Annotated in this window: 59 protein-coding genes and 2 pseudogenes (1 of these 61 cut by a window edge); 49 read left to right on the top strand and 12 right to left on the bottom strand. The window is 63.5% G+C overall.

Annotation, left to right across the window (positions count from 1 at the left end; translation table 11 throughout):
* From BMI01S_RS20340 to BMI01S_RS20315, 6 genes are all read left to right on the top strand, one after another.
* Positions 1-249 carry the end of a site-specific integrase gene (locus BMI01S_RS20340; protein ID WP_051381455.1) on the top strand. Its footprint begins 1,257 nt before the window's first position, so only the last 249 of its 1,506 coding nucleotides appear in the window; the start codon falls outside the window, past its left edge; its stop codon occupies positions 247-249.
* Between the two features lie 4 nt (positions 250-253).
* Positions 254-1,639: a hypothetical protein gene (locus BMI01S_RS43090; protein ID WP_028231589.1), complete on the top strand. Its 1,386-nt coding sequence runs from the start codon at positions 254-256 to the stop codon at positions 1,637-1,639.
* Positions 1,640-1,707: 68 nt separating this feature from the next.
* On the top strand, positions 1,708-2,289 hold the full coding sequence (locus tag BMI01S_RS43085; RefSeq protein ID WP_028231590.1) for a hypothetical protein: 582 nt from the start codon (positions 1,708-1,710) through the stop codon (positions 2,287-2,289).
* Positions 2,219-2,644 (top strand): hypothetical protein, encoded by a 426-nt coding sequence (locus tag BMI01S_RS20325; RefSeq protein WP_036045524.1) that lies wholly within the window; start codon positions 2,219-2,221, stop codon positions 2,642-2,644. Before BMI01S_RS43085 ends, BMI01S_RS20325 begins: the two co-directional genes overlap by 71 nt.
* An 840-nt stretch (positions 2,645-3,484) precedes the next feature.
* A complete protein-coding gene (locus BMI01S_RS20320) occupies positions 3,485-4,621 on the top strand; it encodes a primase-helicase zinc-binding domain-containing protein (RefSeq protein ID WP_051381456.1) in 1,137 nt (378 codons plus the stop codon).
* Positions 4,622-4,718: 97 nt separating this feature from the next.
* Entirely contained in the window at positions 4,719-4,937 is a 219-nt protein-coding gene (locus BMI01S_RS20315; RefSeq protein ID WP_028231592.1) for a hypothetical protein, read from the top strand.
* Between the two features lie 80 nt (positions 4,938-5,017).
* On the opposite strand, the gene BMI01S_RS20310 is transcribed toward BMI01S_RS20315, so the two are convergent.
* The 4 genes from BMI01S_RS20310 to BMI01S_RS20300 all read right to left on the bottom strand — a co-directional run bounded on the left by BMI01S_RS20310 (position 5,018) and on the right by BMI01S_RS20300 (position 6,922).
* A complete protein-coding gene (locus tag BMI01S_RS20310; RefSeq protein ID WP_028231593.1) occupies positions 5,018-5,269 on the bottom strand; it encodes a hypothetical protein in 252 nt (83 codons plus the stop codon).
* Positions 5,269-5,421, bottom strand: a complete 153-nt coding sequence (locus BMI01S_RS40930) for a hypothetical protein (protein WP_154671315.1) — start codon at positions 5,419-5,421, stop codon at positions 5,269-5,271. Before BMI01S_RS40930 ends, BMI01S_RS20310 begins: the two co-directional genes overlap by 1 nt.
* A 107-nt stretch (positions 5,422-5,528) precedes the next feature.
* On the bottom strand, positions 5,529-5,915 hold the full coding sequence (locus BMI01S_RS20305) for a hypothetical protein (protein WP_036045527.1): 387 nt from the start codon (positions 5,913-5,915) through the stop codon (positions 5,529-5,531).
* On the bottom strand, positions 5,912-6,922 hold the full coding sequence (locus BMI01S_RS20300) for a PRTRC system protein D (RefSeq protein ID WP_028231594.1): 1,011 nt from the start codon (positions 6,920-6,922) through the stop codon (positions 5,912-5,914). Before BMI01S_RS20300 ends, BMI01S_RS20305 begins: the two co-directional genes overlap by 4 nt.
* A 1,152-nt stretch (positions 6,923-8,074) precedes the next feature.
* Between BMI01S_RS20300 and BMI01S_RS20295 the strand changes: the two genes are divergently transcribed.
* Complete coding sequence (locus BMI01S_RS20295; protein WP_028231595.1) at positions 8,075-9,205, top strand: integrase domain-containing protein; 1,131 nt, start codon at positions 8,075-8,077, stop codon at positions 9,203-9,205.
* Positions 9,206-9,377: 172 nt separating this feature from the next.
* Here the strand turns inward: BMI01S_RS20295 and BMI01S_RS20290 are convergent, their stop codons facing one another.
* The 3 genes from BMI01S_RS20290 to BMI01S_RS20280 all read right to left on the bottom strand — a co-directional run bounded on the left by BMI01S_RS20290 (position 9,378) and on the right by BMI01S_RS20280 (position 11,893).
* The gene (locus BMI01S_RS20290; protein WP_028231596.1) at positions 9,378-10,049 is read right to left on the bottom strand and encodes a Lar family restriction alleviation protein; all 672 of its coding nucleotides are present in this window, start codon (positions 10,047-10,049) and stop codon (positions 9,378-9,380) included.
* 127 nt (positions 10,050-10,176) lie between these two features.
* Positions 10,177-10,854, bottom strand: coding sequence for a hypothetical protein (locus BMI01S_RS20285; RefSeq protein WP_028231597.1), 678 nt, complete (start codon positions 10,852-10,854; stop codon positions 10,177-10,179).
* 37 nt (positions 10,855-10,891) lie between these two features.
* On the bottom strand, positions 10,892-11,893 hold the full coding sequence (locus tag BMI01S_RS20280; protein WP_042290310.1) for a phage Gp37/Gp68 family protein: 1,002 nt from the start codon (positions 11,891-11,893) through the stop codon (positions 10,892-10,894).
* Between the two features lie 466 nt (positions 11,894-12,359).
* Here BMI01S_RS20280 and BMI01S_RS20275 point away from each other — a divergent pair, with 466 nt between their 5' ends.
* From BMI01S_RS20275 to BMI01S_RS20265, 3 genes are all read left to right on the top strand, one after another.
* Complete coding sequence (locus BMI01S_RS20275) at positions 12,360-12,851, top strand: hypothetical protein (protein ID WP_028231598.1); 492 nt, start codon at positions 12,360-12,362, stop codon at positions 12,849-12,851.
* A 67-nt stretch (positions 12,852-12,918) separates the two neighbouring features.
* Positions 12,919-14,619, top strand: a complete 1,701-nt coding sequence (locus BMI01S_RS20270; protein ID WP_244145379.1) for an adenine nucleotide alpha hydrolase family protein — start codon at positions 12,919-12,921, stop codon at positions 14,617-14,619.
* Positions 14,620-14,782: 163 nt separating this feature from the next.
* Entirely contained in the window at positions 14,783-15,760 is a 978-nt protein-coding gene (locus tag BMI01S_RS20265) for a deazapurine DNA modification protein DpdA family protein (RefSeq protein ID WP_244145380.1), read from the top strand.
* A 58-nt stretch (positions 15,761-15,818) separates the two neighbouring features.
* Here BMI01S_RS20265 and BMI01S_RS43080 read toward each other — a convergent pair whose 3' ends face one another.
* The 4 genes from BMI01S_RS43080 to BMI01S_RS20250 form a co-directional block, all read right to left on the bottom strand.
* On the bottom strand, positions 15,819-16,070 hold the full coding sequence (locus BMI01S_RS43080; protein ID WP_407669046.1) for a hypothetical protein: 252 nt from the start codon (positions 16,068-16,070) through the stop codon (positions 15,819-15,821).
* Positions 16,067-17,065 (bottom strand): DUF1173 family protein, encoded by a 999-nt coding sequence (locus tag BMI01S_RS20260; RefSeq protein ID WP_255217815.1) that lies wholly within the window; start codon positions 17,063-17,065, stop codon positions 16,067-16,069. Before BMI01S_RS20260 ends, BMI01S_RS43080 begins: the two co-directional genes overlap by 4 nt.
* Positions 17,066-17,116: 51 nt before the next feature.
* Positions 17,117-17,314, bottom strand: a complete 198-nt coding sequence (locus BMI01S_RS20255) for a hypothetical protein (protein WP_028231600.1) — start codon at positions 17,312-17,314, stop codon at positions 17,117-17,119.
* A gap of 168 nt (positions 17,315-17,482) precedes the next feature.
* Positions 17,483-18,202: a hypothetical protein gene (locus BMI01S_RS20250; protein ID WP_028231601.1), complete on the bottom strand. Its 720-nt coding sequence runs from the start codon at positions 18,200-18,202 to the stop codon at positions 17,483-17,485.
* A 363-nt stretch (positions 18,203-18,565) separates the two neighbouring features.
* On the opposite strand from BMI01S_RS20250, the gene BMI01S_RS20245 reads away from it, so the two are divergent.
* From BMI01S_RS20245 to BMI01S_RS41990, 16 genes and pseudogenes are all read left to right on the top strand, one after another.
* Complete coding sequence (locus BMI01S_RS20245) at positions 18,566-19,588, top strand: N-6 DNA methylase (RefSeq protein ID WP_028231602.1); 1,023 nt, start codon at positions 18,566-18,568, stop codon at positions 19,586-19,588.
* A gap of 353 nt (positions 19,589-19,941) precedes the next feature.
* Positions 19,942-20,322, top strand: a complete 381-nt coding sequence (locus BMI01S_RS20240; RefSeq protein ID WP_244145381.1) for a hypothetical protein — start codon at positions 19,942-19,944, stop codon at positions 20,320-20,322.
* A 324-nt stretch (positions 20,323-20,646) separates the two neighbouring features.
* Positions 20,647-21,618, top strand: a pseudogene (locus BMI01S_RS20235) (PRTRC system ParB family protein); the annotation flags it as partial.
* A gap of 267 nt (positions 21,619-21,885) precedes the next feature.
* Complete coding sequence (gene gmtY / locus BMI01S_RS20230) at positions 21,886-23,286, top strand: gamma-mobile-trio recombinase GmtY (protein WP_028231603.1); 1,401 nt, start codon at positions 21,886-21,888, stop codon at positions 23,284-23,286.
* 9 nt (positions 23,287-23,295) lie between these two features.
* The gene (gene gmtZ, locus BMI01S_RS20225; RefSeq protein ID WP_028231604.1) at positions 23,296-25,902 is read left to right on the top strand and encodes a gamma-mobile-trio integrase GmtZ; all 2,607 of its coding nucleotides are present in this window, start codon (positions 23,296-23,298) and stop codon (positions 25,900-25,902) included.
* 29 nt (positions 25,903-25,931) lie between these two features.
* Entirely contained in the window at positions 25,932-26,558 is a 627-nt protein-coding gene (gmtX, locus tag BMI01S_RS20220; protein WP_244145382.1) for a gamma-mobile-trio protein GmtX, read from the top strand.
* A gap of 27 nt (positions 26,559-26,585) precedes the next feature.
* Positions 26,586-26,798 carry a hypothetical protein gene (locus BMI01S_RS20215; protein ID WP_036045532.1) on the top strand — a complete coding sequence of 71 codons (213 nt, stop codon included), beginning with the start codon at positions 26,586-26,588 and terminating at the stop codon, positions 26,796-26,798.
* Positions 26,799-26,997: 199 nt separating this feature from the next.
* Positions 26,998-27,726 (top strand): hypothetical protein, encoded by a 729-nt coding sequence (locus BMI01S_RS20210; protein WP_051381457.1) that lies wholly within the window; start codon positions 26,998-27,000, stop codon positions 27,724-27,726.
* A gap of 77 nt (positions 27,727-27,803) precedes the next feature.
* A complete protein-coding gene (locus tag BMI01S_RS20205) occupies positions 27,804-28,277 on the top strand; it encodes a PRTRC system protein E (RefSeq protein WP_028231607.1) in 474 nt (157 codons plus the stop codon).
* A 10-nt stretch (positions 28,278-28,287) separates the two neighbouring features.
* On the top strand, positions 28,288-28,506 hold the full coding sequence (locus tag BMI01S_RS20200; RefSeq protein WP_028231608.1) for a PRTRC system protein C: 219 nt from the start codon (positions 28,288-28,290) through the stop codon (positions 28,504-28,506).
* Positions 28,499-28,717 (top strand): hypothetical protein, encoded by a 219-nt coding sequence (locus BMI01S_RS41995; RefSeq protein WP_028231609.1) that lies wholly within the window; start codon positions 28,499-28,501, stop codon positions 28,715-28,717. The genes BMI01S_RS20200 and BMI01S_RS41995 overlap by 8 nt, the downstream gene beginning before the upstream one ends.
* A gap of 23 nt (positions 28,718-28,740) precedes the next feature.
* Positions 28,741-29,748, top strand: a complete 1,008-nt coding sequence (locus BMI01S_RS20190) for a PRTRC system protein F (RefSeq protein ID WP_161635537.1) — start codon at positions 28,741-28,743, stop codon at positions 29,746-29,748.
* A gap of 14 nt (positions 29,749-29,762) precedes the next feature.
* Positions 29,763-30,491 carry a PRTRC system protein B gene (locus BMI01S_RS20185; protein WP_028231611.1) on the top strand — a complete coding sequence of 243 codons (729 nt, stop codon included), beginning with the start codon at positions 29,763-29,765 and terminating at the stop codon, positions 30,489-30,491.
* A complete protein-coding gene (locus BMI01S_RS20180) occupies positions 30,488-31,123 on the top strand; it encodes a PRTRC system protein A (protein ID WP_028231612.1) in 636 nt (211 codons plus the stop codon). Before BMI01S_RS20185 ends, BMI01S_RS20180 begins: the two co-directional genes overlap by 4 nt.
* Positions 31,120-31,701, top strand: a pseudogene (locus tag BMI01S_RS39150) (PRTRC system ThiF family protein); the annotation flags it as partial. The gene BMI01S_RS20180 and the pseudogene BMI01S_RS39150, both read left to right, overlap by 4 nt.
* Positions 31,702-31,907: 206 nt before the next feature.
* Positions 31,908-32,294, top strand: a complete 387-nt coding sequence (locus tag BMI01S_RS41990; protein ID WP_028231613.1) for a hypothetical protein — start codon at positions 31,908-31,910, stop codon at positions 32,292-32,294.
* Positions 32,295-32,387: 93 nt separating this feature from the next.
* Here BMI01S_RS41990 and BMI01S_RS20165 read toward each other — a convergent pair whose 3' ends face one another.
* On the bottom strand, positions 32,388-33,089 hold the full coding sequence (locus BMI01S_RS20165) for a prepilin peptidase (protein WP_051381458.1): 702 nt from the start codon (positions 33,087-33,089) through the stop codon (positions 32,388-32,390).
* 326 nt (positions 33,090-33,415) lie between these two features.
* Here BMI01S_RS20165 and BMI01S_RS20160 point away from each other — a divergent pair, with 326 nt between their 5' ends.
* The 23 genes from BMI01S_RS20160 to BMI01S_RS20050 all read left to right on the top strand — a co-directional run.
* Entirely contained in the window at positions 33,416-33,661 is a 246-nt protein-coding gene (locus tag BMI01S_RS20160; protein ID WP_028231614.1) for a hypothetical protein, read from the top strand.
* Between the two features lie 114 nt (positions 33,662-33,775).
* The gene (locus tag BMI01S_RS20155) at positions 33,776-34,240 is read left to right on the top strand and encodes an outer membrane lipoprotein (RefSeq protein ID WP_028231615.1); all 465 of its coding nucleotides are present in this window, start codon (positions 33,776-33,778) and stop codon (positions 34,238-34,240) included.
* A gap of 104 nt (positions 34,241-34,344) precedes the next feature.
* Positions 34,345-34,737, top strand: a complete 393-nt coding sequence (locus BMI01S_RS20150; RefSeq protein ID WP_028231616.1) for a hypothetical protein — start codon at positions 34,345-34,347, stop codon at positions 34,735-34,737.
* 11 nt (positions 34,738-34,748) lie between these two features.
* Entirely contained in the window at positions 34,749-35,225 is a 477-nt protein-coding gene (locus BMI01S_RS38180; protein ID WP_051381459.1) for a hypothetical protein, read from the top strand.
* 207 nt (positions 35,226-35,432) lie between these two features.
* Positions 35,433-35,852, top strand: a complete 420-nt coding sequence (locus BMI01S_RS20140) for a hypothetical protein (RefSeq protein ID WP_028231617.1) — start codon at positions 35,433-35,435, stop codon at positions 35,850-35,852.
* 83 nt (positions 35,853-35,935) lie between these two features.
* Entirely contained in the window at positions 35,936-37,456 is a 1,521-nt protein-coding gene (locus tag BMI01S_RS20135) for a hypothetical protein (RefSeq protein ID WP_028231618.1), read from the top strand.
* Positions 37,457-37,722: 266 nt separating this feature from the next.
* The gene (locus BMI01S_RS20130) at positions 37,723-37,947 is read left to right on the top strand and encodes a DUF3717 domain-containing protein (RefSeq protein ID WP_028231619.1); all 225 of its coding nucleotides are present in this window, start codon (positions 37,723-37,725) and stop codon (positions 37,945-37,947) included.
* A gap of 126 nt (positions 37,948-38,073) precedes the next feature.
* Entirely contained in the window at positions 38,074-39,099 is a 1,026-nt protein-coding gene (locus BMI01S_RS20125; RefSeq protein WP_028231620.1) for an ATP-binding protein, read from the top strand.
* A gap of 107 nt (positions 39,100-39,206) precedes the next feature.
* The gene (locus BMI01S_RS20120) at positions 39,207-40,121 is read left to right on the top strand and encodes a hypothetical protein (RefSeq protein WP_028231621.1); all 915 of its coding nucleotides are present in this window, start codon (positions 39,207-39,209) and stop codon (positions 40,119-40,121) included.
* Between the two features lie 7 nt (positions 40,122-40,128).
* Positions 40,129-41,322: a vWA domain-containing protein gene (locus BMI01S_RS20115; RefSeq protein ID WP_028231622.1), complete on the top strand. Its 1,194-nt coding sequence runs from the start codon at positions 40,129-40,131 to the stop codon at positions 41,320-41,322.
* Positions 41,323-41,567: 245 nt separating this feature from the next.
* The gene (locus BMI01S_RS20110; RefSeq protein ID WP_028231623.1) at positions 41,568-42,614 is read left to right on the top strand and encodes a CpaF family protein; all 1,047 of its coding nucleotides are present in this window, start codon (positions 41,568-41,570) and stop codon (positions 42,612-42,614) included.
* Between the two features lie 21 nt (positions 42,615-42,635).
* The gene (locus BMI01S_RS20105) at positions 42,636-43,022 is read left to right on the top strand and encodes a TrbC/VirB2 family protein (protein ID WP_028231624.1); all 387 of its coding nucleotides are present in this window, start codon (positions 42,636-42,638) and stop codon (positions 43,020-43,022) included.
* A gap of 52 nt (positions 43,023-43,074) precedes the next feature.
* Complete coding sequence (locus BMI01S_RS20100; protein WP_028214827.1) at positions 43,075-43,353, top strand: conjugal transfer protein; 279 nt, start codon at positions 43,075-43,077, stop codon at positions 43,351-43,353.
* Positions 43,347-45,830 (top strand): VirB4 family type IV secretion system protein, encoded by a 2,484-nt coding sequence (locus tag BMI01S_RS20095; RefSeq protein ID WP_028231625.1) that lies wholly within the window; start codon positions 43,347-43,349, stop codon positions 45,828-45,830. Before BMI01S_RS20100 ends, BMI01S_RS20095 begins: the two co-directional genes overlap by 7 nt.
* Positions 45,831-45,835: 5 nt before the next feature.
* Positions 45,836-46,588: a type VI secretion protein gene (locus tag BMI01S_RS20090; protein ID WP_036045540.1), complete on the top strand. Its 753-nt coding sequence runs from the start codon at positions 45,836-45,838 to the stop codon at positions 46,586-46,588.
* Between the two features lie 8 nt (positions 46,589-46,596).
* Positions 46,597-47,643 (top strand): type IV secretion system protein, encoded by a 1,047-nt coding sequence (locus tag BMI01S_RS20085; RefSeq protein ID WP_051381460.1) that lies wholly within the window; start codon positions 46,597-46,599, stop codon positions 47,641-47,643.
* Positions 47,640-49,118, top strand: coding sequence for a TraI domain-containing protein (locus BMI01S_RS20080; protein ID WP_028231627.1), 1,479 nt, complete (start codon positions 47,640-47,642; stop codon positions 49,116-49,118). The genes BMI01S_RS20085 and BMI01S_RS20080 overlap by 4 nt, the downstream gene beginning before the upstream one ends.
* Positions 49,115-50,995 carry a conjugative transfer system coupling protein TraD gene (gene traD, locus BMI01S_RS20075; RefSeq protein ID WP_028231628.1) on the top strand — a complete coding sequence of 627 codons (1,881 nt, stop codon included), beginning with the start codon at positions 49,115-49,117 and terminating at the stop codon, positions 50,993-50,995. The genes BMI01S_RS20080 and traD overlap by 4 nt, the downstream gene beginning before the upstream one ends.
* A gap of 10 nt (positions 50,996-51,005) precedes the next feature.
* Entirely contained in the window at positions 51,006-51,527 is a 522-nt protein-coding gene (locus BMI01S_RS20070; protein ID WP_028214832.1) for a hypothetical protein, read from the top strand.
* Positions 51,484-51,744, top strand: coding sequence for a hypothetical protein (locus BMI01S_RS20065; RefSeq protein ID WP_028231629.1), 261 nt, complete (start codon positions 51,484-51,486; stop codon positions 51,742-51,744). Before BMI01S_RS20070 ends, BMI01S_RS20065 begins: the two co-directional genes overlap by 44 nt.
* A 37-nt stretch (positions 51,745-51,781) precedes the next feature.
* Positions 51,782-52,339, top strand: coding sequence for a DUF4400 domain-containing protein (locus BMI01S_RS20060; protein ID WP_255217814.1), 558 nt, complete (start codon positions 51,782-51,784; stop codon positions 52,337-52,339).
* A gap of 233 nt (positions 52,340-52,572) precedes the next feature.
* Complete coding sequence (locus BMI01S_RS20055) at positions 52,573-53,463, top strand: hypothetical protein (protein WP_028231630.1); 891 nt, start codon at positions 52,573-52,575, stop codon at positions 53,461-53,463.
* A 10-nt stretch (positions 53,464-53,473) separates the two neighbouring features.
* A partial coding sequence (locus BMI01S_RS20050; protein WP_036045573.1) for an ATP-dependent helicase occupies positions 53,474-55,048 on the top strand: 1,575 nt, incomplete at its 3' end.

The following is a 55,048-nucleotide window of genomic DNA, read 5'->3' as shown; positions in this document are numbered from 1 at the left end:
GGCGCCTGCGGACAGGACCGGCTCTGTGCGCTCGATCCACCGTTCTCGTGCTATCTCTGCCCGAAGTTCCAGCCCTATGTGGAAGCTGACCATCATGCCGTGCTGAACGAGCTGCTTGCGGGCCGCGAGGAGCGTCAAACCCGGTACGGTTCGCGCCTGTCGATCCAGCTCGATGATGTCATCTATGCCGTTGGAGCGGTCATCCGTGAGGTAGAGGAATATGTGCGCAGGCCTCGCAAGAAAGCGTAAATCCATGGCGGCGCGTGCCTGCGCGGTCGGCGTGCCGTCTGAAAACTGGCTTGCCAATCGCGCCGTGCTTGTGGCCAGAGCCAGGGCCGCGGTTCCGTTTGCGGGCGTCGATTGGGACAGTGCAACCTGGGACGTATCTGAGGCCTACCAGCACCGCACTCGCGCGTACAAGGCGGACCGGCCCGCACTGCGGTTGCTGTTCACGCAGCATGGCGACACGCCTCGCGTGCCCGGTGCGCCGCTTCGCGGGCCGTTTGGGGATGTGGTGAAGTCGCTCGTCTGCGTGCGGCATCGTCAACGGGGCCAGTCGGCAGGCAGCCATATGGTGTTCGTTCGTGCTACGCGCTACGTATTCGATGCGCTTGCGGATCGTGATCACGACATCGGTGAACTGACGGCGGACCACCTGGATGCCGCCGCTGCGAGGCTGTTCGAACGCGAGCGGGAATCATCCGCATACAAGGTCGTCGGCCACATCGAAGAGTTCGCCGACGCTCTCGACCGAAACGGTCTGTGTCGCCTGCGGCTCGACTGGCGCTGCCGGCGCAAATGCCGACCGAAATCGATGACACCGGATCGCATCGAAGCTGCGGTGCAGGCGGTCGGGGCAGAAAGCCGTCTGCCAGATGAGGACGCCATTCGAGCGATCGGTTCCCTGTACCAGCAGATTCCGCGCAGTGCGTCACCGCATGATCCGGTCAGTGCCGATCGGATCATGATCCTGATTGCGACGGTGATGGTGTGCACGGGCCTGCGTATCGGCGAAATGCTGACCTTGCCAGAGAAACCGCTGTCGCTGGCCGAGGACGGTTGCAGGGTGCTCCGCTATGCGCGCCTGAAAGGCCGGGCCGACGATGTCACTGTCGAGTGGGCAAGCAAACCGCTGCTGACGGAGACGGAACCGGTGGTGGAGGCGGCCCTAGCTGAACTGCACGAGGCGACGGAGGGCGCGCGACAGGTTGCACGCTCGTTCCATGAGTCGGGATGCCCGCTCGCAGGGACTCCGCTGCAGCCTGAAATTGATGGAACGTCATTGCCGGCGATACTGGGGTTGCGCGGAAAGATCGCCCAGTTCCTGAAGGTGCGAAACATCGCGTACGACGTCGTCGGGAAGAGGATACGGGTGAGCCGCGACGCACTGCTTCGCGGTCTTCGTGACGACCACTGGGCGTTACCCACGATACCAGGTTCGCCAGGTCAGGGAATTCGTCTCCACGAAGCGTTGTGCGTCGCGTACGCGAATCAGATGCACCGCGGCACAAGGTCGACCTTGACCCATGCAGCGCGCCCCATCACCGACCAGAATGTGCGGGACTTCCTGAGCGGACGTGGCGTGATCCGTTCGGTCTGGAGCGTCATGCGATCGTTGACAGTCATGGTGGCGAGATAAACGTCCGCTCGCATGGGTTCCGTCACTTCCTCAACCACCTCCTGGACGAGGGTGGTGCGCCAGATCTTGTGCAGACGAAATGGTTCGGGCGCAAGCACGCTGCCGACACGAAGGCCTATCAGCACCTGACGCCCGCCCAGAAAGCCGCGAAGGTAGTGGCGGACATCATGGACGGCCACGTGGGCGGCGCCGTCACGGAGGTCGCGAAGGTGCTGCCAGTCGAGGTTGCGCACACGTTTCTGGCAGCACGCATCCATGCCGTTCATGACGTCGGACCGGGAATGTGCATCCACGACTTCCAGATGGCGCCGTGTCCGCGTCATCTGCAGTGTACGGTCAACTGCGACGAATACATCTGGCTGAAGCGCGATGCGTCGCGCTCAGACGAGCTCAAGCGACAGGCGGCAGTCGTCTATCTGAGTCTGCAGAATGTCCAGATGCAGTTCGCCGGACAGGCGCTGGTCGAGCCGGACTGGCTGGAGCATCTGCGCATCCGTTACGGGCAGCTCATGACTCAACTGGCGGCGCTGAACGTCAATGAGGCCGACCTTGTGCGCTATATCGACGATGGAGGCGGCCATGCCGAAAGCGATCCGGGCGAACTCGAAAATCAGCGAGCGCAAGGCGGCGGGCATCGTCGCCGAGCTTGATCGCTGGCGTGACGGCGAACTTGGCACGAAGCTGACATGGCAGCGGATCGAGGCATTCTCAGGATTCACACGGCAGGCGCTGAGTCGCCACGAGGCGATCAGGCGCGCATACCAGGAAGCGAAGCGTGTACTCGCGGCTCCGGGGAGACGTTCGCGGTCGCGCTCCCGCAGCGACGAACTCACGTATCTCGATCAGACGATCGAGAACCTGCGACTGGAGGTCAGGCGCTATGAAGCGTTGGAACAGCAGTGGCTGCAGCGCTGGCAGCGCATCACTTACCACTGTTCGCGAAGAGGACTGAGCATTGAGGACCTTGATCGTCCACTTGATGAACTGAACCGCAGGGGCATCTAGTGCAGCGGAGTGGTAGCGCGCCGCCCTGCGACATAGTCAGCAGAGTTCATTCGTTCATTCGACCAGCGTGTCGTTTATGACTCGCTGACTGGCGCTGAATCCAGCCATGAGCGCCTCGGCTTCAGATGAGAACGGGAGCTGCCCGCCACATACGGGCTCGAGCTCCACGGTCACATTGAAACCCCTGTACTTGTAGATTCGCTTCATTGACGCACCCGACGTGGGTCAAAGCCAACGAGGGCTGACGTCCAGTATTTTATCAATCGGCAAATTGGGTCGCACGCGACGAGTGAATCCAGAGGACGGTGCTCAACAGGTGGCCATGCTGCGAAAGCTGGTCAATCACGCGAGCATTCGCACGACCGGTTGGCGCGGTACGGTTCTACACTGAACCGAACTCGCGCACCATGCGCATCGACCGGTAACCCAGCAAGCGCCGTCACGCTCGCCTTCAAACTTTACAGAACTGGATTGGTTGCGTTGGCGACCGCCGGCCAGTCGCGCTGCGCGGCAATGTTTACGCAATTACGAAACAGAACCGTTCTTTGTGCCTATCCGCGCGCCGCATGGACTGCGATCTGATCCCGAACCCTCTCACCAGTCGGGGTTGTTGATCCTGTAAGTCCTCACCGATCGTTGTCGTGGCGCACCCTCGGGTGCGTCGCGCGACGACGTTCCTGTCCACGCGCCGATCGTTGCGCGCTCAGTTTCTGTTCACACCGTAACCCTGTTCAAAAGAGCCGCCCGCGCCACGCCACGCGCGCAGGCGGCTCCTTTGAGCACGCGTTTTCACGCCTGTCTCAGGCACCGACCCGACCCACTTCCGAATGGAGAGTGACTATGAGTACATCTGGACGCGGGCTGTCACCCGAGAAGTATGAGTGGCTGCAACGCAAGCTGAAGGAATTCGCGCTCTCCCCGGAAGCGTGGATTTCGACCTTGATGAGTTATGGCATTTCCGCCGACTGCCTGACCGGCAACGCAAGTTCCTGTCCGGTGTGCGGAGGCGATGACCGGTTTACCTATGACAACAAGAGCGGCCGCGGCGACTGGATTTGCCGAAAGTGCAACGACGGCTATCCGATGGCAGGCGATGGCCTCCAGCTGATCGCCCGCGCGAACCGCATCGGGCTGTATCGATTGATGCGCCAGCTCGATGGCGGCACGCCGCCGCCGTCACGCGCGCCGCTCACCTCGACGGCGCCCGCGCCCCAGCGCAGGGCCGATCCCGCGTTTGTCGCGAGGCGGCTGGATGGCATGTGGAGTAATGCGAGGCCGCAGGCTGTGGGCGATCTGTCGATGCGCTATCTGCAGGAACGCGTGCCCGGCCTCACGGCCGGGCCGTCGCCGGCGCTGCGTCTCGGCATGCTCGAGTATCGCCACGACAAGAAGGTGATTGGCAAGTGGCCGGGCATCGTGGCGCAATTCGAATTGCCCGATGGGCGTCTTGGAACATTGCATCGGACGTTCCTCGATCCGGTCAAGCCCGCGAAGGCGACGATCGTGTCGCCGGATGGCGAGATCCTCGATGCGAAGCTCAACGACATGACGCTCAACCCGCTCGCGGGCGGTGCCGTGCGTTTGATGGCTCCCGTCGACGGAGAAATCGGTGTGGGAGAGGGACTGGAAACGGTCTACGGCGCGCACATGGACTCTGGCGTACCGGTCTGGAATTGCCTGAACCGCGTTCTGCTCTCGAAGTTCGTTGTCCCGGAAGGCCTCGGCATCAAGGTCGTACACATCTTCATGGACTTCGATGACATCGATCCCAGGACGCGCCAGTCGCCGGGCGTGAGTGCCGGTCTGGTCCTCGCCAAGCGGTTGCGTGCTGAAGGCTACACGGTCGTGCCGCATCGACCGAAGCTACGTGGGACAGACTTCGCGGATCAATGGAAGTCGCGCTGGATGGCAGCAAATGCAACTGCCCCCTTGGGGCGGCCAGCATCTCACGCATCACACGTGGCGCTGGCCATCTGATTGACGCCGGCTAGTCCGGCATTTCTTGAACCTGCCCGGTGGGGATTCGTCCCCTCCGGGGATGGTCCGTCGGGCTCTTTTTCCTGTGAGGCAGAAAATGAGCTTTTTCCAGATGATGGTGGGCAACCGCTTTACGATCGTTGCGACCAACGGTGCGGCGAACGGCAACCGGCCCGTGCGCAAGTCCGATGCGGTGGCGTTCGATGTGTTCGACCGCAACGCATGCAGGACCGTGGTGCAGGGTCAGCCATTCGATGCGGCATTCGACTTCTGCACGATGCGGCTCGCCATCACGGCGGCCAAGCCGCTTCAATGATTTTCACCCCTGAAACGACGGCGGGTCCCACAGCAACTGTGGGACCCGCCGTTTTTTTTGTCTTTCGTCCTTCCTGCGGACTACCACCGCGAAGCCCGCGTCCACCAGCCAAACACGCGTAGCGCGCCAAGAATCACGTACCAGCCGCCGATCGCCCAGGCGAATCCGATCATGAAGATGAACGAAAGGTCGATCGCGAAGCTCTTGAGTCCCTGGGAGTACAGGAAAATCGTGAATAGCCAGCCCGCATAGCACGCTGCTGCAATGGCGGCACGGCGCGCGAACCAGTGCCACCCCAGGAACGCAGTCCACGCCTTTTGAAGGCGCTCCATCACTTTTCCTCGCGGTGCTCATACGCATCGAGAAGGCACCCGACTTTCCAGCCAGCGATACCGACGGCGACGCACGCGGCGATGTACACCCACGTCAGCGGCTCGTCCAGACGCTGGCCGTGAAGGATCGCGTTCACAAGCTGGTATTCCATTTCGTTTCTCCATTTCCGGTTTGGCACCGGCGCGGGGTCATCGACCACCACACCGGCGCTGTTGATTTATCTTCGCACAGCGCGCGCAAAGTCAAGCGCGCGGCGCGTCAGTCGAACATGCCTGCGAGCATGTCCCCGAGCGCATCGATGTCAGCTCGCCCGTTAGCTTCGGAGTCCTCGACGCGAACGGACTGGAATCCCTCGGTCGGATTGTCCGCGCCCGTTGTCGGGGTGGGGGTCGCGACCGCAGCGGAGACCGTGGCAGTTGCGGGTCGATGGGATGGATCGCCCGCCGGCGCGATGAGTGCGCCAGCGGGCAGGATACCGGCCGCAGCCGTACCGCCCGCAGCCAGTTGCGCGAGCAACATGCCTTCGGCAAGCGCGCGCAGCACGGCGGCGCGCTCGCGGGGCGTCGCGCACTGATCCAGCCGCTGATACAGCAGCGGCGAAGCCAGCGGATTGATGGTTACCGCCATCTCGTATGTGCCGCTCATGCCGCGCGCCTCTCGCGTGCAAGGCCGGCCTCGCCGACCAGCAGGAAGCCGCGCGCGTTCGCGATGCACGGCGAGTCGATCAGTTCGATCACCAGGCGCGGGAACGCCCGCCGGATCGCCGTGGCGTAGAGCGCCGCGCCGCCGCCCGACAGGATGATGGAGCGCACGTTGGGCATGCGGCCGACGTTGTTCTGCATTTTCTTCACCACGCCTGAGATGATCGGCTCGGCCTTCTGAACATAGGGCGCGAGATCGATGTTCTTGCCGAAGAAGAAATACGGTTTCTTTTCACGCAGCGCCTTGTCGATGAGTTCAATGCCCTCGACCTGTTCGCCCTCGTCGTCCCCGATCAGGGTCGCGATGCGCTGGTAGACCTGCGAGGCACCGCCTGGCTCGCCGTCGCTTCGCTTGTCGTCCATCGAGATGCCCACGGCATAGAGCCAGTCGGTCGTGAAGTAGCCCACGTCGACGACCAGGTGTTCGTCGTCGCGCCCGAAGCCGCCATTGCGCGAGCTGGTCGCGATCACGAGCGAGCCCATGGGCTGCGGAATCACCACAACCTTGTCAATGAGAATGCGGCCATGGCCGTAGTCGAACTCGCCAGTAAAACGTTCCCTGAGCGCTGCGGCGTACTTCTTCATGTTGTGCACCGGAAGACCGAGCACCAGACGCTCGATGTGAGTCAGGCCCGCGAAATGGATCGCACCGAAGAGCAGGGCCGCGTAGTTGTCAGAGAGCACGTAGTCGTCAGCGAGCGCGCGCCCGGTCTTGCCGTAGGCTGCGGTGAGCGGGACGTCGGGCCCGACCTCGTATTCGATACTGTCGATGGTGACGGTCACAACCTTGCGCACACCGAGCACGCCCTCACTGAAACTGGAAAGTGAGCGGCTCGCGGCCAGCGGCGCGAGCGACGGAAACATACCGGTGGCGACCGTGCCGCTGGCCGCGCGATGCGCGTATTTCGTGTTGCCGTAGCCGACGTCGACGGCGAAGACGGGGGTTTTCATGTCGTGTGTTCCTTCGGACAGGGTCAAACGGGTTGGATCGGGTGCACGGCCAAACGCGGTGGCTTTGGCTGTGCGAGAGAGCGATGACGAGGCAAAGCTGAAGGATGAGACCGGCGCTCGATGAATCTCCATGAAATTGCTGGAGATTCATCGCAGTGCCAGGCAACTCCATGTTTTGCTCCAACATTGCTGTGACCAGTCTATCGAGCGCTGCGAGAAGTCAAGTCAGCGAAAGCGGCCCTGTTCTGGTGAGCTTTTGGTCTGCCGCGCTTGCGTCGGGCGGCTATTCTTGGCAATACCTGCCGCGTCCCTGACGCATCGACCTGAAGTGCAAGGCACTTCGTGCGTCCTCTCTCTGGCCAACCGGCCACCATCCCCCCGCCCGCAAGGGCACGTTTTACCCCACTGTCCGCGCTCCATCGTGAGGCGGCTTTTTTTTCAATCGCGTCAAGTCCACGGTGGTCCACCATGAGGACCACCGGACAGTGCGATATCCATACGATCGGCGGGTGTCCGCCGCGATGATGCGCGATGAGCGAATGTGGACGCGGACAGTTGGACAGTCCGCGACCTGCCTCACGCGCATTACACACGTCCTTTCAGCACACATGCTGGGTGCGTTCAGGAGGCCCGATACACCGCGGCTGACGTGAACGTGCTTGGGGACGGGGGAGATCTTGCGCGCCGGCAACGCCGGTGTTTCGCGACTCCCTGAACGGAAGACAGAACGGTGCGCGCTACCGTAACCAGAACAGCGCAACAGGAATTGCCCGGCAGCTGGCCCGGGCACCCGCAGGCCGCAATGGTCCTGCGCGGTGCCCAGACGCACGAACGCGTCCGGGGTCGGTCGGGTAGCCACAGCAGGCGGCAGCAGCAGTGAACGCGGGACGGTGATGCGCGAAGCGCGACGCCCCGCGCCGCAGCAGGTGGACAGTCGGAACGCATCTCTTCCGTGCGGCTGGCTGATCGGATGGAATCGCTAAAGGACAGGAAGGCAGTACATCCCGCGCCGGGGACAACGGCGAAGCCGCAAGGTGGAGCGGCACGAAATTCGATCTGTGCGAGCAGGTACCGGACGTCGGGCAGGGGCGTCATTCGGCTCGCGCAGGGGAACATGGCCGGGGTTGGGGCCCGGCGGACAACGGAGGTAGCATGGCAGCGATCCTGAATGTACGCGCGGTGGTGCGGGGCCATCGTCTGACGCCGACAGTCGCAGAAGAATTGATCCGCCTTTTCGACAAGCACGTCTCGGCGGTGCACAGCCGCACGCGCATCAGCGGAAAGGCCCTCTCGATCAAGACGCAGGAGCGTCGCACGAGCGCGATCTGCAAGGCGTTCGTGGAGCTGCGCGAGGGTGGGTTCGCGCTGGCGAGCCCGTGGAGCCTGCGCAAGAAGCATGTGGCGTGGCTGGTCGAGAAGTGGGTCTCTGCACAACAGAGCGGCGGCACGATCGAGAACAAGCTGACGTACCTGCGCGCGCTAGCTGGCTGGATCAACAAGCCGGAAATGGTCGGCACGCTCGCACACTATGTGGACCGACGTGAACACGGTCTGGTCCGCTCATATGTGGCGGAAGTGGACAAGTCGTGGGAAGCCAACGGCGTGAACGCGACGCAGAAGATCGCGGAGATCGGTGGGACCTGCCCGCGCGTCGCGGTGCAGCTCAAACTGCAGGCCGCGTTTGGCCTTCGCCTCGAAGAGAGCTTCATGCTCCAGCCGCAGCGGGCGGTGAAGGACGTTGAATTCCTCGCTGTGACGCGCGGAACCAAAGGCGGACGGCCGCGCGAATTGCCACTGGAGACCAAGGTCGCGGTGCTCGAGGAGGCGGCTCGTCTTTCCAATCCGGTCACCGGTTCGACGGTGCCGGAAAACAGGAGGCTCAGGCAGTGGCGCGACTGGTACTACTACGTGATGGAGCGCCACGGGATTACGAAGTCGGGACTCGGCGTGACGAGCCACGGCCTGCGTCACCAGTATCTGCAGGAACTCTATGAGAAGGTAGCCGGGGTGGCGGCGCCGGTGAAGCGGGTGGGCGAGCGTCCCGATCCTGCGCGTCATGCAGAAGCGATGCGGCGGGTGGTCGAGGCGGCGGGGCATAGTCGCGTGACGAAGGCGAATGCGTACCTGTCGACGTTCGCGCGGCAGGAGCGGCTCGCGAAACCTGTGGTGACACCGGAGCAGGCCGTGGTCGCGCTCGCGGCAGCAGGCGGCAATAAGTCTCACGCGGCGACAGCACTCGGGATTTCGCGGCAGGCGCTCTACCGGTTGCTCGCGTCGGCATAGGGTGGCACAGCGCGCCGCCGCGAATGAGTATCAAACAACGAACGATACGAGGCGGCTAATGACGCGGGAGGACGGACAATAGGAACTGTCTCTCGGTTCTGGTGGCCTCTCGAACAAAGCCAGAACAATTCTCGACCGGTCTCGATGGCCGGTCTCTTTTTTGTGCAGCCCACTACCAGCGGTCGCGGTCGGGCAGGGAATCGATCGCCACGGCCAGGCAGTCCTCGAAGAGCAGTTCGCCGTTCTCCGAGGGCGAGTAGATGCGCGGGAACTCCGCGTAGCGTTGACCCTCGATCTGAATCCACTTCACCAGCTGCACGAGCTTGCGATAGCGGGCGGCGTCTTGGAGGACCGGCTCAATGGGCCAGCCGTCGAAGGTCACGATGGTGGCGTCGATGAGGCGGCGGGCGAGCATGGCGAAGACCGGGCCCATTTCATCCCAGTTCCCCTTCGTGCGCGAGAGCAGGTCGAGGACAGCCGGAATATCGGGAACGCCGACCTCACGTTCAACGAGGCGCTGCAGATCGGTTATCTCGGCCTCGGGACGGTTCAGGCGCCGGTTCCACAGCTCGCCGACGCGGTCCATGGCTGCACGTTCGTTGGGCGCGACGGCTTCCCACGGGGTCTGCATGCCGCAGTCGGCGCAATAGATGCAGACCAGATGCTCCGTCTTCGGGGCTTCAGGCGGCCGGGGCAGGGTGTCGCCAATAAGGGGCGGGCCGGCGAGGCGTCCCCATTGCGTATAGTCGTATGTCGGGTCGGGCAGGAACGAGACGAGGCGTTGGGAGCGGCCGACTGTGGGGCGGCCGCCGCAGTGGTCGCAGGGAATGAGCTGCTCGTACATGGCGGTTGGAGTGGATGGGTTACCCGCCATTATCCACTGACCGCAAGGTTTCAAAACTGCAAGGTGAGCGGTGCAGGTGCTCTTACTCGCTGGCTAAACCATGCACGGTCGGAAAGCGAACGCGAGATCAGAGATTTCCCTCGGGGTGGTCGGCCAGGGTAAGCACCTGACGCATCAAGGGCGCTGGCATCCCAAACGCTCTCGCCATCGAACCCACATTCGCCCAGATTCTCTCTTTCAGGCAGGTGGTATAGAACAAAGCGAATTCCGCGATCTCGTGGTTCCCGTGCTTCATGGTTTTGTGATGGGCAATGGACGAGCGTCTGAGATGCGCGAGCCCGAATTCCTTCACCAGTTCGAAACGGGGCGCGTTGGGCGGGGGGGCATCTTCGACCACACTCAATACGGCCCGAACCTTTTCATCGAAGGTCGCGTTCGGCGGCATCAGCGCTGCGCGCTCGAGTAACCGTGACGGACCACTGTGGCCGCAGTAACGCAGGGCGAAATCCACGGTCTCGGCGAGCGAACCGGTAATCCGTGCGCGACCGAAGAAGTCCGCGAGCGCCTGAGGGACCACAGTCAGCCTGCATTTTACGTAGACGCGACTCGCCTGAATCTTCACATCCCGGGCCATTTCGGCACCGCTCGCCCATACGCCGGCCACGAGCATGCTTTCGTAAAACAGCCCGAAATCATATGAAGTGCTGCCCGTCTCGGTCATTCTGGTATGAAGGGCAATCGCCGCTTCTTTGTTAAGACAGGGCGCCGCGGCGGCTTCATGGAACGCTGCCGTATTGGATTCCATCCCTTGCAAAACTGCTCTCCTCACGGATAGTGCTTGATTAAAAAACGTGCTTGCCGTCTCGGGCGCGAGCGTCGGTACCACGCTCGCCGTCTTCCGGAAAGCTGTTGTGCGTGACGCCGCCGAGCAAGCGGCCCGCGTGCTTCTTGCCGACCTTCAGCATGTATGCGTCGTCGCCCGACAGGATCACCGCGTCGGCTCCGTCGCGCAACCGACCAAAGCATGACATCGACCCGGAGGCTTTTGCGCGAGCGTGTTGCTCGGCGCTCGCATGTTGTGCGGGTATCCATTCGCCCCATTGTTTGAACAAGAAGGGCACACCCGCCGCAGCACACTGCGCTTGAAGCGACGATGCCCAGTCAGGATGCATAGGCCTGGCGTTCGGACCGCTCTCTCCGCCGACGATTACCCAGTCGATCGACGCCGATGCGTTGGTCTGGTTGTGTCCGGCGGCCAGCATGTTCCATTGCGCGATGCGATCGAAAGGGAGGGTTACCGGTCCGAGCAGTGGCTCCATCGAGACGAAGCGCACACGCGCTGGCGTAGCAAGCAGCTTTGGCACGTCGCGGTCAGCCTCGATCTGGTCGACTACCGTTGCACCAAGCCATACGTTGCCGCCGGCGATGAGGTCGAAAGCGAGTCCGTCACGCTGCATGTACGCTCGCACGTTCCCGATACGTTTCGTGAGCAGCAGCCAGTCGAGGTTGGGCGTTTTGGCAATCAGCTGGAAGAGGTCGATGCGCCACGCATCCGGCACGGCGTTGTCGAACACGTCCGCAAGGGAAGCGCAGAAGACACGCTGCCGACGTTTGTGTATCGCGAAGAACGCCTCATGCTTCGCGTTCCATCGCCGCGCGTGATCCCACGTCGCCGGTGCGGTACGTCGTCGCGGGGCGCCCGGCCCCCAGTTCGGCGCGACGCCGCGGGAGAACCGGGCGTTGCGCGCCTGAGCGTAGCAGTTGTCGCATCCGCGGCTCACGCTCTGGCAACCTTCCCACGGGTTCAGCGTGTGGTCAGCCCACTCGATCGTTGTGTTTTCCATCTCTAGTTCCTCGCGGTCTGCATGGCCTGGCGGCGCGCGGGCGACGCGCGAGGCGGGATTTCGTTCGGGGCTGGCTGCGAACAGGTTCGGGCAGGCATATACGGTGTGTGTGAAAAGGGAAGATATTTCACGACGTTCAGTCATCTCTTCGAGACTACAGCGCGAGAGCGGAAGTCAAGTGCTCTGGCGTGGGGCGAGTAAGTTCGGCGTGTACGCCGACACAACCGGTCGACTGTTCCGTCGGTGCCGTCCACGTCACCGATGATGGACCTTGATCGGGTATCCTGCCTTGCGCAAAGAGACCGCGATTTGAGCATCATTTCCGGCTGACCGGCCTGGGTATCGGGGTTACGCTGTTGATTCACCCGCGCTTATCGCGCATCGACCGTCCGGCACTGCCGGCATCTTTTTTCCTCACGGGAGCTTCTCCCGTCGGGGGAAGGCTCCTGTTCTTTCCGGAGCCGTCATGAAAAACACCACTCACAGCCCGCGACGTTACGTGTCCGCTTCCTGGGCACGTGTCAGCAAAGCGTCCCGCCGCGGCCTTCCGGAGGACTTCGCGCGTCACTTGCGCGAAGTCGCACGTCCACTGCAGATCGCCTACCAACAACTTATGGCTGCCTTTGACGGTAAGCCGATTGGAGTTGAATGCCGGATGAAGGATCGCCAGTCATGGGCCTTCGTGCTCCCGGACGCGTCGGGCGAAAGGACGTGGCGGATACAGCAGTTCGATATTGATGGATTCGTTGGCCATCTCTGCTTCGACTCCGTAGAGGAGGCGGTCGAAGAGATGCTGCGAATGGGCTACAGCGTGACCGATTGTGGAGCGCTCGATCGCATCGCATCGACTGCCCGGTGGACGCGAGGTGTTCGCCGCTCGGCTGTCATGCAAAGGCATCAGGAAGGCCTCATTACCCATCGCCAGATGATCGAGGAAATGGCGGCGCTGCCTGACTAACCTTCTTTTTATCAACCCGTGCGGGGACGCTCCCCCCGCTGGGAGCGCTCCGCGAACCGGAGCAATCATGTTTGACGAAATCATCCTCAAGATGGAGGCTGCAATCGCGGCGCTCATGGCCCTTATCCGAGCGGGCCATCCGTTATGTGGCACCGTAAGCGGGAAGGACTCGACCTGCGCCACCATTCTCATGCTCGAGGCAGTGCGCCGTATCGGCCTCGCCGGCGAAGCTCAACCGGCTCATTTCATCTCGACCGCCGACACAACGATCGAGAACAGCAGTCTCGCCCGCCATATCCAGACAATGCTCGAAGAGATTGACGACTTTGCCGACAGGCAGGCGCTGACTGTCACGACCCACATCGCCACGCCATCGCTTGCGGCGCAATTCGTGGTATCGACCATCGGTCGCGGCACGCTGGTACGGACGCCGCAAAACGGTGTACGAAACGGCAATCGCACCCGCGCATGCGCGACAGACTGGAAGCTGATCCCGCAGGGGCGTCTGCGAGCGGCGCTCGAACGCGATGCGGCCGCGCGTGGCGATCGCGAGATCGTGACGGTGCTGGGCAACCGCCTCGTCGAGAGTGCTTCGCGCGGTGCGGCGATGCGTGAGCGCGGTGAAAGCGCGACGGCAGCCGTGCGTGACACGCGCGGCGCGCTCGCCGTCTCACCGCTTCGTGAGTGGAGCGCCGACGACGTGTGGACGATGCTGACGCTGTTTTCTGAGGAAGAGAAGCGGCCTTTCCCGTGTCCGTTCTCGCAACAGACCATCGAGCGCCTGTCCGATCTTTACCGTGCGGCCAACGATGGAATGTGCGGGGTGGTACTCGGCGAGGACGGCCAGCGTGCGGCCTGCGGGTCCAGGTTCGGCTGCGTCTTCTGTTGCGTCGCTGGTGAGCGCGACCGGTCGCTCGAATCGATGGTGCGTGAGCCTGAGCATGAATATATGTCGGGTCTTAACGACTTCCGGAACTACCTGCTTGCAACGCAATGGGATCTCGGCAGGCGTGAGCTGGTCGGCCGGTCATTGAGCGAGAGCGGCTACATCCGGGTTCAGCCCGACGTTCTCTCGTTTCAGGAGAGGATGAGCCTTCTGAGGTATCTGCTCACCCTGGATGCGCTCGAAGTGGAACGTGCCGGGCAACACGATGCGGACCTGGCGAGTGGCCGCATCCCCGACACACCGGCAAATCGCGATCTGTGTGAAGTGCAGTTTGAAATGATTACGCCGGCGCAACTGGTGGCGATCGACTTCATGCTGTCGATGCATCACTACGCGCCGCACGCGTTTCCGGCCGTATCAGCGTGGTACGAAGTGCATCGCCTCGGGCGCCGCTACCGTGTTCCACAGGTCGAAGCGTTTCCGAAAGTACCCATCCCGCTGCACGGCTGGTACCGGGTTGGCCGCTTCGATGCTGAGGCACCGACCGATGGGCTTCGCGACTACGTGGCTGAGCAATGGAACCCGTATCGGTACCCGGAGCGGGTTTCGGCGTATGCCCAGACGACCGGTGGAGAGCGCACTGTCTACTTCGAGGAGACGGACCACCTCGATGTCGACGCTTCAAGGGCATGCGAGTTCGTAACCTGCTCTTTCGACCACGCGTGGTTTGCCCGCGTTCAGGGCCATGCAGCGATCGAATCGGCGCGTTTCTGGCTCAACGAAACGATTCTCACACTGCCTGCCGGCGCGTCGCAGCGCTATCAGGAGATGGCAAGGCGCGGCCAGTACTTCGCGCGAGCGTCTGAACCTGACGCCCCCTGAACTCGACCGCCACCTGGTCGAGAACGCGATCAGCGATGCACAGATGCGCGGCATCGAAGGCAACCAGATGCATCTCTTCCCGTTGGCCGCGTAAGCGGTCGTTCCTTTCACCCATGCGGGGCGGCCCGCATGGGCTGCTCCGCGCTTGCGATGGAGCACTTGTATGCCGACTGAAACAAAGCGCAACCGCATGCCGATGTGGCAACTGAATGCGCACGTCGATGACGGTCTTCTAATACGTGGGGGGATCCCCCACAGTGGCGGAAAACTGGCATTTCATGCCTTTGAAAGAGGCTTCGCGGGGATGGTGTCCGCGTCGGCTTTCTGGAACCCGAAGACGGGATGCTTTCGCATTCCTCAAGCTACCGACCTGACGGAGATCGACTTCGCGCTGGACAGTGCGGGGTTTACCGCGATGAAGCTGTTCCAGTCGAAGGGCAGACAGCCGGGGATTGCAGGCGTTTATCCCTGGACGATGGAGCAGTTCGTCGAACTGGCCTCGTTCTCCGGGGCGGCATGGGTCTCACAGCCCGATCTGTGCTGCGAGCCCGAGCTAGCGGTGGACCAGCAGGCGATCGACTACAGGGTGAATGCGACGGCAACGCTGCTCGAGGGCATGCTGCGAGTCGTGTATGCATGGCAGGACGAGCTCGCCCGAACCTCGAGTGCGAATGCGGTGCAGAACATGGTCCGCATTCCCGTACCCGTGGCGCAGGGCTGGGCGGTGGACGATTACCGTCGAAGTATCGACCTGATGATGCAGGTGTGGGAGCGTTGGATGCCGTGGATCGCTCCGCCGGCGTTGATCGGTCTGGGCTCCGTCTGTCGGCGACACCTGACAGATCAACGTCACGGCCTGTTCGCAATTCTCGAAGGCCTCGAGGGGCATCTCCCGCCTGGCGCGAAAATTCACTGCTTCGGCGTGAAGGGGCAGGCGCTGAAACGCCTCAAAATGTACGAGTGGGTGGCCAGCGTCGACTCGATGGCCGCCGATTTCGCTGCGCGAGTGAAAGCGCGTCAGGCCGGAGTGTCGAATACGGTCGCGCACCGTGCGGCCGAAGTGGATCGGTGGATGGCCGCTGCGTCGAGCCGGGTGCAACCGGCGCGCGGAGACCAGTTTCGCCTCACCTTCAAACCTTGAAACCAGCCCACGCGTTCTTCGGAACCGTGGGCTTTTTTTTGGCCGGCTCTGGGAACCTTCAGTCGGCGCGTTTGACACCGACTTGTCCGCGCCGACTCGGGGCGGGCAGGCGCACGTCGGCAAGCTGTTCGCTATCGGTATTCCATTCAACGGCCGGGATACGGTTTGCTTCGCGCAGCGCCTGCTTTTCCAGCTTGCGTCGTTCGTAGCTCGCGAGTCCGTTCATGCCGTAGACCTCAATGTGCGTCGTGGGCCTGGTGTCCAGCAGGTAGAAGTCCGGCAGCATCACGTCGCCTTCCGCCATACTCATGGGCTTTCCAAAGATGCGGCGCTCAGCGACAAGCCGGTTGGCCATCGCGACTTCGTGCATCGAATCGCATGGCAGAAAAGCAGAGGAGCACAGCATCGCGGCAAGGTGTCGACCGCGCGCAGATGTCCTTTCGGTGTGCGCTCAACGAGAAGGAGCGCCACGACACGGGCGTTCGCCTCGCCGATCGCGCGCCAGGCGTGTCCATACTTTTTCGCGGCCTCCTCGATGAGCGCCGTGGTCGTGAAGTAGCGTTGACTGCGCTGGCGAAGCGAGATCGATTTGCCGTACGGCGTGTCCGCCACTTCTCCGATCTCGCCGACGATCAGCGCGCGCCGCGACACAGCGCCGTCGTCGGTGATCCGGCCGACGAACGCCTCGAACTCGGAATTGATCGCATCGCGCTCCGTTTCTTCGTAACGGCGCATCACGTGCAACACATCCTGAGCGGCCACGCCGTTGATACGCGTGTCTTCGCCGAGCCCTCGGAGCAGCATGGCTTGCACCGCGCTCCATCCGCGGCTCTGGGGCGAGCCGTCCCAGGCGTTCAGCCGCCCGTTGGCCCATAGCGCCTGCAGAAACGCAAGCAGCGGGGCCGCGCGCCGGGAAGTGCCCGGCGAGCCTGCGGTGGCACGCGGGCGAGAGCGGCGGGATGCCGCCTCGCGTTGAATGAGTGACGCGTCCAGGCGCACGTTGAGCCCGTTGGGGCCTTCGAGAATCGCCGCGCGGCTGTCGGAGCTCCGGCCGCTGCCGTCGCCCGGCGTCTTTCGGAATTCGCACCCTTCGGCATGCATAGGACCGTCATCGGGCCAACCGGCGAGGAAATATAGAGAGCCGTACCTGCGAATCACCAGCTTACGCGGCTCGTCGGTTCGGCACAGGCAGCGCGCATATCCGGTGGTGACTCTCGTGCGTTCGAGGCGTTGCGCGAAGCGGGTTGGATACTCCTCCAGGTCGGACAGGGCAAACCTGCTGCCATCGAAGGATACGTTGGTCATGGACGTATCTCCTTGGTCACGTTGGGGTCGTGGCGGAACAGCTGCTGCGGTTCAGGCCAGAACCTGAACGTCACCTGCGCGGCCACGCCAGAACCTGCCGTCTTCGGTGTCGAGAACGGTCACCATGCCGCGATCCAGCTCGTGTTCGATGACGACGCCGGATCGGATTCCGGCGGGGAGTGTGGGGTAGAGAACACGTCGCAGGCGGAGCGACGAGGTGCCGTCATGTTGTGCGGCCGCGAAGTCCATGGCCACATGATGAGGCAGCCACCGCGGAGTCAACGGGCGAAAGAGGCGGGATTTGGCGGTCTTTCCGCGAGGCTTTGGAAAGACCGAAAAGCTCCACAAAAAGTGCAGCTTTTCGGGAAAAGCCGTGCAGGCGCCTGCACGAAGGGAGTGAAGCGGGCGCGGTGAGCGTCACGCAGCCCGCGCGCGGCGCAGCGACACGTCGCCCGCCGCCGGGGTGCCGACGATCAGACACACACGGCGGTGGAGGTCGGCACGAAAGGCACCCGATACCGAAACCGGAGCGCCAAAGGTCAAGCGCGCGCACATTACCAGCATGAAGAGCATCGCATAGATGCAGGCGACGGCGGCTGCGACCGCGTGCAGTTCCGCCGCGAGCGCGTCGACGGGAACGGAATGCGCGCTGCTCGCGGCGATGAACGCCAGGATCGCGTGCGCGAAAGCATCCGGACACACGAGACATTGCCATGCGAGCCAGATCCCCAGCAGAGCGGCGGTGATGGTTAGCGCGAGGACAGCGTGACGCCAGATCGCAGCGATGGCGGTCGAAAACTGCGTCACGTAATTACGTGCGTCATTGGCGACGACGAGCTTCATATTGGCGAAGACCGGCTCCGGGACCTCGCCGACCTCGACGCCGTTCACCGAGATTTTTACTACGGCCAGGTCGTCGGCGTCGGCGAGTTCCTTGCGAAGCTGGCCGATCCGTACCCGTCGGATGGCTTCGAGTGCAAGTGCGGCGGCGACTGATACGGCCGCGATCCTGCCGACGTTTGGCTCCCGCGCTCCCGCAGCAACGAACAACCAGAAGACGGCGAAGGAGAGTGCAGAGAGGGCGGCAACGAACGTAAGCGAGCCCGCCCACGCCCGGGGTTTTGCAAGATCCAGCATCAGTATCTCCGTTGAGCGTGGGCACGATTGCCCGCGCGCGTCAATTGTCGGCCGCGCGAGGTGACGGTATTGGCCCAAAAGCCCGCGGATTCGGGCTTCATAGGGGGCGGCCGACTTGTTCCGCACGACGTTCTCCACAGTGTTGCCAACAGAATCTGTGGATAACGCGTCGAGGACATCAGGCGAAAGCTGGTGCAGTTTTGCGTGCTTTGCGGACGTCGGCCCGCGTGGTTCGCGCTTACCATGGCGTCATCACCTGCGTCATCGACGCATCGACCTGTACCGGCTTTGCCGGCTTTCCTTTCTATCCCTGTGGGGCATCGCGCCCGCAGGGGCCATGCCCTTCTTACATTTGGAGTGGGCATGAGCAAGAAGAGCGCACAGCGCAAGCATGATCTGACGGCGGACGCACACCAGCGCAATCTCGTCGCCCTGTTCAATGAATTCTCGTACGGCCACCACATCAATACGGTGTTCCGCGATTTTGTTGAACTGGCGGCGCTCGCGATCAGCAACAGCGTGGATCGCGCACAGTGCGACACGCGCGAGAAGCGCTATCTGGAGATCGTCGGGAAATACAAGCCTGAAGAGGTCGCGCGCTTCCCGAGGATGCTGGGCGAGCTCACTTTGTCCTTCGAAAAGCGCGTTGAGGTGATGGTCGCGGCACGCTCTGTTGGTGCACGCGGCGGCGGATTGACCGACGTGCTCGGCGAGACATACATGATGCTCGACCTGGGCAACGACCGCAGCGGGCAGTTTTTCACGCCGTACCATGTCTCGCATCTTATGGCCTCGATGCTGGTTGGAGCTACGATCGACTCGGCGCGCTCACGCGGCTTCGAACGTGTTCACGAACCCGCGTGCGGGGCCGGGGGCATGGTCATCGCTACGGCAGAGGCGTTCCACGACGCGGGCCTCAACTACCAGCAGGCGATGCACGCAACGTGTATCGACATCGACCCCTGCTGCGTTCATATGGCCTATCTGCAACTCTCGTTGCTGCACATTCCGGCCATCGTCGTACATGGCAACGCGCTTTCGATGGAGATGTGGGGGCACTGGTTCACGCCGGCGCACGTGCTCGGCGGCTGGAGCCATCGTCTGCGTGCCCGCCGCTCGGAGGATGCCATGCGCGAATTGCTCGGTAGCGAACCCGAACCGGCATCTGACGATGCCGTACCGGTTTTCGCCGCGGTTGCTGCGCCATGCGAGTCGCCCGCGCATCTACCGGCTCTGCCTCTCGTGGTCGAAGACGGTGATGTCGCGGTGCTCGACCAACCCGAGGTGGACACGGCTGGCCTTGCGGACCTGTTCGATGAAGCGGTGACGGGTCAGCCGCGTGCACAACCGTTCCTTGAACTGATCGACCAGATGACCTTGTTCTGAACGACGGCCCGGATACCACTCCGGGCCCTTTTTTTAACAGCCAGCCGGTATCGGAGATCTTTCCGCGGCCTCGAAGCGCCATTGCGCGGTATCGTCTCCTCTACCATCCGCGCTTCAAGCGCATCGACCGGCCCTATATCTGGGCCCATTTCTTTCCTCTTCACCCTTCGGGAGCCCAACTCCCGACAGGGGCGGTGCTCCCTCATTCCTTTGGGAGTCACCTCATGTTTTCGAATGAATCTCTGACGTGTGGCGGGGCCAGCCAGCAAACGGTCGATGAGCCACAGCCGCAGTTCACCAGCGCGAAACTGCCTATCGATCGCGAGAGCATCCGCTCCCGGCGGCTGCTCGACATGATCGAGCAGGTCGAAGCCCTCAACGCACCGGGCAACCGGACAGTCTTCGAGATGCTGCTCGACGCCGGCGCGGATTCGGATCGCCTGCAATATCGCGATCCGAAGGATGACGGCCATGCGGTGTTCTCTGCAGCGCTGCAATTCCGCGTCGCTACAGCGAAGCTCAAGGGATTTGTTGTGCTCGAGGACGATCCGGAAAATCGCTGCTATTGCCTGCTCGTGCAACGGGAAGGCTCTATCGGCTTCGAAGTCGTCCCGAGGCGAGTCACTGTCAAGACGCTCGCGGCAGATCTGCACAAGCTCATCGATGACGGCGAGCGTCGTTGGAGTGACATCGCGTTCAATGTCACGCCGGTGATCATCGCGGAAACCGAATAGCGTCCTTCCGCGGTCTGATGGGCTGCACTCGCGTTTTGCCCTCTTTAGCGTATCCACGAGAATTTGATGCAGAAGCGTTGAGCGCCCTGCGCATACGCCTGACCAGACGATGAACTACGGCCCGGATTCGCTCCGGGCCATTTTTTTTTTAAAAGCCACCCCGTATCGGCGATCTTTTCGGCATCTCGATCCGCCACCGCGCGGTATCGTCTGTTTACCTACCGCGCTTCATGCGCATCGACACCGGCCCTCGCGGCCATCTTTTTTTACCCTTCGGGAATCCTCTTCCCGTTGGGGAACGGGTTCCCCTTCTGGAGACCCGCAATGCAACAGCAACCTACCCTCAGGCTCGGCGACATCAAGCTCGGCCGCAACCCCCGTCAGTATTTCGACCCCGCGAAGATGGCGGAGATGGTCGAGTCCGTGCGTGTGCAGGGCGTCATGCAGCCGGTTATCGTGCGTCCGCTCGACGATGGCTCTCACGAGCTCGTCGCCGGTGGTCGCCGATATCGCGCTGCGATGGAAGCCCACGGCGCTGACTATCCAATGCCCGTCATCGTCAAGCCGCTGGACGAATTCGAGGCGCGCTCGGTCGCGCTGATCGAAAACATCCAGCGCGACGATATGGCGCCGTCCGAAGAAGCCATCGCGGCGGCAGAGATTGTCGGCCTGTGCAAGGGCGACCGGGACGAGGCCGCGGCCCAGCTTGGCTGGAGTCGCCCGGTGCTCGACTCGCGTCTCGCGCTCATGAACTGCAGTGCGGCGGTGCTGGATGCGCTCAACACGCGCACCATCAAGCTCGGCCACGCCGAACTCTTCGCCGCCTTTACTAAGGAGCAGCAGGACAAGCTTCTGCCTGTCGTCGTGAAGGAAAGCCGCACGGTCGCGGATCTGAAGAAGACGCTCGAACAGGTCTCGTGCTCGTTGCCCGCTGCGATCTTCGACAAGACCGATTGCGCCGGGTGTCAGCACAATTCGGCCGCCCAGGCCGAGATGTTCGGCGAGTCGATCGGCACGGGCAGCTGTACGAACCGCGCCTGCTACAACGAGAAAACGGAAAAGCAGCTCGAAGCGACGGCCGCAGGCCTGCGCGACGAGTACCAGACCGTACGTATCGTTCGCCCGGGCGACAACCACACGCGTATCCAGCTTGTGGCGGATGGCTCCAAGGGCGTCGGCGCCGAACAGATGAAAGCCTGCTACGCGTGCCAGAACTTTGGCGCGGCGGTCAGCGGCCTGCCTGACTCGATGGGCAAGGTCTACAAGGGCCAGTGCTTCGACACCGTCTGCAACATGATATTCCCCCCACCGAAGAATACATAGTTCGGTGGCGATGAGCCGAATCTGTTTCCGACACGCCTCTCGAAGGGGTGTTTTTTTGCCCTACAGATATTGAAGCTATACCGTGCGATGACATCGTATGTACAATGCGCGGCTTTTTATGTACGCCGAGACTGGCTTGCGCAGACCCGCAAATGTAGACGTGACCCTACGTGCCGTTGATGCTCCTGGTGGCCCGTCCTGCGAAGTCGCTTTATCCAACCTGCTGACCAGCCGCCTCGCATGTTTGTGACGGTCAAGGCGCGCATACATACCGACTCCACAGGCGTGTACTCGGAGCTTCCGGTGGTGCTGACGCCAGCGGGTATCTTGGAACCGCTGCTTGACTACTACCTCTTTCGTGGTCACGACCGCAGCTTGGCGTGGATGACCAAGGTAACTCGGTCCGTCCGGATGTTTCTCGAATACCTGCAATCCAATCCCACTGAGCGCGACACTTACCGCCTTTTCCAGAACTTCGCCCAGAGGCTTTACACCGGCACGTTTGATCGTGTCACTGGCCTTGACCCGAGTGGCTTGTGCTGGGCGCCACGCTCGCCGCGAGATGCGTCACACATCATCACGCATCTGTCCGACTTCTTCGATTGGCTCGGGGAAACGCGCCCTGGGACTGCCACGGTGAATCCTCGCTATGCAGGCGGAGCTTTCGACCGGCAGACCGATGAGGCTGCTTACCAGTATCGACGCAGCAAGGCGTTCCTTGGACATACATGGGTGGCGAACTCATCCTCAGGCGAGACTGCGTACCGCGTGCGAAGCCGGCGCGCTCCCAAGGTCGAGAAAGGTGATCCGCCGGCCTTCCCCGAGGAGCGCTTTGAGGAACTGCTGGTCAAGGGATTCTGCACGCGGGGACGTTATGACTTTCGGGGCATGCTCATCACATTGCTACTGCACGGGGCGGGCTTCCGAGAATCCGAACCCTTCCATCTCTTCATCCACGACGTGTTCCCGGACCCGGCCAATCCGAGGCAGGCCAAGGTTCTGATCCATCATCCGAGCTACGGTGCCGCGCCTGCCGATTGGCGTGACAAGCTTGGACGCACGCGTAAAGGCAACCGAGCGGAGTATCTCGCCCTCCAGTTCGGCCTCGTGCCACGCACCGATCTAATGGATCGACGGCACGCTGGCTGGAAAGGCGGCATGCACGACGCCGAGTATTACAAACAGGCGTACTGGTTCCTGCCGGAGTATGGCGAATGGTTCCTGCACATTTGGCACCGCTATCTCCAACAGGTGGCATGCGTCGAGCGTGGGCACCCCTTCGCCTTCATCAACCTGAACGGCGAGCCCGTCGGCGCCATGTACACGCTCACTCAGTACAACAAGGCGCATGCTGCTGCGTGCGAGCGCATTGGGCTCACGGTCGGCAAGGCTCTGGGCACGACGCCGCACGGTCACCGCCACGCCTATGGCCGGCGACTGCGCAACGCCGGCGTCGACAAGCCGTTCATCCGCCGCTTCATGCATCACGCCTCGCTGGAAAGCCAGGAGGTGTACACACGGGCGAATACCCGCGAGATTCTGGCAACGCTTGAAGCGGCTGCGCAGCGGCTGCGGGACAAGTACGCCGGCCCACAACCCGCGATAAGACTGCTGCTGCCCGGAATCGAACTCAACCACTAGGGAATCCTCATGGAAAAAAAGAAGACGACGACTGCGGCCGCTTCTGCCACTTCCCCGCAAAAGAAGAAGGGTGCGCGCGCAAGGGATACCTCCCTCGCCTGGGTCGAGCAGAGCTACCCGCAGCTTGCCGCCTGGCGTGCCCTGGCGGTGGAGTGGCTGAAAGGCGAAACGAGCGGTCTCAACGTGAGGCTCGCTGCATTGGTGGCCTTCCTTGAGCGCTATCTCATCGAGCAGGAGTTGCCGCTCGACCCGGTGGTGTTCCTGGCGCGCACCACGGTCCTGCCTGACTTTTACCAATCAGCCTGTCCCGATTCGATATCGGGGATCGAGTACAACAACTGCGTCCACGCCTTCCTGCGCTTCGTGCTGCTGCGCGAGTTCAGCGCAGCCGACGCCGGCGGCCTACGAGTCGTTTCGCCGGCCTTCCACAATCCCGTGCCCAAGATGACCAAGCACGGTTTGCCCAAGCGCGACGAGAGCGTGCATTCGCCGCTGCCCTACGGCTACATTGACGAACTGCGCCAGATGCTCGCTGCGGGGCCGCACTTCCGCGACTGGCACTGGGCGCAGAGCGCGCTGGGGAGCGACATCGGACAGCGCGGGGGAAACTCCCCCACCGACTGGTTCGAGGTGACCGAAGACCAGATTGACCAGAACGACCCGGACTGTGTGTGGCGGGTCCGCAAGCTTTATCGCGGCAGGCAGGTGCTGCAGATGTGGAGCCCGGTCCGCTGGGTGGCCCTGCTCGTAAAACTCATCTTGCCGCTGCGCAGCTTCCAGGTCCGCATGCTGGACTCGGGCGAAGCCGACTGCTGGCGCTACGCGGTGGGGAATTGGACTTTGAATTCGAGCCGGCTCATGCAGCGCAGCGAGCGGAGGCCGCTGCAACAGGGCGTGTTTCGCCGCAGCGTCCCGTTCGCCGATGGCGAGTCCGTCTCGACCGTGCTCTACATCAACACCAACAAGACCGCCGACATCGCCCAGTCTGGAGCCGACAAGGGCTACGTCCTGCCGTGGTCCTCCGGTGGGCCGATGCATCAGGATGTCTTCTACTGGCTGGAAAAGCTGCGCAATTGGCAGGAGAAGTACAACCCCATCGAGCGGCGCGCGTCCTGGACGGAACTGGAGGGCCGCCACATGACCGCAAAGAGCGAGGTGCAACTGGCAGGCTACCCCGACACTTGCTTCCTCTTCCGGATGCCGGAGGCGCGAGACGGCGTGCGTCATCTGCCGCCAAGCGAAAATATGTTGGGCACGCCATGGTTCTACCTGTTGGAAGCACTGGAACTGCGGCTCGCCGACCGGGGCGAGACGCATCGCAGAGGTACGCCGATTCGTTTCCTCCCGTCGCTAGAAAAACGGAACAAAGGAACGACGACCCTCTTCCCGCTGCACAGCCTGCGTGTCTCCCTTATCACCGCGCTGGCACTAGAAGGCCAGGTGCCATTCCCGTTGCTGCAAAAGCTGGTCGGCCACAGCCGCCTGCTGATGACTTTGTACTACACCAAGCCCGGCGCGTCGCACATCCGCGACGTGCTGCTTGGCGCCGCGGAGCGGCTGGAGATGAACAAGGAGGCGAGCATCCAGAACTTCCTGCTCGACACCGAGCATGAGGAACTCCTGAAAAAGGCCATCTGCAACAGTGTGCCCAGCCTCGCGGCTGCCATCCCGCTGCATCCGGCCGCTCGCAACCCGGCCGGCTGGATGCTGATGCACCACGGAATGTGCCTAGTCGGCGGCAACACCAGCGAGGTCGAAGGCAACGGGTCGGTGGGCGGCTGTTACAACGGGGGAGCGGTGATTGCCAAAGGGACCTCATCGGTGAATCCGAAATATGGCCCAGTACCCGGAGGAAGTCGCAATTGCGTGCGCTGCCGCTGGTTCGTCACCGAGCCGCACCACCTGCCGGCACTTGCTGCGCACTTCAACACCATTGCCTACCACTTCGATGAGGCGCGCAATGCGTGTCTCGGCCGCGAGAAGATGGTGCAGGACCTGAAAAAACAGAAGGCTGATGCTGAGGAGTCCGGCCAGCCTTTCGCCCGACTGGACGCCTACCAACAGGCCGAGCGGGTCTGGGAAGGTGCCATGAAGCGCTTCAGCGATCTCGCTGAAGACCTTGTAGCCTGCTGGCGTCTCATCGAACGTTGCAAGGCGGTGCTCGAAGCCCAGCAGGGCAGCGGTACGCAGATGGTGGCCGCCGGCATGGTGGGCGACGTGCATGTCGCCTTCGAGGAAACGGAGTCGGAGCTGCTACAACTTGCGGGCGTCTGCGAAAACGTCGAGGTCTACTCCGACCTTGAACCCGGTAAGGCAGTGTTCCGCCGCAGCCAGTTGCTCGATGCCGTGCTCTATCGCGACGACTTGCCGCCTGTGTTCATGTTGATGAGCGAGGACGAGCAATTGCTTGCGGGCAACGCCTTCATGCGCCGTCTTGCCCAGCAGATGGACCCACCGAATCCCGCGCTGGGCCAGCGCCAAGTGATTCGGCTGATGGACGCTGGTGTGAGCCTAAGCCAGCACTTCGACATGGACCTTGCCTCGCTGCTGCCCACGACCAATCACGTCCAGGCGTTCCCCGCCGGACGACAGTCCCTGCTGAGAGATGAAGTATGAATGGAGCGACTGACATCCAACCGGACGCCGTGCTCGAGTCGCTGCTCGCCAAGGGCGGACGCTCGAACCGGCGAGCAAGCCTGGCAAAGATGCACGAGCTATGCCGCAGGCAGCATGAAGCGGGCTCGCGCGACTTCTCGCTGTCCGCCATCGGCCGCCTGGCCGAAGCCGAAGGCATCATGAAGGGCCGCGCCCTCTACAACGCCCCATCCGCCGATTACCGCGCGCTCATCGAGGCGTGGGCGACCTACGCCGGGCCGCCTGCCCCCAAGCCGCCAAAGACGCTGGCGAGCCACGAATACCTGATGCGAATCGAGGACCCGGCAATCCGATCCATCATGCAGGCCATCATCGCCGAGCGCGACAAGCTCAAGGCGCAACTTAACGTGCTGAAAGCCAACGCCCAGGTGACCGTGGACCGGCGCCCACTGGCCGCCACCGTCGCAGCCGTGCCCCACGCGCAGCCAGTGACGGCGCTTGCCATGGCCGCGCAGTTCACGCCGTCGGAACGCGAAGCCCTGCAGAAAGCCGTATCGGAACACTACCTCGAGGAACGAGGACTGCGGGAAGGCAGCCACGGCGAAATCGTCAACGCGCGGGGCCGGACAGTGTTTGAGGTGGGGTTCGCGCGGGCGATTCGAAAAGTGCTTGCATAGGCGAAGCAAACATTAAAGGAGAACAACATGAGTGTGGCTTATTACCTTGCCTGCATTGAATCCGGGAAGTATGTGTGGGTCGGGGCACTAGGTCCGGACTGCCAAGCTATGCCGGAAGGGAAAGCTGGCGCGATATCGCGATTTGCGCTGGCCCATCGTGGCAAGCCGCTTGTTGTGGTGAGTGATACCCATCCTATCCTTGATGATGGCAAGGAGTGGGAGGCGTCGCACGGGGCATAACATGCTCAAAGGGAACGCCACCAAGTCCCCTAACGTACGAATCACGCAATAGAAAAGCGCCAGCCTTGTCGCCGGTGCTTGGAAGTTTCGGTGCGTTACGATGTATTTATACATCGCAAGGCTTTAATGCTTCAAACACCGCCCTAACTGAATTCCTCGCCACTCACTCGCGAACTATGTACCGTTAGGGTATAAGTTCATGTTGAAGAAGGTGGCGGCGCGCATCAAGAGCGAGAAGGCTCCTGACACGGCTGCGGCGAAAGCGGCAACGGCCACAGGCGCTTCCAAAGCGACGAGTGCGACCAGTGCGACGACTGCGGCGAGTGCGGCGAAGGGCAGCAAGCCGTCCACGACGGCCAACCCCGAGGCAACCGTTGTCGCGGAATCCGATCGCGTCAAGACGTACCGCGTCGCGCTCTGGCGCAAGGCGTTGCGGCGCGAGGTCAGCGCCGACGTTGCGCTCGCGCGTCAGTACCTGATCGCAGTCGTCGCGACGGGCGACGCACGCAGCATAGCGGCGGAACCGGTCAACACGATCTGGGAGCGCCTCATCGATGACAAGCCCGCCGTCGGCGACTTCTCGAAGGCCGCCACGGCGGCAGCAGCGCTGGAGTCGGACGTGCAGGTGAAGCTGCTCGTGGCGCTCGCGATGTCCGCGATCCAGGGCGTCGACGTGCCGTATCTCGTCCAGATGTGCCGCCATCACAAGCTCGATCTCGCGAAGCACTGGAAACTCGACAAGGAGTTTCTGGAGCTGATCACGAAATCAGAGATGAAGGTGGTGGCCGACGAACTGGGGCTGCGCGCCGCGATGGGCGACGACTTCAAGAAGGTCTTTGCGAAATCGAAGGCCGAAGTCATCGACGCCCTGCTGTCGGTCGAGGGATTCGACTACAGCGGCAAGGTGCTGAAGGTCCTCAAGTTCTGATGCTGGCCGCGGCCCGCGGCTCCTGTCTTTTTTTCGCCGCCTTTCGCGCGGCGTTTTTCATTTTTGTGAGGTTCGATATGTTCCAGCAACTCGAAGCGTTCGTGCGCGAGACCGGCAAGGTCACGCTCACGCTCAAGATGGCCGGTGAGCAGATGGCGGTGGTGGTGATGCCGGGTGGCGACTCCAAAGAGACTGCCCTGCGTCAGCCGCTCGTGCTGACTGCAACGCCGGCCGCGCTCGATGAGGGCTTTGTCGATGCGCTGCGCACGTTCGAAGGCGCGCACCGCTCCCTCGCGGAGCAGGTGAGCGCCACGACCGAGATTCTGCAGGCGGCTGAAAAGTCGCAGGCGGGCAAGGCGCAGAAGGCGTTGTCGAAGGGCTCGAAGCCGGCGCTCCCCGCGCCCGCATCGACGGCCGACGGCAACGACGAAGGCGACGAAGAGGAGCAGACGGAAGAGGGCGGCGGCAAACCGCAACCCGCGACCGTTACGTCGACCCTGGCACCGGCAGCAGCCGATGCTGGCCAGACCGATCTCCTGAGCCTTCTGTGAGGGGAACGTCATGGCTATCGCAATCGCAACGCTCACCCGCGAGTTCACCTACAACGGCATGCGTCTGCCTGATCCCGGCCCGGCGTTCACGCCGGATCAGGTACGCGATCTCTACTCGGCGCAGTACCCGGAGCTGACGACCGCAACGGTCGATGGCCCCGAGTATGCCGGTGAGGTGGCGTCCTTCAAGTTTGTACGCGCAGCCGGTGCCAAGGGCGGCCATGCGTAAGGAAACCCTGCTCAAGGCCCTCGCCGATCCGGCGAGCGGCTTCAACTCTCAGGAACCGCCCGAAAGGGCGGTTTTTTTATATGACGACGAGGTTCGCCAATGCTGTTCGATCCTTCATTCGCTGATCGAACGGTCGATGCAACAGCCGGCGGGGCATGGCAACCGCCACGCGCTGCCGCTTCCCGACATCGATCTTCCGATTGTGTTCTGACGCTGCCGCAGTTCAGTCCCGATGTGCCGCGCGAGGCCACCATCCGGTGGCGTGCTGACGTGGAGCTGGAGGGAACCGTGCTCGAGCAGTTCCGGCACGGCCCCCTGCGCGCCGCTGACGTCGACGCTCCGGCCAGTCCGGTCGACGCGTTCCAGCAGGCGTTCTATGCATGGGTGCAGCGGCAGATCCGTCAGCCGCTTCGCTTCATTTCGTTGGGCCTCGACCTGTGCGACACGAACGCCGTGATGGACATCATCCAGCATCAGTACGAGCACGATGACTTCAAGGCAGGCGGCCCGCTGCATCTGGGCGTGAAGCTGGAGAACGAGTGGGTCCATGAGGTCGGTGCACTGGCCCAGCCGTTACGGGAGGCGCATCCGCTGCTTTTGAACACGCTCTTCAATCTTGTCGATCGCGTCTCGGGCAAGACCGTGCTCATCCGCACGCCTGGCTGGTTCCTCTGCGAGGCGGCCTGCCGTCACTGGGAGGGCGACGAAAGCGCGACCGATAAGGACGTCAGCCAATGGATGATGGACTTCTACGGGGACGACAAGGAGACGGTGGAGCGGTACCTGCCGTCCGTGCTCCGTCCGCAGCTATGCCCCGACGAGATCCGCACTCCCGCGAAGGTGCCGGGCCGCCGATCCCGCAATCAGGTGCTGTCGGAGAACGAGCTGCGCCGTCTGCAGACGGGTTCTACACCGCTTGTGAAACGGGTCTGCGTGGAGCTTGCGGCGCTGCACCGGCTCCTTCGGCGGGCGGGAAACCGTCCGTTGCTCGACGACGGCTATGACGCGCGGCCGATGTATTCGGGCTGCACGTTCGTGCTGGAGAACAACGAGCGGATCAGCGAGACGCTCGACGACTTCATGAACGGTGAGTACCAGGGTGGTGAAGCCACCGAGTACAGCCGCTTCCTCACATTTTCCAACCAGAAACAGGGCATCCATGCGCAGTACGTGCAGTGGGGCCTTGCCCTTCAGATGCTTGGCCACCTCGATCGCCTGATGGCGCTTGTGGTGAGCCCTTGACCAGGAGTTCTTTAATGAAAGGTGTTCATATCGGCCAGACCGGGCATGACGTTGCCCTGTCTTCGGCCCTCTTGCTGTATTCGGCACGGGATGGTTCGTGTTACGCGACGGTGCATGCAGTCGCAGCGGAGCGTGAATCCGGGCGACCGGTGATCGGCGCCGGACGGCCGTTAAGCCGCCGTGCTCTCATCGATGCACTGGTGCAACTCGATCGCAACGCGGCGCCGCGCGCCGAGTTCCTGCCGGGCAACGTGCTGGGCGTGACGTCGGCCGCGGTGACGTGGTGGACTCCACCGGCGCGTCGACGTGTGTTCTTTCAGTGCAGGAAGGTGGGTGAGCGCACGGCAGTCGTGCCACATCCGGGCCTGGTGTTTCAGGCGGGCGCGGGCGGTTTCCGCGTCTTTGCGGTGAAGGGCGACGCACGTCCCGAGGCGGGCACGGCACTCTTTGAGCCGCCGTACTTCAACACCTGGGACCACGGGCAGATCTGCATCGGGTCGGCCAAGGTTCCGCGGCGCATCGAGGCGTCTGCCATCGACGGCTGGGAAGAGGGCTTCTTCGCCTCCGCCTTCACGCACCCGAATCCCGGTGGCAAGCGCGTTGAGTACAAGGACGGCTTTCATGCTTTCTGGACCGACATGCTGGACGGGAAGTTCGAGGCGTTTCCGCTCGAAGTGCTCGTTCCGATGAAGGATGCGACGGCCGGCAAGCTGGTCGCAGGCCAGATCGGGGGTGCCAAATGAATCCTGTCGATAACGTCCTGCAGGGCTCATTTCCGTCGGTCATGGTGCCCACGCGTGAACTGGTGGCGCCGATGTCCGGTCCCGGCGAGCGTCTGCTCATCGCGTCAAACGGCGTGTTTCTTGAGATCGACCGTCCGTGGATCCGGCTGGTCCGGCGCCTTGGCTCATTCGACTGGCATACGCCGGTACCGTATGGCCAGGCGCAGGAACTGACGGAGCTGCGCTGCGGCGCGATTCCTGCCGTGCTCGTTGTGGAGTTCGCCCGCCTCGCGCGGGCGGCGCTGCCCAACGAGGTGGGAGCGTGGATCGTGTGGGACGCAGTGACGGGGCGCTTTCGCATGGAGCGCCTCGCATCGCTCTCGCACGGTCCGGGCCATCTACACTATGAGCGTCCGCAATTGCGCGAGGGCGAGTGGCTGGTCGTTGACTGCCATTCGCACGGCCACGGGAGGGCGTATTTCTCGTCGACCGATGATCGCGATGACCTGCACGACGTGAAGCTCGCGCTCGTGCTGGGCAACTGCGATCGCACGCCGTCGATTGCATTGCGTCTGTGCGCGAAAGGCCGCTTCGAGGTTCAGGCGGGCGCTCCGGCGCACTGGCTGTCGGCGCTGGCCGGGGAGGTCGTATGAGCACCCCGGTTCTGCATGCTACCCCCGAGCACATGACGCGGGGCGCCTGGAAAGTCGTCGTGGTCGGAGCGGGCGGGACCGGCAGCGCATTGTTGCCGTCGCTCGCGCGCCTGCATCACGCGATGGTGGAGCTTGGTCACCCCGGTGGTATCGAGTGCACGGTCTACGACGATGACACGGTAAGCGAGTTCAACGTCGGCAGGCAGGGGTTCTATCCGAACGACGTCGGCCAGTACAAGGCGACGCTGCTCGTGAACCGGCTGAACCTGCTGATGGGCACGGACTGGATTGCCGAGCCGCGACGCGTCGATTCGCAGATCAACCTGCATGCCGATCTCGTGATTGGCTGCGTCGATTCGCGACGCGCGCGCCACGCCATCGTGCAGGCCGCAAAGCGGGGCAAGTGTCGCTACTACCTCGACTGCGGCAACGAGACGGATCGCGGCCAGGTCATCCTCGGCGAATTCGGCAAGCCCCGGCACGACCGGTTGCCCCACGTGGGCGACCTGTTTCCGGACCTGCTGAATGCAAAGAACGACAAGGGCGACGATACGACAAGGGCTGACCTCATCGAGTCACCGGCCATCAGGCCAGCGCAACGCTATACGCGTGCGTGTGACTCATTTCTCCACTGCAAGGACTTCGTCTCTCACTGGGAGGGGCGGTCCTTGCGCATACCTCAAAAGGAAGTTCGTGATGTTGAAAAAACTGTTCGACCGAGACACGAAGCTGGCAGCGCGAACGCTCGTGTTCATGCTGTACGGCGTCGTGCCGATGTTCGTCTTTGGCTGGCTGCTCGCCACCATCGCACGCCATCCCGAAGCCGTCGCTGCAGGACGAGTACGCGTATCGCTACACGATGTACTGGCTCGGAGGCGAGAAGTGGCTTCCGCTGCTCCTCGGTGCGACGGCGTTCGGTTCGCTCTTCTGCGGCGTTGAATACCTCGCCCGTGTGGCGTTCCGGTACGCAGAGCCGCAGTTCATGCCCGCGGTGCGCACGAAGGTGCAGGAGTGGACGCTCAAGCCGTTCGTGAGTGCGCTGGCGTTTGTCGATGGCCTGCTCATCGATAACGTCCGCGCCTGTGTGGCCGTGTTCGCATTCGGCGTGGTGCTGGCCTTCTGGTCGCTGCACCTGCTGAAGGTGAGCGAATCGCGAGGGCCGGCCCGGTGATGCGGTATCGGCTGCTCTCTTGACCCAAGCGCCGCCCTTTCAAACGGGCGGCGCTTTTTTTCGTCCGTTGTACCTCTGTGTGCGCGGCGAGCGTCACCAGTGCCGCAGCGACGGTACGAACAGAACGAATATTCCGGCGGCCGCGAGCGACGGCCCGAACGCGAGGCGCGGGAGCGTGCGCGCCCGGGTCGATGCAGCATGCAACAGTCCGGTGAGGACCGCGAGCGCGGCGGCGATGAATAGGATGGCCGGCAGCGCCTGCCAGCCCAGCCACGCACCCAGCGCGGCAACGAGCTTGAAGTCGCCGTGGCCGATGCCTTCCGAACGGCTCGCGGCCGCGACGCCCCACGATAGGGTGCGAAGCCCGAGGTAGCCCGTCACTGCGCCGATGACGGCATCGTTTAGCGGCGTGACGATGGCGCCAAGATTGAGCAAGAGGCCGAGCCAGAGCAGCGGAATCGTGATCAGGTCGGGCAGCAGATGGTGGCGGCGATCGATGTCCGCTGCGACAAGCAACGGGAGGCACAGCAGGCAGGCGGCAAGGGCGGCCAGCGACAGCCCGGTCGTTGTGAGCGCCACGATCCCGACGCTCGCGCACGCGAGCGCACCGAGCACGCGCTCATGCCGCCGCACGGAACGTGTATGTGTGTCCTCGCCGAGCGAACGCAGGACCGTGCTGGCGATCGCTGCAGAAAGATCCGGCATGATCGCACCGAGCGCACCTGCAACGCCGGTCAGATCGGCGAGGAGCCCGATACTGGCGATCGGCGGCGTGGACTGGATAAAGCTGGGCATGATGGGTCGTCGAGAGTTGGTGCTGAGTCCGGGGCGATACAACGACGTCGCGGTACAGCGAACATCGTGCGCGAGGTGAGGGCGACCCCGCGAGACGAAAGCCAGGTGGTTTTCGCGATCATTCCGGTCGGCGCAGCGACCGCCGACCCGTAGACTGTCCCTATTCCTCGCGCTTTTGGCGCATCGACCTGACCACAGCGGCTTGCCGTTGTGCCTTCTGCTTGTCTCACCGGCCGGACGACTGTCCTGCCTCCATCTTTTGATCCCCCTGGGAGCCCACTCCCGGAAGGGATGCGGCTCCCCTTTTTCCTTTCAGGAGCCGCACCATGCTGAACGTTTCCGCTCAACCCGCTTTCAAGGTTTCGGAACTGAATGGTTTTTCTGAGAAGCAACGTGTCATGGCACAGGACGTTCAGTCCAGTCCGCCCCAGCTTCACCCCGCTACGATTGTCTCGGTCTGGAGCGATCGCACCGCCACGGTAATCTGGGACTATGACCTGCCGTTTGATGCCGAACGCCGTCTCGTCTCGAGCGGCCACGTCGAGCTTCACAACTTGAATCGCTTGTCCTGAGGACAGCCATACGCAGACCGGTTTGTCCGGTCTGCGCCTTTCGCTTCATCCATCTCTTCCCGACAGGGCAAACGCCCCTGACGGGACGGTTGCCCGCAATTTCGTGAGGCAACCATGATCCGTACTCTCTTCTCCATCCTTCTCCTCTCCACGCTCGCCGCCTGCGCGAACATGACTGACTTCGGCTCGCCCGACGTCTACCAGCGTTCCGACGTTCAACGAACAGGTAGCCTGGAGGAAGTCACGGTAGTTCGCGTGCGCAACATCACGATCCAGACGCCGGGCGATGGCACGGGACTGGTCAGCCTCATCACGGCGGGCGCGAGTGCGTTTCTCGGTTCGCAGGTGATCGGCAATGGCAACGGCCGCTACATCGCAGGTGCGATCTCAGGCGCAGGTGCAGGCGTCATCGCACAACGCGTAGGCGCTGCGCTCTCACGCACCGCTGGCCTCGAAATCGTGGTCCGCAAGGCCAACGGTTCGATGCTCGTGGTCACGCAGCCTGACGACCAGCACTTCAAGCCGGGCGACCAGGTTCTGCTAGTCACCAGCAGCTCTGGCGTGCGCGTCACGCACTGAGGCGCTTTTTTTCATTCGCCGGCGACATGCCGGCCTTCCTCTCCAGCACGGCGAGGCGTTTCCCTTTCCGGGACGCCTCGCCATTTTTTTGTTTCGAGGTTTCCATGAATCACATTACGAAAGTACTCCATGCCGACCGCCGCAGTGCGGGCGCGGCACGCGAGACTGAAATCACACGCCGCGCGCGGGGTTTCCTGCGCCGCGTGGCAGGCGACCTGCGTCTGCGCACGGGCGAACACGACATCACCGAGCATCCGGCCGCACAGGGTCAGGGTTGCCGCGTGAGGCTCAACACCGGGCGCCTCATCATTGAGGTGGCGGACGCACCGGCGCGCAACAGTGTCGCCGTTTCGTTCCGCACCCGCCGCGGCCGCGCCGACCTTTCGGGCGGTGGCGATAACGCGGTGAGTCTCGAGCAGATATCGTCGCGCGAGGGCTATGAGGCGATGCTCGGCTCGCTGCGCCTTGCCAACGGGCTCGATCACGAACGCCGCTAGGAGGGCCTCCGATGCAGATCATCGAGATAGAAATCGAATACGCGGGCGGCCTGACGATCGTCGACCAGGCTACGTGGAATCAAGAGACTGGCGACGTGCTTGTTTCGGAGCGTCTCAAGCAGATTGTGCGCGAGCTCGATACGACGGAAGCGCGACCTTCCATCAAGGCGACGTTTCACGGGCAGAAGATCGATATTGAGCCCACTTCGCGCGGCGACTTCCGGCTTCCCGCCGGGCAGGCGGTCAGGCCGCCCGCGAAAGGCTTCGTCGCGCGGCTTCGACAGTTCATTCGTCAGCCAACCAAGGACCAGCGCCAGCAGGCCGGACGCTACCTCCACACGCTCTCTGCGGGCGCGACGATCGGCGCAACCGGTTTCTGGCACTCGACGACGACCTGGGGGTGGCAGAATGTCCTCGCCGAGCTCAATTTGTGCGTTGCCGCTGTGGTACTCTTTTATGCAGGTATCGTGTCGATGAACGGAGACTAACTATGGGTTGGAGTTTCTTCGCACTGGCGGTCGCAATCGCGTTCAGCGCGTTGGGTCTCGTCATGGACCACAATGGCCGCAAGGCCGATCGCGAACGCCGCGGGCATTCGCACTGAACAATTCACTGTAGCGCCGGCTGACGCCGGCAAATCCGAGTCAAGGGCTGCACCTCACGGTGTGGCCCTTTTTCTTTTCAGGATCGAAAACATGCAATCAACCCTTGAACTCGATCTGCCTGTCGCACTCGCGGCAGCGCCGTTCGACACGCTGGGCAAGACAGTCGCCGAGGTGACCCACGCAATCGGCCGCCAACTTCGCATGACCGAACTCGAACCGGAGTGGGTCTGCATCGCCAACTACGTCGGCGACGCGAAGACTAACGTCTACGGCCTGCGCGAAACTGCGCCATGGCCGCAGACAGGCGGGCCACGGGAACGCCTGTGCCTGTCTGTCGAGCGCGGCCGTTCCGAAGGCTGGACCGTCCACATCGAGCACGTCCGCTTTCACGAGAAGGGCGACGGCAATGGCCATTGGGGCAGCGTGCCGCTCATCCGCATTAAGACGCTGAACCGCACGCTCGCCTGGTCGGTCGCTGCGGTCGTGTCGCGCCTGCTCGATATCGATTGACCTTCAACTTTTCCGTTTCTTTTTTCCCTTGCGGGGCATCGCCCCGGACGGGTGATGCTTCGCCTCACAGGAGCCTCTCATCCATGTACACGCTTTCCATTCCCGACGCCGTTCTCTCGACCCGCACTCTCGCCGGTCTCTTCAATCTGTTCCGCGACGAGCGCGTGCGGGCAACCGACACGGCCCTCATCGAGCTTCGCGGTGCGCCGGCCGACGTGAGCGTCACCCGCTACAACGGCGAACTGGCGCTTCGTCAGTCCGGCAGCGCGGAGTCGATCGTCACCACCATGCTCGAGGAGGTGCGCAGCGCCGGATTCCTCGATGACGAAGGCGCGCAGCGCGAGTCGTGGCAGATCCGCGCAGCGGACTGGGACGGCCTGTTCGAGTTCGTGGATGTGTGCCGTAAGCCGCAGCTGCTGCTCTCGACCAACCAGGTCGAGGCGGCCACTTCGCAAGCGCGCGAGCGCGGTCGCCGGTTCGAGCTTTGCGAACTCTGCATCGAGACCATGACGCGCCTTTTCAGCTTCGGCTACTGCGGTCCCGCGATTCCCGGAACCCGCGACGTCAACAGCCGCCACGAAGTGCAGGTCGCCTATGCACTGCTCGCGAACCTGCCGGTGCCCGAGGCGGTGCTCGATGACTACCGGAAAAACGCCGGAGCATTCCGCTACGGCCCGTACTGGGCGCAAACGCTCATCCGCGTGCCGGAATTGCGCGGCGCCATGCCTGGTGCCAAGCTGGAACCGGTCGTCTCCGTGATGAAGCACAACGGCAAGACGATCGACGCACAGAATGCCGACATCCTGACCATGGTCGCGCGGCTGCTGCCCGACCGCCCGAGCCACCCCGAGGTCGAGGACGTGCTGCATGCCAACGGCCTCATCGACGATCTGCCGCTGCCTGCCACGTTCGACCAGCCGGTCGATGTGGGCGAACCGGTCTCGCCACTCGCGAAGCGCGTGCGCGAGCTCGTTGCCGACACCGTGCGCAAGCGTGCGATCGACTACGCCGACAGGGAGCTGGCCGCGGGCAACATCAGCCGGCGCTTGCACCGGCATCGCTGCAACATCGCGCGGCTCGAGCACGGGCGCCATACCTTCGCGTACGGCAACCGTCTCTCTCGCGCGCTGGACGAACGCAATGTCGGCTTGCTGCTCGACGTGCTGGACACCTCGGACGAGCATAACCGTTCGAGCAAGATGGCGTTCCACGAGGTCCTCGGCGTGAAGGTTCTCGGACTGCGTTCCGCCGCCCGTCGCCGCGCCGTGTTTCACCTTTGCGGCTTCAACGAAGATGAGCAGGCGCAGTGGGAGCGCGACGCGGCGCAGGCGAAGGCCGAACGCGATGCCGAGCGCGACCTGAAGGAAGCCCGCGAGGTAGCGGCCCGCGCCCGCTACATCGGACCGGGCCAAGGCGAGCTGACTGGCGTCGAGCACGTCGATCGCGCGATCAGCGAGGGCTATTGCACGATCCAGAGCTTCCGGCACGGTGCGACGCTGCGCTACGCGCTCGTGCGCGGCAACGAAAGCGCCGCTCGTCGCCTGAGCGCGAAGGACGGCACGCTCGCGTATGCGCGCGCCGTGCTGGACCGGCGCGCTGCGTGAGCCGGTATCCCAACTTCTGAAACCCGCCGACGCCCTGTGCGTCGGCTTTTTTTTGTCCGTAGAAAACGCGAGCAGCGCGAAAGCTGTATCGATTTCGCGAGCATTGCACCGCCCGGACGAGAGGCACGCGCCTAAACTGGCTTCTATCCCCCGCGTCCCTGACGCATCGACCCAGCCGGCGCAGCCGGCAATCTAACCCGCCTGACGGGGGCATCGTCCCCGAGAGGGCGTGCTCTCCTGCCAGGCTCTCCGAAAGGACCTGTGCCATGAACCCCCAACCCGCCGAGGTGCCGGTCGCGCAGCTTGAATGCGCAATCAATCACTGGCGAGAACGCCGCCCGTCTGCCGATCCCGAAAAGCCGTCGCTGTGCGCAGAAGCACGCGCACTGGCCGACGTGTATGGTCTCGCGATCTACCACGGTTGGGCGGGCGTCTCGCGCGCCTCGCTGAGCGAACAACAGCGCGCAGCGCTCGACGCAGCCCTGCTGTAAAAACGAATTAACGCGTCTCACGACGCATCGCATCGCCGCCACCGCGGCATTCTCAATGACCCCGCCGGGACAACGCTCCCGCCGGGGAGTTTGCTCGCGCGGGGTTTCTCTTTTTCAGGAAACCTCATGCAAGTCAACGCTTCCCAACTTAATGCTCTCCTCACGGCCTTTGTCCCGCAACGTCTGCCGGTGCTCATCACCGGACGCCCGGGAATCGGCAAGAGCGACATCGTCGCGCAGGTTGCCGACACGCTCGCGCACGACCTGCTGATCAGCCATCCAGTCGTTGAAGACCCGACCGACTCCAAGGGCTTGCCGTTTGCGGCGACCGACGGGCAGTCGGCGCGCTTCCTGCCGTTTGGCGATCTGGAGCGTGCGCTGCAACCTCGCAAGCGCCCGCTCATCTGGTTCCTAGACGATCTCGGGCAGGCTTCGCCCGCCGTGCAGGCCGCCAAGATGCAGCTGCTGCTCGCACGCCGTATCGGCGAGCACAAGCTGCCGGAGAACGTCACGTTCCTCGCGGCCACCAACCGCCGCAACGACAACGCGGGCGTAAGCGGCATCCTCGATCCGCTGATTTCGCGCTTCGCAACGGTCGTGGAGCTGGAGGCGACCATCGAGGAATGGACTGCCTGGGCCGTGGCCAACGATGTGAAGCCCGAACTCATCGCGTTCCTGCGCTTTCGCCCGGATCTGCTGTCGGTCCAGAAGACCTCGCGCGACATCGAGGCCACGCCGAGTCCCCGCAGCTGGGGGTTTGTCGCGAAGACGATGGGTGTGCTGCCGAAGGAACTGGAACTCATCTCCTACGCCGGTTCGGTGGGCGAGGGACCGGCGACAGAGTTGATGGCGTTCGTGCAGATCTACCGCGAACTGCCGTCGCCGGCGGCTGTCCTCGCGGCACCCGACGTGGCGCCGATCCCCGAGAAGCCGTCGGCCCTGTACGCAATCAGCGCGGCGCTGGCCATGTACGCGAACGAAAGCAATTTCGAGCGCGTCGTGACCTACACCGAACGCCTGATCGGCTCGGGGCTCAACGAGTTCGCCGCGCTGCTGGTGACGGACGCGCTGCGCAAGACGCCTGCCATTGCGAGCACCCATGCCTTCATCAAGGCACAGGGCGGTCCCATCGGCAAGCTGATCCACGGCTAACCGTCATATCTTCCTTTCGTTGTTCCGGGTCGCGCGCAACGCGCTTCCCGCGTCGCAGTTCCCTTTCCTGATTCATCCCATTCCATACTTTTTTCTGGAGTCTCTCCATGAACATCACCGATATTCAGTCGCGCGTCATGCTCTGCTCGGTCACCATCTCGTCGTGGGTCGCACGACGCTTCGACCTGAAGGTCACCGAGGAAGTCGAAAGCCGTCACGACACGAAGGGCATCGGACGCTTCAACAAGCGCCTGCTGCCCGAGAACGCCGCAAGCTTCAAGGAAGTCGTGTCGCTGGGCGGGCGCATTCGCCGCTACTTCTACGACCACACGCTGGAATACAACCAGCTCTCCGTGCGTCTGTTGCCGACCGACATCTATATGGAATTCTCGGCGCAGATGCGAAAAATGAAGGACGAGTTCGATCTCGCCGTGCAGGTGTTCCTCACTGACTACCTGGACCTCAAGGAACAGGCAAGACAGGAGATGAACGGCCTGTTCAACGAGGCGGACTACCCGACGCTCGCGCAGCTTGGCGAGAAGTTCGGCGTGCGCATGGCCGTGTTGCCGTTCCCGGACGCGAGCCAGTTTGGTGTCGATCTGCCCGAGGACGTGCTCACGACCTTGCGTTCCGAAATCGACCAGCACGTCATGCGCTCCATCGAGCACGCCAATCAGGACATCGTGCAGCGTCTCTACGAAGCGGTGTCCGCGATGGCCAACCGGCTGTATGCGGCGGGCAATGTGCGCATCGACGTGGCCGACAACGTGCGCGAGCTGTGCGGGCTGCTGCCGAAGCTGAATTTCAGCGACGACCCGCAGCTCAACCACATCCTGGAACAGGCGAAGCGACACCTGGCCGTGCACACCGGCAACGACCTGAAGGAATCCGAGGTGCTTCGCTCGCAGGTGGCCGCCAAGGCGACCGAGATCGAGGAACTGATGGACGCCTTCATGGGCGGCAAGCCGCAGGCGGCAATGCCTGCGGCCGGCCATGCGCCGCATCTGCGTATCGCTGCGTGAGGTGCCCATGGATCCCCGTATCTCGAAGCAGCGTTCGGCACTGGTGCTGGACCAGCCGTTCTTCGGTTCGCTGGCACTGCGGCTGAAGGTGGTCGAGGATCCGGCCTGCAAGACGTTCTGGGTGGATGGGGAGTCGCTGGGGTACAACCCGGCGTTTCTCGCCACCCTGAACGATCTTGAATGCCGGGGCATCCTCGCACACGAGATCCTGCACGTCGCCAACGGCCACTGCTTCCGGCAGGGGCCGCGTGACGCTGACCGGTGGAACGACGCCTGCGACTATGCGATCAACCCGGTCGTGAAGCAGGCGGGCTTCGTCCTGCCGTCGCCGCACCTCGACGATGCGCGCTTTCATGGCAAGTCGGCCGAGGAGATTTACGCGGTCCTCACGCAGGAGGCGAGGCAGAAGGAGAAGGAGAAGTCTGGCGGCAAGCCTGGCGCGAATGCGCCGGATGGCCAGAAGACACCCGCGAACGGCGCGAACACTCCGTCAGCGGCTCCCGAACCCGATGCCCCGCCGTCCTGCGGCGAGGTCCGCCCCTATCCAGGCCCGGACATGCCCGTGAAGGAGGCCGAGTGGAAGGTCGCCACGCTGCAGGCCGCGAAGGCGGCAAAGATGCGTGGCGCGCTGCCCGGTAGCCTCGCGTCTCTCGTGGACGCGGCGACCGAGCCCTCTGTGGACTGGCGTGCGATCCTGATGCGCTTCGCGCAGCAGGTGACCAACGACGACTACAGCTGGGCGATGCCGAACCGCCGGTATCTGCATATGGGCCTCTACCTGCCGTCGCTGCATTCGCCGGCCGTAGGAGACGCCGTGTTCGTGCGCGACAGCAGCGGTTCGGTGTTCGACGAGACGCAGGCGCAGTTTGCGGCCGAGGTCATCAACGTGGCCGAGGTTGTGCGCCCCGCGCGGCTCATCGTGATGGACTGTGACACGCGCGTCACCCAGGTTCAGGTGTTCGAGCGGGGCGATCCGATCGAGCTTGCACCGGTCAAGGGCGGCGGCGGCACGTCGTTTGTCGATCCGTTCCGGCGGCTGGAAGAGGAGGGCATCAGCCCGGCATTCCTCGTCTATCTGACGGACATGGACGGCAGGTTCCCCGACGTGACGCCTTCGTACCCGGTCCTCTGGGCGTCGACCACGCCACTGAACCGTGTGGCACCCGCACCGTTTGGCGAGATGGTCGAGGTGATTGTCTGACCGTCCATCTTCCTGCATCCGACCCGGCTCTTTGAGCCGGGTTTTTTTTCGTCTGTCGCGACGGTGGCGAGACCGGAAAGCTCAACAAAAAGTGCAGCTTTCCGGGAAAAGACGTGCAGGCGCCTGCACGGCGATCCGGCTGCCTCGCGCGCGTGCGCGCGAGAGGGCGGCCGGTGAAAAATGCTGACCAATATCGCGGGGCTTTTGCCGGACCGCGTACGCAGGCGCGCCAGAACAATACAGGCATGTCCGATGCCGCAGAAAACGCCGCCCTGAAATTCAACCGCCTCGAAGAGAGCGCGGTGAAGATGTTTTTCGCCTCGCTTCGGCCGTTGCAGGAGTTCCTGGACGCGCCGGACATCGCCGAAATACTCGTCAACCATCCCAACGATATCTGGATCGAGCGCCGTGGCGTGCTCACGCGCGTGCCGCTGGAACTGAATCCCTCGACGCTCTCCGGTGCGATCCATTCGCTGGCCTCGTCGGTTGAGAAGTCCGCGAAGGCGGGGACGAACCAGGGCATCCTGAACGCGGGCCACGGCAACCTGCGTATCGCCGCGGTCATGCGGCCTACCTCCATCGACGGCGACGCCCTCGCGATCCGCAAGCATCGCGACAAACACCTGTCGCTCGACGACTACGTGCGCGCTGGCGCGTTCTCGCGGCTGCGCGCGCGACAGGACGAAGACGTCGACTACTTCCCGCCCGGCGCCGAGAACGACGATCTGCGCCAGGCACTGCGCGACATCGTGCGCGCGAAGAAGAACATTCTCGTTGCCGGCGGCACGTCTTCGGGCAAGACCACCTTCCTCAATGCGATCGGTTCCGAAATTCCGGACGAGGATCGGGTGATCACCATCGAGGACACGAAGGAACTGAAGCTCCCGGTGCCGAACCTCCTGCGCCTGCTCTCGAACACGGACGCGGGCGTGACCACGCAGATGCTTGTCGCCCTGTGCCTGCGCTTTCGACCGGACCGGATCCTCGTGGGCGAAGTGCGCGGGGGTGAGGCGTACGACTTCATCCAGGCACTGAACACGGGCCACGACGGCGGCCTCGGCTCCATCCACTCGAGCACGGCGCGCGGCGGCCTTCGGCGGCTGGAGAGCCTCGCCATGCTGGGCGTCCCGTCCGGTACGCGCTGGGACATCGGCGACCTGCGCCAGAACATCGCCAGCTGCTTTCACTACGTCGTGCACATGAAGCGCACGGGCGAGATGCGCCACCTCTCCGAAATCCTCGAAGTGCGGGGCTATGACAACGGGGATTACATCCTCAAACGCGTTTTCTAAACCACTGGAGTGGACCACCCCATGAAGCAACGCCTGACCACCATCCGACGACGTATCGCGCAGCGCGCGCACGCAGCGTTCACGCGATTCTTCAGCCGGCACGAGCTGCGCACCACGCTCGTTGCGCTCGCACTGAGCGCCGTCGCGCCGATCGCCTCGGCAAGCTCCACCGACCTGAGCGACCTGGGGTCGGCAACCGACGTGATCTGCCTCGTCTCCAACTGGATCAGCGGGCCTTGGCTTTTCGGCATTGGCCTCGTGATCATGATCGTGGCGTGTATCGCCATTGCGACCTCGGAAAGCACGATCGCCAAGGTGCTCTCCGGTGCCTTCGTCGGTATCGGCTTCGCCGCCTGTGCGATCCCCGTGCTGAAGGACCACTTCAAGATTAGCTATGTCTGCACCTAAATCTGGACGTCAGCCCGTCAAGGTCAGCCGCTCGCTCTCGCTCCCGCGCCAGATCGGCGGGGCGGACCGGGTGCTCGCGCTCGCCAACGGCCTCGTCACCGTCATGCTGTGCTACTCGACCGGTTTCGACCTGGGCAGCTGCGTCGGCTTTATCGCGATGGGCGTGTGCATGCATTTCTTCCTGCGCTGGATGAGCTCGCGCGATCCCTGGTGGCGCGTCGTCATGCTCGTCTACAACCGGTACCCGGACGTTCACGAGCCGTCGCCGTCGATCAAGGCATCGGCGCGCTTTCGCCGGCCATACGGATTCGATCAGGACCTGCCATGCTGAAGCCCGGAAAGGGGCGCGCGCTCGCGCGCCGGCCCGTCCACGAAATCGCGCCGTGGGCCACGATGGTGACCCCCGAACTCGTGCTCGACAAGGACGGGTCGCTGCTCACGTCGTTCACGTTCGAGGGCATCGACATCGATACGCCGAACGCAGGCGATATCACGGCCGCGCGCAACAACCTCGACCAGGCCTGCAAGAATTTCGACCATCGCGTCACGGCCTGGTGGCGGGTGGCCCATCGGCGGGTGAAAGGCGATATCGACGGCGAGTTCGCCTCGCCGCTCGACGCGCGGCTCGATGAGATCAACCGGCGCAACGTGGGCAGCGGAAGATTCTTTCGCAACTCCCACTCGTTGTCGCTCGCCTTCACGCCCGAGACCGGCATCAACAAGTTCTTCGAGAAGGTCGGCTACCACCTGAAGGTCGGCGGCAAGTCCATGCCGCTCGCGCTCTTCGAGGCGGTGCGCGACCAGCTTCTCACCCGCAATGCCTTCGTCTTCGATATCGACCAGCTCACCGCGGACATCCGGCGCTTCGAGGGCGTGCTCGATGCCTTCCGTGGCGGAGTCGGTCGGCTCAGGATGAAGCGGCTGGAATTGCAGAACGCGCTTGCCTACCTGCATCAGACGGCCAACCCCTCCGTAGCGCCGCGGCGTGTGCGCTACCCGGTCACGATGCTCGACACGCACCTGACCGAAACGTTCGTCACGTATGGCGCCGAACACCTGCTGTTCGAGTCAGCGCACGGCAAACGCTTCGCGAAGGTCGTTGCGGTCAAGGAGTGGCTAGGCTTTCAGGAAGCGGCGCTCGACGTCCTGTGTGACGTCGATGCGGAACTCGACATCTGCGTGATGTTCCGGTTCCTGAGCACCAGCCGCGCGGAGCAGTTCATCAAGTCGGTGCGCAAGTTCTTCAAGGCGGCGGCGTTCAATCCCTGGGCGATCGCGAAAGCGTATTTCGCCAAGGAAGAGCAGAAGAACGACAAGGACCGCGAGACGCTGGCCGACGAGGCCGAGGATGCGCTCAAACGCCTGAATGCTGAAGGTGCGCAGTTCGGCTACGCGAATATTTCCATAGTCGTGTACGGCGACACGCAGGATGAGTGCGATCAGGCAACGTCCGAGGTCGTGGGGCGGCTGAGCAACGCGGGCTTTGGACTCATCCTCGAAAAGGACAACCTGCCCGCGGCCTGGGCGAGCACGCTGCCGGGTCGCTGGGACCAGCAAAAGCGCCTGCAGTTCGTTGAGACGGCAGCGGTGTCCGACGTAGCGCCCGTGCGCGGCGTGCCCGAAGGCCCCGAGGTCAACGAGTGGCTGACGCAGCAGTTTGGCCGCAGGACGGGGCCGACGACGATCCTGCCCACGCGCCACCGCACGCTTCAGCGCGTGGTTCTCCATCACCCGAGCGGCCGCGCCCACCTGCTCGTGGTGGGGCCGAACGGCGCGGGCAAGACGATGCTGCTCAACTATCTGCTCTCGCAGATGGGACGGCACGACGCTCGGCGTGTGCGCTTTGACAAGGAGCGCTCCACGCGCATCCCGACCGTGCTCTCGGGCGGGCACTTCATCGACGTGACCGGCCGCTATTCGGCGGCAACGCCGATCAACCCGCTTTCGCTGCTCGACGAAGAGCGCCACTACGTCTATGTCGCGAACTGGGTGCAGATGGCGATCGAGGACGACGAGGGCAACGGCTTCCGGTGTTCGCCCGCGCAGGAGCGCGAAATCTACGAGAAGGTGCAGCTGCTCGCGACGGGCTACGACCGTGAGTACTGGACGCTGTCGTACCTGACGACGCTGCTGTCGGCGGAGCTTCGCGAGCGCCTGCGCATCTGGACGAAGGGCGAAAAGAACGGCCAGTTCTTCGACCATGCGGAGGATGCCTTCGCCCTATCGGAGAACCTCTCCATCGAGTGCGGCGACCTGTTCCAGAACCATCCCGAGGCGGCGTTCCTCTTCATGGATTACGCCTTCTACCGCGTCTCGCAGTGGCTGGACGGCAAACGCTTCACGGTCATCGAGATCGAGGAGTGCGGCTTCTACTTCCTGTATCCGCGTTTTTATGCGCGACTCGAACTGTGGGCGGTCACGATCCGGCGCCTGAACGGCATGCTCGCGCTCGCCACGCAGTCGCTCAAGCAGCTTGAGCGCGTGGCGAACTTCGAGATCCTGAAAGAACAGCTTCAGAACATCGTCTATCTCGCCAATGCTGACGCGCGCAGTAACCGCAAGCTGTACGCGGACGTGTTCGGGCTCACGGAGAGCCAGATCGACATGATCGCGGACGCCGTACCCAACCGCGACTACCTGTGGGTGACGCCCACGCATACCCGCATGTTGCAGGCGAGCTTTGACCGCGAGACGCTCGCCGCGCTGCGCGCCGATGGCCGCGCGCAGAACGTGCTCGACAGGCATTTTGCGTCAGGCGACGAGCACTGGCGCGAGAACTACATGCGCGAAATGCTCGCGCACGACTAGGAGAGATGATCTTGAAAAAGCTGATTGCAGGTGTTCTCTGTGTTACGGCAGGCGTGTTGGGCCTCGTCCAGACAGCGTCGGCCCAGTTGACCGTGTTCGACCCGGCGAACTTCGGGCAAAACATCATCACGGCCGCCAAGGCGGTGCGTGGCGAGATTTACCAGAACACGAACATCGTCTACCAGTACCAGATGATGGCGAACCAGCTGCTGCAGGCGACGAACCTGAATCCGACGGCGATGAAGGCGCAGTACGACCAGATCACGGGCGACATCGCCAAGGTCAGCGCGTATAACAGCAACCTTCAGGGTCTCTATGGGAGCCTAACGCAGGGCAGCTCGTACATCACGCACGTGCAGAACCTGATTTCCACGTCGGGCAAGTCGCCGACCCAGTGGCTCTCGGACATGAACGCGCTCTACAAGCAGGGCGACGCAACTGCGACGAGCCTCTTCCAGATGGGTAACGACGTGAACCAGCACGTGCAGACGCTGGCCACGCGGCGTGCCGAGCTTCAGTCGCAGCTGTCGATGACGCCGACCCAGGAAGCGACGGCGTCGCTCACGACGCACTACCTCGATATCGTCACCAGCCAGAACAGCGACCTGTTGCAGATGATGGCCGCAAAGACCCAGAACGACGCCCAGCAGTCCGCGATTGACAACGCGATGGCGAAGGACCGGTCCGCCGCCGCACAGAGCTTCCAGGCGAAGCAGGACGCGGAGCGCGCTGCGCTTAACGCGCTGCCGACGAACTGAGGCTGAGCATGAACGCAAGACGCAACTGGGTCGCTGTACTGGCGTTCTGCCTGACGCTGTTTGTGTCGATGGGCGCGCGCGCCGACGACACACCCGCTGAGGGGCAGCAGATCACGCCACCCAGTGACACGACGGTCACGGTGACGTCCAAGGGCAATGACACGTTCGCCTCGACGATCAAGAAAGGCGAGATCGCGCAGGGCAATGCTTTGGCCATGGGCAAGCTGACGGACATGTTCAGCGCGGTGATTCCGGCCGCCGTCACGGCCAGCCAGAGCGTGAAGCCGGAAGCGGACAAGTTCGCGGCGGGCCTTGGTGTCATCACCCTGGTGCTGACATGGGTGCGCTTCTCCGCGACGCGAGACCCGGTCAATGCGTGGGTTGTCGTGTTCGAGGAACTCGCGACGCTGGGGATCTTCGCGTCGATCTACGTGGGTTACCAGAGTTTCGCCCCGGGTTTCTACGGATGGTTCCAGACGCTGGCCGGCATGATCCAGTCCGGCGCAGGAGGCGGCTTCCTCAGCGCGATCGGCGGTATCGCCGGCTCTGCGTTTGAGTCCGTCGTCGAGGCCTACAAGGGCACGCACTGGTACGAGTACATCGCACTGACGATCTCGCTGATCCCGCTGATCCTGGCCTACCTGATCCTGATGCTCACCGGTGTCGTCTTCACGTTCATGAACAATCTCGGCCTGATCCAGGCGGCTGTGGGCATCGTCATGGGCCAGATCGCGATTGCACTAGGCTTCTCGTCCTACACGCGCGGCTATTTCAGGACGTGGCTGGACTACATGATCAGCGCCGGCATGTACTGCGTGGTGAGCGCCATTCTCACGAGGCTCGTGATCGGTTCGCTCTCGACGGCACTTACGACCGCGACGCCCAAGGGATTGACGACGGGCGAGGGGGGGGTGTACGTGTTTGACCTGTCGCTCTTTGTCTTTCTGCTGTCGTTCGAAATTCCGAAGTTCGCGGCCATGTTTGGTGGCGGTGCCAATGCTTCGGGCTCGATGATGAAGAAGGTGGGGAGCGTGGCGACCGGGGGCATCCTGTGACAGCCAGCGCCCTGCATTCGCCAATCGAAGCGGCGGCGCTGCTTGCGGTGCACGATCGCCGCGTGGCGCTTATCCGCCAGGCGGCCAACGAGGCAACCGATGCGGAATACCGTGTGCGCTGGGGCGATGTGCTCGGGCGCTGCGCGGCGTGGTTCTCGAGCCTGCCCTGGTCGCCGCAGCTCTACCGGGAGCCAGGCGGTGCGTTCCGCTGCACCGTCGAAACCGCGTTCTATGCGATGCGTCTGGCGGGCGGGCAGAAGTTCGGCACGAACCTGCCGTCGGAGCATCGTCGACGCATTGAGCCGCAGTACAACCACGCCGTCTTTCTCGCGGCGGTCTGCTCGGGACTGGATGAACCTTACCGGCACTTCGTGGTGCTGCGCGAGCGCGACCGCGCCGAATGGAATCCGGCCGCGCACGGGCCGCTTGGGCCCTGGCTTGGTGGGAGCGCCTACGCCTTGCAGCGCCGGGCGGCGCCGCTGCCCGTAGAGCGCATGCGTACCGCGCTCTTCGCACAAAACCTCATTGGCCATGATTTGCTTACGGGCTACGAGGCCGACGTGCTCGCGCAGCTTTTCGGGGCAATCAATCCGGTCGCGAACCCCCAGGGCGCCGAATCGCTCGTGCACAAGGTCGTGCGCCAGGCGGTGAACGTGGCGGCCGACTTCGATCGCAAGGCGCAGCAGGGGGTGTACGAGGCGGTCCAGTATCCGGTGCCCGCCGCCATCCACGTCGCCGCCGCGATGCAGCCAGTCGTGACGCCGGCCGCGCATCCGGTCGCGGCCCAGCCTTCGGGTGCTGGATCGGCTCGTATGCCCGGCAACACCGCCGCGACACCATCGGCAGCCATGCCCGCGCCGCCTGCGTCGGCGGCCGTCGACGCGGGGCAGGCCGCTTCGCCTCATTCGGTGCCTGTGGCTCCGATGGCGTCGCCGCAGGCGGCGGCGCGCGCACCGGAGCCGCCCTCGGTGATGGAAGCCATCCAGGACGATCTGGCCCAGGCCGTCGCGGGCGAGGACGAATCCCTTTCGTCGCCCGCGCCCGACAGCATGCCGACGACGGCCAGCCCGAAGCATGATCCGCAACTCGGTCTGCCCTTCCAGGGGGACGCGGCCGCCGCGCTCGCAGCCAGAACCGCACCCACCCCCATCGACCCGGCCGCGATGCGTCCGCGTGCACCACGCCAGGAGCGCGCGGGCGTGCCCGGTACATTCGATCAGGTGCTCGAGGGTCAGCCGAACATGATCCGCGAGTTTTTCCGCGCGCTCGCCGAGGACGTCGCCGCCGGCAAGGCAAAGGTGGCCTGGACGGACAAGGGCCTGTCGGTACCCAAACGGCTCGTGGGCAGCTACGGCGTGGCAAGCGACACGCTCGTTGAACACCTGCGCAAGCGCGGCCTGCTCGTCGCGAACGTGCAGGCGGAAATCGTGCTCGCGCCCCGCGCGGGCGAACTCATCGTGGAGCGCCATGCATGAACGCCACGACCCCCTACATCAACCATTTCCGGCCAATCTACGAGGTCCGCGCAACGCTTTTCTGGTTCATCGCCCTCGCGTTCCTGCCGTTCTCGGGTATGCCGTACGGCTGGGCTTTTGCGCTCGCGATGCTCGTGCCGCTTCTCATACGCGGCTCGCAGGTCTGGAAGGCCCTGCGTTTTCGCCTCGCGATCTCGACCAAGTGGCTGACGACGCTGCCAGTGCCGCAGCTCATGGCCGTCCAGAAGAAGATGCGCGAAGACAGCAACTCGATGTACCTCGGCACCGGATTCGAGTGGACGCAGAAGCATTGCCAGATTGCCCATGACATCCTGCGCATGCCGACCACCGACATTCCGGGCCTGCCGAAGTGGCTGGGCAAGACCCGGCGCGGGCGCGAGATCGAGGCCGCAATCGAAAGGCTTTTCGTGCCGGGCGACAGCATCCGCGACCGCGAACCGCAAGGCGTGTCGTGGATTCACGGCATGGAGCCCCAGAAGGTCCGCGTGCCGTTTCACTACAAGGCGATGAGCGCTCACACCGCCGTCGGCGGCACGACCGGTTCGGGCAAGACCCGTACATATGAGGTCATCTCGACGCAGGTCATCCACTGCGGCGACGTGCTGATCGTCATCGACCCGAAGAATGACAAGGACTGGAAAGCGCGTGTCGAGCGCGAGTGCGCGCGCATGGGACGCAAGTTCCTGTATTTCAGCCAGGCCAAGCCCCTCGAATCGATCCGGCTGAACCCGCTGGAGAACTGGTCGCAGCCATCCGAAATCCCGGGACGCATCGCGCAGCTGATGGAGGAGGGGCCGTTTCGCGATTTCGCGTTCCTCTTCATCGATCGTGCGGTCAAGGGCGAACTGTATATCGGAGACAAGCCGAACCTGCGCTCGATCCTCAAGTACGCGCAGGCGGGCGTTGCCAAGCTGCTCGAGCGCAGCCTGGAGCGGTTCTTTCGCGAGAAGGGGCTCGACAACTGGGAAGAGCTGGTCGCGACGACGATCACGCAAATTGGGGGCAAGCCCGGCAGTACGTCCCGGGTTGACGCGATGGCGCTGCTCTACAACGAGCGGTACGCGCACAACGATCTCGGTCACGAGGCGATCGACGGGCTCATTGCGACGCACACGCACGACCGCGACCACTACACACGGGTCATCGCGTCCGTCATGCCGCTGCTGCAGATGCTCTCCACGGGAGAGACGGGTCTCTTGCTCGCGCCCAAGGTCGAAGACTTCGATGACGAACGCGAAATCTGGGACATCGACCGCATCATCAAGCAGAAGGCCGTGCTCTACATGGGCTTCGACTCGTTGTCCAACAGCATCGTCCAGAAGGCGATCGCCTCGCTGGTGCTCGCCGATGTGGCGGCCGTGTGCGGCGCGATCTACAACTTCTACAAGGAGACGCCCGATGTCGTGCTGATCATCGACGAGGTGGCCGAAGCCATCAACGAGCAGGTGATCCAGATCCTCAACAAAGGGCGTGGCGCGGGGTTCAAGGCGTTCGTCGCCTTCCAGACACGCTCGGACCTCGAAGCGAAACTCGGAAACGCCGCAAAGATGCTGCAGGTTTTGGGCAATCTCAATAACCAGGTCATCCTAAGATTGGAGGACAGCGACACGGCGCTGTGGTTCTCGGACAAGGTCGGGGAGACTGCCATACGCAATATCCAGGTGTCCGGTGGCACGAGTCGCGGCAGCGAAGGGCACATCGGCGAGTTCAACGGAACCATCACCCGGTCGCTGCAACTGGAGAAGGCGCCGCTCATTCCGGTGGCGCTGATCCAGCGATTACCGAACCTGCAGTACTTTCTGCGCATCTCAGGGGGCGCTGTGTATCAGGGCCGCATTCCAATCCTGCAAGGCTAAAAAAACAGGCATGACTTCCACCTTGTTCAAAAAAATCATTCGCGAACACAAGCTCTCGTCGCATCTGGTGCCGGTGTTCACGCTCGCACCCGAGCTCGAACTCGCCTGTTCGCGGCTTGCCGACTTCATCGGCGAGCGGTTCGTCGGCGAGTCCAGGCCGCTCATGTGCGAGATGCTGGAGGAGGGTATCGCGGCCTACAAGCGCGTGCGCAAGACGGGCGAACCGCATGTCGCGTTCATGCAGGGCCTGTTCCGCCGCTCGTATCTGCTCTATGCCCGGCGTTACGTGGTGACTGAAGGCGAGCGCGTGCACGTATGGTGTCCGATGCTCGAACCGGTGACGGGCTTCGAGGCTCGATTCCCTGAGGGCGCCGCCGCCATGGTCCACGAGGCGTGTCCCGAGCGCATCACGCACAAGACCGCCGCATTCCAGCTTGCCGCGCGCGCGCTCACCGGTGAGGGATTCCGGCTTTACTTCGAGGACTACGATGTCGCTCACAGCTACCCTGATAGCGAAACTGTCGGGGCTTGATGCGGCCGACGCCGCGCGCGTGCTCTCGACGGTGCGCGCGCAGGACGATCTGGCCGCGCCTGCGCCGCGCGAGTTTGCACGCGGGCGAGCCGCCCGCGCGTATGGACTCGCGGTGGTGATCGTACGCAACCCCGTGCGTTTCTGGTTCGGGCTGGCCGGTCTGATCGCGTTTCCCTCCTACCTGCTCGTGTCCGTAGTGGAGTGGCTGAATGGCTAGCAGCCGCTTCGCACGTCACGTCAAATGGTGGTTTTTTGTGCTGCCGCTGCTGGCCGCCGTTGTGCTGCCGGTCGTGCCGGACCGGGCACTCTTCGAGATCAGCGATCTCGAATCGCAGTCGGTTGTCGATACGCTGGGCGATGCGCGCGCAGGCGAGGCGGTTGACTCGACTAACGTGCTTTTCCGGCGCTGGTTTGTGGACTCGGGGGCCGTGCGCGCGACAATGAGTGCCCGCAGCCATGACGATCTGGACGCCGACGGCATGGGCGGTTTTGCGCGGGACTGGGCACGCCAGTTCTGGATGCTGGTGTACCGCGCGCTCTATCGCGCGCTGGTGATGCACGCCTGGCTGGCTGGAATTCTGGTGCTGGGCATGGCTGCCGCAATCGATGGGGCGGTTCGGCGCAAGATCCGGGCGGCCGCGGCCGGCATGGCGAGTCCGCTCTCCTTCCATCTGGCCATGCATGCGTTACTCATGCTGCTCGGCAGTGCCTTTGTCGTGCTGCTGCTGCCGGTACCGCTCATTGCGCAATGCTGGACGCTGCTGGCCGTCCTCCTGCCGCTGCTCATCTGGATCGTGAACTCTTCAGCCTGAAGAGTCGATCCGCTCCTTCGTCCTTACCCCGGAAAGCTCACGATTTTTGTGAGCTTTCTGCCTTTTTACGTGCAGGCGCCTGCGCGACGCCGTGCCGTGCGTGTCTGCGGGACCGGTGCCGTCCTGAAAGCCCCCCGAATTGCCTGTGTTTCGCCCCTGTGCGCCGCTGGCGTCCCGCAACAATAGGTAGGTGCCGCGCGCTGGTGCGCGTGCAACTGATACGGGACCCAGACATGAGCACCATCAACGAAGATGTGACGATCGATCACGCGGCAGCCGCCACAGTGGCGGGCGCACCGGCAACCCGCCCGGCTGCGGCAGGCGAGGGCGAGGCGGCCAGTGCGGCCAACGGCGCGGATGCGCGCCAGCTGACTGACGGCGCAGACGATGCCGAACTGGAGAACGAACTCCAGCAGATGGAGAGCGACGCCGCGACGCTGCAGCGCGAAGGCATGATCAGCGAGACCGAAGCCAACGAGAAGCGCGAGCAGGTCGAGCGCACGCGCCGCTTCTTCCGTGAGCTGCCCCCGGCCGAGCGCAGGGCCATCGTGCTGCGCCGTCGCGAAATCGGCCGGCAGCTGCTCGACAAGCAACTCTCGGGCGCCGCCATTGTTCCCGCGCAGGTTCGCCTGAACCACACGCGGCTTCGCCCGCTTTTCGAGCAGTGGTGGCCGTACCTGAACCGCATGAGCTTGAACATGCAGCGCTTTGGCCGTGCGACGTTCGGCGAGGAGGACAAGGAAACCGTCAACGCCTGGTTCGACAAGCAGCTCGACGCGCTCGAGGCCTACGTCGACGAGCAGTTCCAGGTGGCCGAGGCATTTCGTGAGCGCACCGAACGCGAGATGACGGCCCGAGGCGATATCGTGTTCAAGCCCACCGTCACCAAGCCTTCGCTTGATATCACGGTCGAAGCCTACTCGCGCTTCGCAATGCGACTGCTTTCGATCATCATGCGCTTTGACCGGGTGATGGATCACTTCGATTTTCTCGTCTGGAACAGCGCGCGTGACCAGTCAGACATCGACGAGGAAACCGGCCGCTTCCTGCGCAAGTTCCAGCCGGTCGGCGTGCGGGGTTACATGACCCACCTGCGCCTGATGACGGCGGTTCGCGGTCTCTGAGCGGCGCGTCATGCTCGACGGCCTGAACCCCCAGCAGCGCGAGGTCGCCCGCTCGCGCCAGCACTGCCTGGCCGTCGCCTGCCCGGGCGCCGGCAAGACGAAGACGATTGCCACCAAGGCGGCGGCTCTGCTTCAGGAGCCGCGTTCGTTGGTGGGAGCGGTCACCTTCAGCAAGGATGCGGCGGTCGAGCTGCGCGAGCGCATTCTCAAGCTCGCAGGTGCCGCCGCGAAAACGCGGCTCATCGCGGGCACGTTCCACTCGCTCGGCTTCCGGCAAATCGGCCGCCAGGGCGGCAAGCGCCAGGACATCGCTTCCGACGGGGACCGCACGGGCCTGCTCATGCGCGCGCTGGCCGAGACGGGCCTGAACTGGAAGGTCGAGGAGGCCGTGCCGGTGATCGAGCAGCTGAAGACCGGCGTTACGCATGCCATCGAGGGCTCGCCCGAGGCGATCCTGTACGAGGCCTATCAGGAGGCACTCGCGCGCAACGGCAAGATCGATTTCCAGGACATGCTGCGCCTGTCGATCGCGGGCATGGAGTCCGGTGAGATCGAACCATACGCGTTCACCCATCTGCTCGTTGACGAGTTCCAGGACACCGACCCATTGCAGTACCGCTGGGTCGAACTGCATGCGGCCGCAGGGGCATGCGTGACGGTCGTCGGCGACGATGACCAGAGTATCTACGGCTTTCGGGCCGCGATGGGCTTCCGCGGCATGGAGGGGTTCGCCTCGAAATTCGAAGCGCAGCGCGTCGTTCTGGGTAGCAACTACCGGTGTCGCGCCGAGATCCTCGCAGTCGCCGACCGGCTGATCCAGCACAACACCGACCGCATCCCCAAGGTTCTCCACGCCGAGAAGGGCGCGGGCGGTATCGTGCTCGCGCGCCGGTTCAACGACGAATACGAGGACGCGGCGGCAGCCGTCGAGGCGTTCCAGCCAAGACTTCGTTCGGGCCAGTCTTGCGCCATTCTCTCCCGTACGAACCGCGTGCTGGACGCCATTGAGGCCGTGTGCCGCTCGTATGGCGTGAAGTATTACCGCGCGTCGGGGCGCTCGGTGCTCGACCAGCCGGAGGGTGCGCTGATGTGCAACCTCCTGCAGATCGTGCAGCGCGTGAAGCTCAACGGGCTCGATGCCGTGCTCGGGTATGCGGGGATGAGCACGCGCGACCTGACGGCGTTGCACAACGCGATGGGCGCGACACTCGCGCAGAAACAAAAGAAGGATCTGGTCGCGCTCGGCCTCACCGAGGATACCGCCACGGCCTATCGCGGCTTCATGAAGCGTCTGGCCGAATGGCAGGCGCTGTGTGAGCGGCAGTTTTACTCGCTCGCGCTCGCGGGTGTACGCGAGTGGATGATGACATACGTGCGAAAAGAGGCTGCTGAGCGCGCGATCGTTGCGACGTATGACGTCATTTCGCGGCTCAATGGCTCGTTCAGTGAACGGATCGAGTTCCTCAAGCGCACCAACAACGAGCCTGCACCGGATGCGCTGGTCCTGACCACCATGCACAGTTCGAAGGGCCTGGAGTGGGACCACGTGTGGATCACGCGCGCCGAGGAAAACGTTGTGCCGGAG

The sequence above is a fragment of the Paraburkholderia mimosarum LMG 23256 = NBRC 106338 genome, assembly GCF_000739815.1.
GTDB lineage: Bacteria > Pseudomonadota > Gammaproteobacteria > Burkholderiales > Burkholderiaceae > Paraburkholderia > Paraburkholderia mimosarum.
This window is presented reverse-complemented; position numbering and strand designations above follow the sequence as displayed.

What these genes read in the sequence shown, in the direction of transcription:
- BMI01S_RS20245 (WP_028231602.1), top strand. Translation starts at nt 18,566, where the DNA reads ATGAGCAAGAAGAGCGCACAGCGCAAGCATGATCTGACGGCGGACGCA.
- BMI01S_RS20110 (WP_028231623.1), top strand. Translation starts at nt 41,568, where the DNA reads ATGTCCGATGCCGCAGAAAACGCCGCCCTGAAATTCAACCGCCTCGAA.
- BMI01S_RS20255 (WP_028231600.1), bottom strand. Translation starts at nt 17,314, where the DNA reads ATGGACTTCGCGGCCGCACAACATGACGGCACCTCGTCGCTCCGCCTG.
- BMI01S_RS20310 (WP_028231593.1), bottom strand. Translation starts at nt 5,269, where the DNA reads ATGGAGCGCCTTCAAAAGGCGTGGACTGCGTTCCTGGGGTGGCACTGG.
- BMI01S_RS41995 (WP_028231609.1), top strand. Translation starts at nt 28,499, where the DNA reads ATGCGTAAGGAAACCCTGCTCAAGGCCCTCGCCGATCCGGCGAGCGGC.
- BMI01S_RS20140 (WP_028231617.1), top strand. Translation starts at nt 35,433, where the DNA reads ATGCAATCAACCCTTGAACTCGATCTGCCTGTCGCACTCGCGGCAGCG.
- BMI01S_RS20155 (WP_028231615.1), top strand. Translation starts at nt 33,776, where the DNA reads ATGATCCGTACTCTCTTCTCCATCCTTCTCCTCTCCACGCTCGCCGCC.
- BMI01S_RS20250 (WP_028231601.1), bottom strand. Translation starts at nt 18,202, where the DNA reads ATGCTGGATCTTGCAAAACCCCGGGCGTGGGCGGGCTCGCTTACGTTC.
- gmtZ (WP_028231604.1), top strand. Translation starts at nt 23,296, where the DNA reads ATGGAAAAAAAGAAGACGACGACTGCGGCCGCTTCTGCCACTTCCCCG.
- BMI01S_RS43080 (WP_407669046.1), bottom strand. Translation starts at nt 16,070, where the DNA reads ATGAGTATGGCGGAAGGCGACGTGATGCTGCCGGACTTCTACCTGCTG.
- BMI01S_RS20085 (WP_051381460.1), top strand. Translation starts at nt 46,597, where the DNA reads ATGAACGCAAGACGCAACTGGGTCGCTGTACTGGCGTTCTGCCTGACG.
- BMI01S_RS43090 (WP_028231589.1), top strand. Translation starts at nt 254, where the DNA reads ATGGCGGCGCGTGCCTGCGCGGTCGGCGTGCCGTCTGAAAACTGGCTT.
- BMI01S_RS20205 (WP_028231607.1), top strand. Translation starts at nt 27,804, where the DNA reads ATGTTCCAGCAACTCGAAGCGTTCGTGCGCGAGACCGGCAAGGTCACG.
- BMI01S_RS20130 (WP_028231619.1), top strand. Translation starts at nt 37,723, where the DNA reads ATGAACCCCCAACCCGCCGAGGTGCCGGTCGCGCAGCTTGAATGCGCA.
- BMI01S_RS20275 (WP_028231598.1), top strand. Translation starts at nt 12,360, where the DNA reads ATGAAAAACACCACTCACAGCCCGCGACGTTACGTGTCCGCTTCCTGG.
- gmtY (WP_028231603.1), top strand. Translation starts at nt 21,886, where the DNA reads ATGTTTGTGACGGTCAAGGCGCGCATACATACCGACTCCACAGGCGTG.
- BMI01S_RS20320 (WP_051381456.1), top strand. Translation starts at nt 3,485, where the DNA reads ATGAGTACATCTGGACGCGGGCTGTCACCCGAGAAGTATGAGTGGCTG.
- BMI01S_RS20150 (WP_028231616.1), top strand. Translation starts at nt 34,345, where the DNA reads ATGAATCACATTACGAAAGTACTCCATGCCGACCGCCGCAGTGCGGGC.
- BMI01S_RS20055 (WP_028231630.1), top strand. Translation starts at nt 52,573, where the DNA reads ATGAGCACCATCAACGAAGATGTGACGATCGATCACGCGGCAGCCGCC.
- BMI01S_RS38180 (WP_051381459.1), top strand. Translation starts at nt 34,749, where the DNA reads ATGCAGATCATCGAGATAGAAATCGAATACGCGGGCGGCCTGACGATC.
- BMI01S_RS20295 (WP_028231595.1), top strand. Translation starts at nt 8,075, where the DNA reads ATGGCAGCGATCCTGAATGTACGCGCGGTGGTGCGGGGCCATCGTCTG.
- traD (WP_028231628.1), top strand. Translation starts at nt 49,115, where the DNA reads ATGAACGCCACGACCCCCTACATCAACCATTTCCGGCCAATCTACGAG.
- BMI01S_RS20200 (WP_028231608.1), top strand. Translation starts at nt 28,288, where the DNA reads ATGGCTATCGCAATCGCAACGCTCACCCGCGAGTTCACCTACAACGGC.
- BMI01S_RS20135 (WP_028231618.1), top strand. Translation starts at nt 35,936, where the DNA reads ATGTACACGCTTTCCATTCCCGACGCCGTTCTCTCGACCCGCACTCTC.
- BMI01S_RS20305 (WP_036045527.1), bottom strand. Translation starts at nt 5,915, where the DNA reads ATGAGCGGCACATACGAGATGGCGGTAACCATCAATCCGCTGGCTTCG.
- BMI01S_RS20210 (WP_051381457.1), top strand. Translation starts at nt 26,998, where the DNA reads ATGTTGAAGAAGGTGGCGGCGCGCATCAAGAGCGAGAAGGCTCCTGAC.
- BMI01S_RS20290 (WP_028231596.1), bottom strand. Translation starts at nt 10,049, where the DNA reads ATGTACGAGCAGCTCATTCCCTGCGACCACTGCGGCGGCCGCCCCACA.
- BMI01S_RS20165 (WP_051381458.1), bottom strand. Translation starts at nt 33,089, where the DNA reads ATGCCCAGCTTTATCCAGTCCACGCCGCCGATCGCCAGTATCGGGCTC.
- BMI01S_RS20285 (WP_028231597.1), bottom strand. Translation starts at nt 10,854, where the DNA reads ATGGAATCCAATACGGCAGCGTTCCATGAAGCCGCCGCGGCGCCCTGT.
- BMI01S_RS20315 (WP_028231592.1), top strand. Translation starts at nt 4,719, where the DNA reads ATGAGCTTTTTCCAGATGATGGTGGGCAACCGCTTTACGATCGTTGCG.
- BMI01S_RS20300 (WP_028231594.1), bottom strand. Translation starts at nt 6,922, where the DNA reads ATGAAAACCCCCGTCTTCGCCGTCGACGTCGGCTACGGCAACACGAAA.
- BMI01S_RS20120 (WP_028231621.1), top strand. Translation starts at nt 39,207, where the DNA reads ATGAACATCACCGATATTCAGTCGCGCGTCATGCTCTGCTCGGTCACC.
- BMI01S_RS20090 (WP_036045540.1), top strand. Translation starts at nt 45,836, where the DNA reads ATGATCTTGAAAAAGCTGATTGCAGGTGTTCTCTGTGTTACGGCAGGC.
- BMI01S_RS20265 (WP_244145380.1), top strand. Translation starts at nt 14,783, where the DNA reads ATGCCGACTGAAACAAAGCGCAACCGCATGCCGATGTGGCAACTGAAT.
- BMI01S_RS20105 (WP_028231624.1), top strand. Translation starts at nt 42,636, where the DNA reads ATGAAGCAACGCCTGACCACCATCCGACGACGTATCGCGCAGCGCGCG.
- BMI01S_RS20325 (WP_036045524.1), top strand. Translation starts at nt 2,219, where the DNA reads ATGCCGAAAGCGATCCGGGCGAACTCGAAAATCAGCGAGCGCAAGGCG.
- BMI01S_RS20240 (WP_244145381.1), top strand. Translation starts at nt 19,942, where the DNA reads ATGATCGAGCAGGTCGAAGCCCTCAACGCACCGGGCAACCGGACAGTC.
- BMI01S_RS40930 (WP_154671315.1), bottom strand. Translation starts at nt 5,421, where the DNA reads ATGGAATACCAGCTTGTGAACGCGATCCTTCACGGCCAGCGTCTGGAC.
- BMI01S_RS20125 (WP_028231620.1), top strand. Translation starts at nt 38,074, where the DNA reads ATGCAAGTCAACGCTTCCCAACTTAATGCTCTCCTCACGGCCTTTGTC.
- BMI01S_RS20180 (WP_028231612.1), top strand. Translation starts at nt 30,488, where the DNA reads ATGAATCCTGTCGATAACGTCCTGCAGGGCTCATTTCCGTCGGTCATG.
- BMI01S_RS20065 (WP_028231629.1), top strand. Translation starts at nt 51,484, where the DNA reads ATGTCGCTCACAGCTACCCTGATAGCGAAACTGTCGGGGCTTGATGCG.
- BMI01S_RS20070 (WP_028214832.1), top strand. Translation starts at nt 51,006, where the DNA reads ATGACTTCCACCTTGTTCAAAAAAATCATTCGCGAACACAAGCTCTCG.
- BMI01S_RS20095 (WP_028231625.1), top strand. Translation starts at nt 43,347, where the DNA reads ATGCTGAAGCCCGGAAAGGGGCGCGCGCTCGCGCGCCGGCCCGTCCAC.
- BMI01S_RS20185 (WP_028231611.1), top strand. Translation starts at nt 29,763, where the DNA reads ATGAAAGGTGTTCATATCGGCCAGACCGGGCATGACGTTGCCCTGTCT.
- BMI01S_RS20270 (WP_244145379.1), top strand. Translation starts at nt 12,919, where the DNA reads ATGTTTGACGAAATCATCCTCAAGATGGAGGCTGCAATCGCGGCGCTC.
- BMI01S_RS20115 (WP_028231622.1), top strand. Translation starts at nt 40,129, where the DNA reads ATGGATCCCCGTATCTCGAAGCAGCGTTCGGCACTGGTGCTGGACCAG.
- BMI01S_RS20215 (WP_036045532.1), top strand. Translation starts at nt 26,586, where the DNA reads ATGAGTGTGGCTTATTACCTTGCCTGCATTGAATCCGGGAAGTATGTG.
- BMI01S_RS20280 (WP_042290310.1), bottom strand. Translation starts at nt 11,893, where the DNA reads ATGGAAAACACAACGATCGAGTGGGCTGACCACACGCTGAACCCGTGG.
- BMI01S_RS20260 (WP_255217815.1), bottom strand. Translation starts at nt 17,065, where the DNA reads ATGACCAACGTATCCTTCGATGGCAGCAGGTTTGCCCTGTCCGACCTG.
- BMI01S_RS20160 (WP_028231614.1), top strand. Translation starts at nt 33,416, where the DNA reads ATGCTGAACGTTTCCGCTCAACCCGCTTTCAAGGTTTCGGAACTGAAT.